Source organism: Pleomorphomonas diazotrophica, from assembly GCF_002844595.1.
In the GTDB taxonomy this organism is placed as follows: Bacteria; Pseudomonadota; Alphaproteobacteria; order Rhizobiales; family Pleomorphomonadaceae; genus Pleomorphomonas; species Pleomorphomonas diazotrophica.
Map to the genome: position 1 here is coordinate 677,814 of NZ_PJNW01000002.1, position 56,171 is coordinate 733,984.

51 protein-coding genes, 1 tRNA gene and 1 riboswitch (2 of these 53 cut by a window edge) are annotated in these 56,171 nt (G+C 64.0%); of the genes, 31 read left to right on the forward strand and 21 right to left on the reverse strand.

Annotation, left to right across the window (positions count from 1 at the left end):
• Both CXZ10_RS04050 and hutC read right to left on the reverse strand, forming a co-directional pair.
• A protein-coding gene (locus tag CXZ10_RS04050; RefSeq protein ID WP_101287652.1) for an acyltransferase family protein crosses the window boundary here: on the reverse strand, window positions 1-893 show its 5' portion. 124 nt of this gene lie to the left of the window's left edge; the window shows 893 of its 1,017 coding nt (coding positions 1-893); its start codon is at window positions 891-893; its stop codon lies off the left edge, out of view.
• 183 nt (window positions 894-1,076) lie between these two features.
• Window positions 1,077-1,811: a histidine utilization transcriptional repressor HutC gene (gene hutC, locus CXZ10_RS04055; protein ID WP_101287654.1), complete on the reverse strand. Its 735-nt coding sequence runs from the start codon at window positions 1,809-1,811 to the stop codon at window positions 1,077-1,079.
• Window positions 1,812-1,919: 108 nt separating this feature from the next.
• On the opposite strand from hutC, the gene hutF reads away from it, so the two are divergent.
• From hutF to efeO (CXZ10_RS04105), 10 genes are all read left to right on the forward strand, one after another.
• Window positions 1,920-3,296 (forward strand): formimidoylglutamate deiminase, encoded by a 1,377-nt coding sequence (gene hutF / locus CXZ10_RS04060; protein ID WP_101287656.1) that lies wholly within the window; start codon window positions 1,920-1,922, stop codon window positions 3,294-3,296.
• Between the two features lie 81 nt (window positions 3,297-3,377).
• A complete protein-coding gene (locus tag CXZ10_RS04065; RefSeq protein WP_101287659.1) occupies window positions 3,378-4,214 on the forward strand; it encodes a transporter substrate-binding domain-containing protein in 837 nt (278 codons plus the stop codon).
• An 81-nt stretch (window positions 4,215-4,295) separates the two neighbouring features.
• Window positions 4,296-5,018 (forward strand): ABC transporter permease, encoded by a 723-nt coding sequence (locus tag CXZ10_RS04070; protein ID WP_101287661.1) that lies wholly within the window; start codon window positions 4,296-4,298, stop codon window positions 5,016-5,018.
• Window positions 5,019-5,031: 13 nt separating this feature from the next.
• Window positions 5,032-5,769 (forward strand): ABC transporter permease, encoded by a 738-nt coding sequence (locus CXZ10_RS04075; protein ID WP_101287664.1) that lies wholly within the window; start codon window positions 5,032-5,034, stop codon window positions 5,767-5,769.
• A complete protein-coding gene (locus CXZ10_RS04080) occupies window positions 5,762-6,541 on the forward strand; it encodes an ABC transporter ATP-binding protein (RefSeq protein WP_101287666.1) in 780 nt (259 codons plus the stop codon). Before CXZ10_RS04075 ends, CXZ10_RS04080 begins: the two co-directional genes overlap by 8 nt.
• A gap of 7 nt (window positions 6,542-6,548) precedes the next feature.
• Window positions 6,549-8,030 carry an HAL/PAL/TAL family ammonia-lyase gene (locus tag CXZ10_RS04085; RefSeq protein ID WP_101287669.1) on the forward strand — a complete coding sequence of 494 codons (1,482 nt, stop codon included), beginning with the start codon at window positions 6,549-6,551 and terminating at the stop codon, window positions 8,028-8,030.
• A gap of 300 nt (window positions 8,031-8,330) precedes the next feature.
• Window positions 8,331-9,176: an iron uptake transporter permease EfeU gene (efeU, locus tag CXZ10_RS04090; RefSeq protein ID WP_101287671.1), complete on the forward strand. Its 846-nt coding sequence runs from the start codon at window positions 8,331-8,333 to the stop codon at window positions 9,174-9,176.
• 2 nt (window positions 9,177-9,178) lie between these two features.
• A complete protein-coding gene (gene efeO, locus CXZ10_RS04095; protein ID WP_101287673.1) occupies window positions 9,179-10,366 on the forward strand; it encodes an iron uptake system protein EfeO in 1,188 nt (395 codons plus the stop codon).
• Between the two features lie 5 nt (window positions 10,367-10,371).
• Complete coding sequence (efeB, locus tag CXZ10_RS04100; protein WP_101287675.1) at window positions 10,372-11,679, forward strand: iron uptake transporter deferrochelatase/peroxidase subunit; 1,308 nt, start codon at window positions 10,372-10,374, stop codon at window positions 11,677-11,679.
• Between the two features lie 30 nt (window positions 11,680-11,709).
• Complete coding sequence (gene efeO / locus CXZ10_RS04105) at window positions 11,710-12,528, forward strand: iron uptake system protein EfeO (RefSeq protein WP_101287677.1); 819 nt, start codon at window positions 11,710-11,712, stop codon at window positions 12,526-12,528.
• A 63-nt stretch (window positions 12,529-12,591) separates the two neighbouring features.
• Here efeO (CXZ10_RS04105) and ribH read toward each other — a convergent pair whose 3' ends face one another.
• The 7 genes from ribH to CXZ10_RS04140 form a co-directional block, all read right to left on the reverse strand.
• Complete coding sequence (ribH, locus tag CXZ10_RS04110) at window positions 12,592-13,047, reverse strand: 6,7-dimethyl-8-ribityllumazine synthase (RefSeq protein WP_101287680.1); 456 nt, start codon at window positions 13,045-13,047, stop codon at window positions 12,592-12,594.
• A 7-nt stretch (window positions 13,048-13,054) separates the two neighbouring features.
• Window positions 13,055-14,263 (reverse strand): 3,4-dihydroxy-2-butanone-4-phosphate synthase, encoded by a 1,209-nt coding sequence (gene ribB / locus CXZ10_RS04115; RefSeq protein WP_101287682.1) that lies wholly within the window; start codon window positions 14,261-14,263, stop codon window positions 13,055-13,057.
• On the reverse strand, window positions 14,239-14,847 hold the full coding sequence (locus CXZ10_RS04120) for a riboflavin synthase (protein WP_101287684.1): 609 nt from the start codon (window positions 14,845-14,847) through the stop codon (window positions 14,239-14,241). Before CXZ10_RS04120 ends, ribB begins: the two co-directional genes overlap by 25 nt.
• Before the next feature lie 7 nt (window positions 14,848-14,854).
• A complete protein-coding gene (gene ribD / locus CXZ10_RS04125; protein ID WP_101287686.1) occupies window positions 14,855-15,862 on the reverse strand; it encodes a bifunctional diaminohydroxyphosphoribosylaminopyrimidine deaminase/5-amino-6-(5-phosphoribosylamino)uracil reductase RibD in 1,008 nt (335 codons plus the stop codon).
• A gap of 92 nt (window positions 15,863-15,954) precedes the next feature.
• A riboswitch (FMN riboswitch) is annotated at window positions 15,955-16,105 on the reverse strand.
• 112 nt (window positions 16,106-16,217) lie between these two features.
• Window positions 16,218-17,180 (reverse strand): ABC transporter substrate-binding protein, encoded by a 963-nt coding sequence (locus CXZ10_RS04130; protein ID WP_101287688.1) that lies wholly within the window; start codon window positions 17,178-17,180, stop codon window positions 16,218-16,220.
• Window positions 17,181-17,202: 22 nt separating this feature from the next.
• Window positions 17,203-17,931: an ABC transporter ATP-binding protein gene (locus tag CXZ10_RS04135; protein ID WP_210199838.1), complete on the reverse strand. Its 729-nt coding sequence runs from the start codon at window positions 17,929-17,931 to the stop codon at window positions 17,203-17,205.
• Window positions 17,924-18,697: an ABC transporter permease gene (locus CXZ10_RS04140; protein WP_101287690.1), complete on the reverse strand. Its 774-nt coding sequence runs from the start codon at window positions 18,695-18,697 to the stop codon at window positions 17,924-17,926. Before CXZ10_RS04140 ends, CXZ10_RS04135 begins: the two co-directional genes overlap by 8 nt.
• Window positions 18,698-18,834: 137 nt before the next feature.
• On the opposite strand from CXZ10_RS04140, the gene pabB reads away from it, so the two are divergent.
• A complete protein-coding gene (gene pabB / locus CXZ10_RS04145) occupies window positions 18,835-20,250 on the forward strand; it encodes an aminodeoxychorismate synthase component I (RefSeq protein ID WP_101287692.1) in 1,416 nt (471 codons plus the stop codon).
• Window positions 20,247-20,855 carry an anthranilate synthase component II gene (locus CXZ10_RS04150; RefSeq protein WP_101287694.1) on the forward strand — a complete coding sequence of 203 codons (609 nt, stop codon included), beginning with the start codon at window positions 20,247-20,249 and terminating at the stop codon, window positions 20,853-20,855. The genes pabB and CXZ10_RS04150 overlap by 4 nt, the downstream gene beginning before the upstream one ends.
• On the opposite strand, the gene CXZ10_RS04155 is transcribed toward CXZ10_RS04150, so the two are convergent.
• Window positions 20,856-22,355 carry a CoA-acylating methylmalonate-semialdehyde dehydrogenase gene (locus CXZ10_RS04155; protein WP_101287696.1) on the reverse strand — a complete coding sequence of 500 codons (1,500 nt, stop codon included), beginning with the start codon at window positions 22,353-22,355 and terminating at the stop codon, window positions 20,856-20,858.
• Window positions 22,356-22,474: 119 nt separating this feature from the next.
• On the opposite strand from CXZ10_RS04155, the gene CXZ10_RS04160 reads away from it, so the two are divergent.
• The 6 genes from CXZ10_RS04160 to CXZ10_RS04185 all read left to right on the forward strand — a co-directional run bounded on the left by CXZ10_RS04160 (window position 22,475) and on the right by CXZ10_RS04185 (window position 29,204).
• The gene (locus CXZ10_RS04160; protein ID WP_101287699.1) at window positions 22,475-23,419 is read left to right on the forward strand and encodes a LysR family transcriptional regulator; all 945 of its coding nucleotides are present in this window, start codon (window positions 22,475-22,477) and stop codon (window positions 23,417-23,419) included.
• A gap of 124 nt (window positions 23,420-23,543) precedes the next feature.
• Window positions 23,544-24,404 carry a serine O-acetyltransferase gene (cysE, locus tag CXZ10_RS04165; protein WP_101287700.1) on the forward strand — a complete coding sequence of 287 codons (861 nt, stop codon included), beginning with the start codon at window positions 23,544-23,546 and terminating at the stop codon, window positions 24,402-24,404.
• Window positions 24,405-24,557: 153 nt separating this feature from the next.
• Entirely contained in the window at window positions 24,558-26,036 is a 1,479-nt protein-coding gene (gene rhaB / locus CXZ10_RS04170; protein WP_101287702.1) for a rhamnulokinase, read from the forward strand.
• Window positions 26,037-26,399: 363 nt separating this feature from the next.
• Entirely contained in the window at window positions 26,400-28,496 is a 2,097-nt protein-coding gene (locus CXZ10_RS04175; RefSeq protein WP_101287704.1) for a carbon starvation CstA family protein, read from the forward strand.
• Window positions 28,462-28,692 (forward strand): YbdD/YjiX family protein, encoded by a 231-nt coding sequence (locus CXZ10_RS04180; protein ID WP_101287706.1) that lies wholly within the window; start codon window positions 28,462-28,464, stop codon window positions 28,690-28,692. Before CXZ10_RS04175 ends, CXZ10_RS04180 begins: the two co-directional genes overlap by 35 nt.
• Before the next feature lie 128 nt (window positions 28,693-28,820).
• Window positions 28,821-29,204, forward strand: a complete 384-nt coding sequence (locus tag CXZ10_RS04185; RefSeq protein ID WP_244617078.1) for a rhodanese-like domain-containing protein — start codon at window positions 28,821-28,823, stop codon at window positions 29,202-29,204.
• A gap of 11 nt (window positions 29,205-29,215) precedes the next feature.
• Here CXZ10_RS04185 and CXZ10_RS04190 read toward each other — a convergent pair whose 3' ends face one another.
• Window positions 29,216-30,895 (reverse strand): glycoside hydrolase family 13 protein, encoded by a 1,680-nt coding sequence (locus CXZ10_RS04190; protein WP_101287708.1) that lies wholly within the window; start codon window positions 30,893-30,895, stop codon window positions 29,216-29,218.
• A gap of 291 nt (window positions 30,896-31,186) precedes the next feature.
• Between CXZ10_RS04190 and CXZ10_RS04195 the strand changes: the two genes are divergently transcribed.
• From CXZ10_RS04195 to CXZ10_RS04205, 3 genes are all read left to right on the forward strand, one after another.
• Window positions 31,187-32,161, forward strand: coding sequence for an aldo/keto reductase (locus CXZ10_RS04195; protein WP_101287710.1), 975 nt, complete (start codon window positions 31,187-31,189; stop codon window positions 32,159-32,161).
• Between the two features lie 91 nt (window positions 32,162-32,252).
• Window positions 32,253-33,047, forward strand: a complete 795-nt coding sequence (locus tag CXZ10_RS04200; RefSeq protein ID WP_101287712.1) for an SDR family NAD(P)-dependent oxidoreductase — start codon at window positions 32,253-32,255, stop codon at window positions 33,045-33,047.
• 40 nt (window positions 33,048-33,087) lie between these two features.
• Entirely contained in the window at window positions 33,088-33,978 is an 891-nt protein-coding gene (locus CXZ10_RS04205; RefSeq protein ID WP_180335851.1) for an NAD-dependent epimerase/dehydratase family protein, read from the forward strand.
• A gap of 21 nt (window positions 33,979-33,999) precedes the next feature.
• Here the strand turns inward: CXZ10_RS04205 and CXZ10_RS04210 are convergent, their stop codons facing one another.
• A complete protein-coding gene (locus CXZ10_RS04210) occupies window positions 34,000-34,917 on the reverse strand; it encodes a LysR family transcriptional regulator (protein ID WP_101287716.1) in 918 nt (305 codons plus the stop codon).
• Between CXZ10_RS04210 and CXZ10_RS04215 the strand changes: the two genes are divergently transcribed.
• Entirely contained in the window at window positions 34,918-35,760 is an 843-nt protein-coding gene (locus tag CXZ10_RS04215; protein ID WP_143741470.1) for an HAD family hydrolase, read from the forward strand.
• 26 nt (window positions 35,761-35,786) lie between these two features.
• Here the strand turns inward: CXZ10_RS04215 and CXZ10_RS04220 are convergent, their stop codons facing one another.
• From CXZ10_RS04220 to CXZ10_RS04230, 3 genes are all read right to left on the reverse strand, one after another.
• The gene (locus CXZ10_RS04220) at window positions 35,787-36,584 is read right to left on the reverse strand and encodes an ABC transporter ATP-binding protein (protein WP_101287720.1); all 798 of its coding nucleotides are present in this window, start codon (window positions 36,582-36,584) and stop codon (window positions 35,787-35,789) included.
• Window positions 36,581-37,462, reverse strand: a complete 882-nt coding sequence (locus tag CXZ10_RS04225) for an ABC transporter permease (RefSeq protein WP_101287722.1) — start codon at window positions 37,460-37,462, stop codon at window positions 36,581-36,583. The genes CXZ10_RS04220 and CXZ10_RS04225 overlap by 4 nt, the downstream gene beginning before the upstream one ends.
• 136 nt (window positions 37,463-37,598) lie before the next feature.
• Window positions 37,599-38,552 (reverse strand): ABC transporter substrate-binding protein, encoded by a 954-nt coding sequence (locus CXZ10_RS04230; protein WP_101287724.1) that lies wholly within the window; start codon window positions 38,550-38,552, stop codon window positions 37,599-37,601.
• A 290-nt stretch (window positions 38,553-38,842) separates the two neighbouring features.
• On the opposite strand from CXZ10_RS04230, the gene CXZ10_RS04235 reads away from it, so the two are divergent.
• The 7 genes from CXZ10_RS04235 (at window position 38,843) to CXZ10_RS04265 (ending at window position 48,045) form a co-directional block, all read left to right on the forward strand.
• Window positions 38,843-39,691 (forward strand): DeoR/GlpR family DNA-binding transcription regulator, encoded by an 849-nt coding sequence (locus CXZ10_RS04235; RefSeq protein ID WP_101287726.1) that lies wholly within the window; start codon window positions 38,843-38,845, stop codon window positions 39,689-39,691.
• Window positions 39,684-40,394: a class II aldolase/adducin family protein gene (locus tag CXZ10_RS04240; RefSeq protein ID WP_101287727.1), complete on the forward strand. Its 711-nt coding sequence runs from the start codon at window positions 39,684-39,686 to the stop codon at window positions 40,392-40,394. Before CXZ10_RS04235 ends, CXZ10_RS04240 begins: the two co-directional genes overlap by 8 nt.
• A gap of 55 nt (window positions 40,395-40,449) precedes the next feature.
• The gene (locus tag CXZ10_RS04245) at window positions 40,450-42,222 is read left to right on the forward strand and encodes an L-fucose isomerase (RefSeq protein ID WP_101287729.1); all 1,773 of its coding nucleotides are present in this window, start codon (window positions 40,450-40,452) and stop codon (window positions 42,220-42,222) included.
• Between the two features lie 73 nt (window positions 42,223-42,295).
• Window positions 42,296-43,294, forward strand: coding sequence for an aldo/keto reductase (locus CXZ10_RS04250; RefSeq protein ID WP_101287731.1), 999 nt, complete (start codon window positions 42,296-42,298; stop codon window positions 43,292-43,294).
• Between the two features lie 573 nt (window positions 43,295-43,867).
• A complete protein-coding gene (gene xylF / locus CXZ10_RS04255) occupies window positions 43,868-44,875 on the forward strand; it encodes a D-xylose ABC transporter substrate-binding protein (RefSeq protein WP_101287733.1) in 1,008 nt (335 codons plus the stop codon).
• 428 nt (window positions 44,876-45,303) lie between these two features.
• A complete protein-coding gene (locus CXZ10_RS04260) occupies window positions 45,304-46,842 on the forward strand; it encodes a xylose ABC transporter ATP-binding protein (RefSeq protein ID WP_101288357.1) in 1,539 nt (512 codons plus the stop codon).
• Between the two features lie 33 nt (window positions 46,843-46,875).
• Window positions 46,876-48,045, forward strand: a complete 1,170-nt coding sequence (locus CXZ10_RS04265; RefSeq protein ID WP_101287736.1) for a sugar ABC transporter permease — start codon at window positions 46,876-46,878, stop codon at window positions 48,043-48,045.
• 131 nt (window positions 48,046-48,176) lie between these two features.
• On the opposite strand, the gene CXZ10_RS04270 is transcribed toward CXZ10_RS04265, so the two are convergent.
• Window positions 48,177-49,223, reverse strand: a complete 1,047-nt coding sequence (locus CXZ10_RS04270; protein ID WP_101287738.1) for a dipeptidase — start codon at window positions 49,221-49,223, stop codon at window positions 48,177-48,179.
• Between the two features lie 296 nt (window positions 49,224-49,519).
• Between CXZ10_RS04270 and CXZ10_RS04275 the strand changes: the two genes are divergently transcribed.
• Window positions 49,520-49,834 carry a DUF2249 domain-containing protein gene (locus CXZ10_RS04275; protein WP_101287740.1) on the forward strand — a complete coding sequence of 105 codons (315 nt, stop codon included), beginning with the start codon at window positions 49,520-49,522 and terminating at the stop codon, window positions 49,832-49,834.
• A 72-nt stretch (window positions 49,835-49,906) separates the two neighbouring features.
• Here the strand turns inward: CXZ10_RS04275 and CXZ10_RS04280 are convergent, their stop codons facing one another.
• The 5 genes from CXZ10_RS04280 to CXZ10_RS04300 all read right to left on the reverse strand — a co-directional run bounded on the left by CXZ10_RS04280 (window position 49,907) and on the right by CXZ10_RS04300 (window position 55,499).
• Window positions 49,907-52,363, reverse strand: coding sequence for a glycogen/starch/alpha-glucan phosphorylase (locus CXZ10_RS04280; protein WP_210199839.1), 2,457 nt, complete (start codon window positions 52,361-52,363; stop codon window positions 49,907-49,909).
• 284 nt (window positions 52,364-52,647) lie between these two features.
• The gene (prmB, locus tag CXZ10_RS04285; protein WP_101287745.1) at window positions 52,648-53,568 is read right to left on the reverse strand and encodes a 50S ribosomal protein L3 N(5)-glutamine methyltransferase; all 921 of its coding nucleotides are present in this window, start codon (window positions 53,566-53,568) and stop codon (window positions 52,648-52,650) included.
• Between the two features lie 129 nt (window positions 53,569-53,697).
• A tRNA-Glu gene (locus CXZ10_RS04290) sits at window positions 53,698-53,772 on the reverse strand.
• 104 nt (window positions 53,773-53,876) lie between these two features.
• Entirely contained in the window at window positions 53,877-55,016 is a 1,140-nt protein-coding gene (locus CXZ10_RS04295) for a YcbK family protein (RefSeq protein WP_101287747.1), read from the reverse strand.
• Window positions 55,017-55,058: 42 nt separating this feature from the next.
• Window positions 55,059-55,499, reverse strand: a complete 441-nt coding sequence (locus CXZ10_RS04300) for a VOC family protein (protein WP_101287749.1) — start codon at window positions 55,497-55,499, stop codon at window positions 55,059-55,061.
• A gap of 333 nt (window positions 55,500-55,832) precedes the next feature.
• Between CXZ10_RS04300 and CXZ10_RS04305 the strand changes: the two genes are divergently transcribed.
• On the forward strand, window positions 55,833-56,171 hold the 5' portion of the coding sequence (locus CXZ10_RS04305) for a cold-shock protein (protein WP_101287751.1). 237 nt of this gene lie beyond the right edge of the window; 339 of the gene's 576 nt are visible here — the first part of the coding sequence; its start codon is at window positions 55,833-55,835; the stop codon falls past the right edge of the window.

A 56,171-nucleotide genomic window follows, 5' to 3' on the forward strand; every position in this document is an offset into this window, starting at 1 on the left:
GCCGCCGGCGGAAATCCGCCTTCGTAGGCGTATTTGAACAACTGCTGCCAGATATAGAGCGAGTAAGAAATGGTGCCGAGAAAAGCCAGCGGTCGGCTTTCAAGTATCTGGCGTATCGGCGTGACGCAGCGTTCCAGCGTCGCGCCAACGAACGCCAGCAAGAGGCCATTTATCGTGAAGCTCACCCAAAGCTCCGCCGTGATGAGCATGAGCCCATTGGCGAGAATGAGGGCGATCGGCGGTGTCCACGCCGGCACGTATCGGTCCTTCAGGGCCACGCGCAGGAAGGCCGCGGCAAAGATGATTGCGACGGCGACATCCGGTCTCCAGTAAACGAAGAAGGGATTCTGGTGAAGGATATAGGTTCGCCACAGGCCATTCGCGAAGCAGAAGAGGGCGCCGCCAAGCAGTACCGCCAGTCGCAGACGGCCGGATGTGCTGATGGCAACCAGCGCCAGCATGGCGTAGGCTTGGACTTCCACGCTTACGGACCAAAGATGGTCGAAGGATGGAAACCTGCCTGCCAGGATCACCACCAGATTGACGGTAAAGGTTGGATAGCTCCACCAGTCGACAAGAAGATTGGTACGGCCGAGCGTCACTGAAAGAGCGAGCATGCAGGCGAGGAAGAACAGGAGGGCCGGGTAGAGTCTCGCCAGACGCCGGACAGCGAACTCACGCCAGTCCATAGCGCCGATGAACAGCACATCGGCCATGAGGCGTCCGGAGAGAGCAAAGAACACGGTTACGCCGAAGGAGCCCGCGCCGTTGAGCCAACACGGGCCGAAGTGCCCGAGTAAAACGTAAGTGATGGCCGCACCCCTGAGGCCATCTAGTGTAGCAATCCGCTGATCCGACACGATTTTTCCACCCAGCCGCAGGCAAACTCCCATCAAACCTGCCCCTGTTGCAGGTCGTTGCGAGTCATATCCTAAAGGTTGTCGGTTTACGTGTCATGCAACGAATGGAAGGAGTGTGGAACCTCCCGCCGGAGCGGCTTCATTCTGCCGGATCCCAGGATGAGCGGCACGGTATATGGTCGCGTGGTTGTGCGATCCGAGCTGTTGACCAACGGCTCAGGAGCCCGCGCCTTGCCGGCTTTCGATGCGGCTGCGGCCGCCCGGCATCAACAGCCGAACCGACGTGACGACCCGCTCGCCGGAGAAGGTGCGGCGGCGGATCAAGAGGCAAGGGTCGCCGCGAGCGATGGCCAGCAGCCTGGCTTCCCAGGGGGCCGGCAGAACGGCCTCGACGGTATGCTCGACCGTTGTCCAGGGGGCCACGGCGCTGAGGTAGCTGTTGGGCGTCTGGGCGGAGAAATCCTGTGCGAGATAGTCGGGGGCGAGGGCCGGATTGACATGTCGATCCTCGAGCTGGACCGGAATGTCGTTTTCGAGATGGATGACGAGCGAGTGAAAGACCGGCGCGCCGAGCTCGACGCCCAGTTCATCGGCAAGCTCCGGCGTGGCCTTCACCTCGTCCTTCATCACCGTTTGCGCGGCGTGGGCATGGCCACGCTCGCGGATCTCGTCGGCGATGTTGCGCACCTTGAAGACCGCTGTCTGGCTCTTGCCCTCGGCAACGAAGGTGCCCAGCCCCTGAATGCGCAGCAATACGCCGTCGGCCGCCAGCTCGCGCAACGCCCTGTTGATGGTCATCCGACTGAGACCGAGCGCGGCGACCAGTTCGTTTTCGGAAGGAATGCGGTGCCGGGCGGGCCATTCGCCACTGCCGATCCGGCCAAGGATCATCTGCTTGACCATCGCATAATGCGGGGGAGTTCCGCCCTGACGCTCGCCGACGTCGCTCATTTTCTAGGCACTCCCCAAAAATAGTCAGAGGCGAATGGATTCGGCTTGCGGCCTAGGAAATTTCCTCTACAGTGCTTGTATGTACAAGCACGAGGTTTTGCGAACAAGATGGTAGCAGATAACCATCAAATGCTTTTCGCCGAAAGGGCCTTGCTGATCGATGGCTGGGCCGAGGATGTCGTTTTTTCGGTAGACGTCGAGGGCAGGATCGCTTCCTTGGAGCAAGGGGTGTCGCCAGGCAGTGCCAGGTGCCTTGGCGGGCCTGTTATCCCGGCGGTCGCCAACCTGCATTCCCATGCCTTCCAGCGCGCCATGGCCGGCCTCACGGAGGTCGCCGGGCAGGGCGACGACAGTTTCTGGACCTGGCGCGAGGAAATGTATCGGCTGGTGTCGCTGCTGACGCCTGACGACGTCGTGGCGATCGCGGCCAAGCTGCAGGTGGAGCTTTTGAAGGGTGGCTTCGGACGTGTCGCCGAGTTCCACTATCTCCATCACGAAGCCGACGGACGTCCTTATGCCGAACCGGCTGAAATGTCGCTGGCCATGTTGTGGGCGGCCGAGCAGTCCGGCATCGGCCTGACGCTGCTGCCGGTGTTCTACGCCCATTCCGATTTTGGTGGCGCCGCGCCGACCGCCGGCCAGCGCCGCTTCATCCACGATGTCGACGGATTCCTGACGCTGCTTCACGGCCTCGTCGGCCCGTGTCGTGCCGCAGGTGCGCGGCTTGGTCTCGCCTTTCACTCGCTTCGGGCCGTGACGGGCGACGAGATTGCCGCCATCATGAAGACGGTGCCAGGACATGCGCCGATCCACATTCACGTGGCCGAACAGGAGCGTGAGGTCGAGGCCTCCATTGCCCATTCGGGCCGACGGCCGGTGGAGCGGCTCTACGACATCGCCGATGTCGACGATCGCTGGTGCCTCGTCCATGCCACGCATGTGACGGACGCCGAGGTGGCTATGATCGCGCATTCGAGCGCCATTGCCGGTCTTTGTCCGACCACCGAGGCCGATCTCGGGGACGGCATCTTTCCGGGTTCCGAGTTCCTCGCGGCGGATGGCCGGTTCGGTATCGGCACCGACAGCCACGTGGCCACGTCCGTAGCCGAAGAGTTGCGCATTCTGGAGTACGGTCAGCGGCTGCGTGATCGCCGACGTAACCGGATGGCCGCTCGGCCGGGCGCCTCGGTTGGTCGAAGCCTGTTCGACCATGCGCTCGCCGGTGGCGCTCAGGCCGCAGGTGTTGCGGAACCAGGTCTTTCTGTGGGTGCGCGAGCCGATCTGGTGGTGTTGGATGGCCGCTCGCCGTATCTCGCTTCAGTGGACGGGGATGCGATTCTCGACCGCTGGATTTTCGGCGGCGTTGGGCCGCTCGTGCGCGACGTGATGATCGGTGGCCGTTGGCTGGTCGAGGACGGCCGCCACCCCGAGGAAGAAGGAATCGACCGGGCATTTGCCACCGCGCTTGCCCGTCTCAAGGCGTGAAATGCCCTGGGGCATCGGCAGTGAGGACCTGAAGAAATCCGAAAGAAGCCGGAGTGCTTCGCAAAACCAGAGGAGAACACCATGAGCATACGCAATCTCGTCGCGGCGTCCGCCCTGTTTGCCGCGCTGGCCGCGCCGGCGTCGGCCAAGGAATGGACGGAAGTCACCATTGCGCTCGAAGGGGCTTACGCGCCCTGGAACCTCACCGACGCCAACGGCAAGATCGTCGGCTTCGAGCCGGACCTCACCGAGTATCTCTGCGCCCATGCCAAGCTGAAGTGCACGCTGATCTCTCAGGACTGGGATGGCATGATCACCGCGCTCAACGCCGGCAAGTTCGACGTGATCATGGATGCGCTGTCGATCACGCCGGAGCGCAAGGAGGTGATCGACTTCACCGTTCCCTATGCCGCGACGCCGGCCGTCTTCGCGGCGCCCAAGGACGGTGAACTTGCCAACCTCGCCGGTACCGGCTCGGTAATCAAGCTGGCCGACACCTCGGACGGCGCCGAGGCGATCGCGCCGCTCAAGACGGCCCTGACCGGCAAGACCATCGGCATCCAGGCGGCGACCGTCTATGCCAAGTTCATCTACGACAACTTCAAGGACGTCGCCGAGATCAAGGAATACAAGACCTCGGCCGAGCGTGACCTCGATCTGTCGGCTGGCCGCATCGATGCCGGTTTCGACGACGCCACCTATTTCCTCGGCGCCTTCGAGAGCGCCGACAATGCCGGTCTTGCCTTTACCGGGCCGGAAATCGCCGGTCCGATCTGGGGCGAGGGCGAGGGCTTGGGCATCCGAAAGTCCGATCCGGAGCTGAAGGCGCTGTTCGACGAGGCGATCAAGGCCGCCGTCGCCGACGGCACCGTGAAGAAGCTGTCGGAGAAGTGGCTGAAGGTCGACGTCACTCCCTGATGCACGACAGGAAGCTCCCGGATCTAGCCGTCTCAGGCATGATCCGCTAAAGGGTCCGGGAGCGCCCGACGGAGAGCCTTGATGTCCTGGATTGACCTGATCGGCTTCGGTGAGCAAGGCCGGGGCGGCATCCTCTTGTGGGCGATGGGCATGACGCTGGCAGTCACTGCAGCGTCGCTGTGCATCGGGGCGGCGCTGGGCGCTGTCGTCGCGGCGGCCAAGCTGTCGGCCTCGCGCCCCGCGCGCTGGCTCGGCGATGCCTACACCACCGTGTTTCGCGGCGCGCCCGAGCTTCTCATCATCTATCTTGTCTACTTCGGTGGCTCGCAGGCGGTCACGGCCGTCGGCAGGTGGCTCAACTACGAGGGTTTCCTCGGACTGCCGTCCTTTCTCGCCGGCGCCGTCGCCGTCGGGCTGATTTCCGGGGCCTATCAGGCGGAGGTGTATCGTGGCGCCTATCAGGCGGTGTCTCGCGGCGAGCTCGATGCGGCCCGGTCGATCGGCATGGGAACGCTGCTGCGCTTACGCCGCATCCTGGTGCCGCAGATCCTTCGGTTTTCACTGCCCGGTCTTGGCAACGTCTGGCAGCTCAGCCTCAAGGACTCGACTCTGGTGTCGGTGACGGGGCTTGCCGAACTGATGCGGACCTCGCAGATCGCGGCCGGTTCCACCAAGCAGTATTTCTTGTTTTTCATCGTCGGCGGGGCGCTCTACCTCGTGCTGACGACGCTGTCCGACCGCGTCTTCAACTTCGCCGAGCGGCGGGTGGCTCGAAGCTTCCGCCACGGTCTCGGCCGCCACTGAGAGGGAGGACGCCGTGGATTTCGATATCGCCTTCCTCTTTTCCACCTTCATCAAACTGGTCGAAGCAGTGCCGATGACGCTGGCGCTGTTTGCCTGTTCCGTCAGCCTCGGCGCGCTTTTTGCGCTCGGCATCACCTATTGCCGGGTATCGGGCGGGCTGCTGCTGTCGGGTTTTGCCCGCGCCTATGTGTTCGTGTTCCGCGGCTCGCCGCTGCTCATTCAGATGTTTCTGATCTACTACGGCCTCGGGCAGTTCCCCGCCGTGCGCCACAGCCTGTTCTGGCCGGTGCTGCGCGATCCCTTCTCCTGCGCCGTGCTGGCGCTCGCCTTGTGCACCGCCGGCTATCAGGCCGAGATCATGCGCGGCGGCTTGCAAGCCGTGCCGGCCCGAGAGATCGAGGCGGGCAGGGCGGCCGGCATGTCCGGCCTGCTGCTGTTCCGGCGCATTATCGCGCCGATCGCCATCCGGCAGGCACTGCCGGCCTATTCGACCGAGATCATCCTGATGGTGAAGTCGACGGCGCTCGCCAGCCTCGTCACCGTCTGGGAAGTGACCGGCACGGCGCAACGTCTGATTTCGCAGACCTACCGCACCATGGAGGTGTTCCTGGTCGCGACGCTGATCTATCTTCTGATCAATTTCATCATTGTCCGCCTGATGGCGCTTGTCGAATATCGACTGTCGCCGCACCTCAGGGAGCGGCCGGTTACGGCAAGCCATGGCGGACACCAGGGAGAGGTTCATGGCTGACGCCCCGGTACCGGCAATTTCGGTCCGCAACATTCACAAGTCCTTCGGCCAGCACGAGGTTCTGCGCGGCATCTCGCTCGATGCCAACGACGGTGACGTGATCTCCATTCTCGGTGCCTCCGGCTCCGGAAAGAGCACCTTCCTGCGCTGCATCAATCTTCTGGAGACGCCGGACGAAGGCGAAATCACCGTTGCCGGCGAGACCATCGCCATGAAACGGAACCGGGCTGGATCGCTGGTGCCGGCCGATCGCAAGCAGGTCGATCGCATCCGCTCCGAACTCGCCATGGTGTTCCAGAGCTTCAATCTCTGGTCCCACATGACGGTGCTGCAGAACCTGATCGAGGGGCCGGTGCACGTGCTGAAGCGTCCCAAGGCGGAGTGCATCGCCGAGGCAGAAGCCCTGCTCGAAAAGGTCGGGCTCGCCGAGCGGCGCAACTACTATCCGGCCCATCTGTCCGGCGGCCAGCAGCAGCGTGCCGCCATCGCCCGGGCACTGGCCATGCAGCCGAAGGCGCTGCTGTTCGACGAACCGACCTCGGCGCTCGATCCGGAACTGGTGGGCGAGGTGCTGAAGGTTATGCGGTCGCTCGCCGAAGAGGGGCGCACCATGCTGGTGGTCACGCACGAGATGGCCTTCGCCCGCAACGTCTCCGACAGGGTGATGTTCCTGCACGAAGGCGTCGTGGAGGCCGACGGCGCGCCGGAGGATATCTTCACCAACTCCGAGTCCGAGCGGTTCCGCCAGTTCATCGGCAACTTCCAGGCCTGAGGGCATCATGAGCGACATCGTCGTCGACACCCATCTCGGCTGGCGCGAGGTCGCCGCCGTTGCCGAGGGCGCGCGGCTCAGGCTCTCTGACGCTGCCAAGCGGCGCATCGCCGATGCCCGCGCCGTCGTCGAAGCGATCGTCGACAAGGGCATTCGCGCCTATGGCGTCAACACGGGTGTCGGGGCGCTCTGCGATGTCGTGGTTGACCGGCCGCTGCAACGGCAGCTATCGCACAACATCCTGATGAGCCATGCCACCGGTATTGGCGCCCCGCTTGGCATCGTCGAGACGCGGGCGATCATGGCGACCGCCGTCAGCAACTATGCGCTCGGCCATTCCGGCGTCAGGCTGGAGGTCGTCGAGGCCCTGGTGGGGTTGCTCAATGCCGACGTGGCGCCGCTGGTGCCGGCCAAGGGATCGGTCGGGTACCTCAGCCATATGGCCCACATCGCCCTGGTGTTGATCGGCGCCGGTCGCGCGAGGGTCGGCGACAAGACGGTAACCGGAGCCGAAGCGCTGGCAGCGGCCGGTCTCGCTCCGCTGGAGCTCGGGGCCAAGGAAGGACTGTCGCTGGTCAACGGCATTCCTTGCGCCACCGGGCTGGCAGCGCTGGCGTTGAAGCGGGCCAAGTGGGTGCTGGACTGGGCCGACGCCATTGCCGCCCTGACCATCGAGGCGCTGATGGGTAATCCGGCGGCCTTCGATCCGGTTGCTCTGTCACTTAGGGCGCCGTCCTCGCTGCAGGTGGTTGGTGCGACGTTGCGTGAGCGGCTTGCCGGCAGTGGCATCATTGCCGCCGGCGCGGGCCGCAAGACACAGGATGCGCTGTCGATGCGCGCAGTGCCACATGTACATGGGGCAGCACGCGACGCTTTCGCCGTTGCGGCCGACATCGTGTCGCGGGAACTCGCCTCGGTATCGGACAACCCTGCCGTCGTCGGCATACCGGAGGCGCCTGAGATTCATTCGGAAGCCCACGCCGTCGGCGCAGCCATGGGGCTGGCGCTCGATCACCTGGCGGTCGCCGTGGCCGAGGTGGCGGCAATGTCGGAGCGACGCCTCGACCGCCTGGTCAATCCTCTGGTCAGTGGCCTGCCTGCGTTCCTTGCCGCCGATAGCGGCGTCAGTTCCGGCTTCATGATCGCCCAGTATGCGGCGGTGTCGCTGGTCAACGAAAATCGGCGCCTGTCGCTGCCGGCGAGCCTCGATGGCGGTATCACCTCGGCGCTGCAGGAGGACCATCTGAGCCATGCGACGCCTGCCTCGCTCAAGGCGCTCTCGGTGATCGAGAACGCAGAGGCCATCCTCGGCATAGAGCTGCTGGCTGCCGGCCAGGCTCACGAGTTTCGCCAAGAGGGGCGCGCCGAAGGTACCGACCGTCTTTATCGCCAGCTGCGCCATGTCATCGGCCCTTACGCAGACGGCCGTCCGCTTGCCGACGACATGGCCTTGTCCGCCGATCTCATCCGCACGGCATCTCCGGATTGAACAAACCGCGGGCGTCGTCCTAATAGATTACATTAAATTGTATATGTAAAATATTGATATTAAACATTTATCGTCATCTTGTTAATGTTGTGAATCCATATTTCGCATGGTGCTCTTCATGTTCTGAGTCATGCGTCTGGCGCGATGCATATTTCTTCATGTTGTGAATCAAGTGGTGCCGACCCGCTTCGCTGGTACGCATATTTGCGAATGACTCGCAAAAACACTGAGGATGCTATTGACAGGCCTACAATAAATGTTGAAAGCATTTCTCATCTTATTGATCGGCAGGAGGCCGGGGTGCTGGCGCCGTTTCTCATCATGCTGCGCGAGGGTATCGAAGCCGCGCTGGTGACCGGAATCATCGCGAGCTACCTCAAGCAAACCGGACGAGGCGCCTTCTTGCCGGTCATCTGGGTTGGCGTGCTTCTGGCCGTGGCACTGTCATTGTTTGCCGGTGCCGCCTTGCAGCTGATGGCGGCCGAGTTTCCGCAGAAGGCGCAGGAGCTGTTCGAGGCGATCATCGGTTTCGTGGCGGTGGTCGTTCTGGTCAGCATGGTGTTCTGGATGCGCCGGGCTGCCCGTTCGATCAAAGGCGAGTTGCACGGGGCGATCGACGCCGCGATGCGCGCGCCGAACGGCGCCACCTGGGCGCTGATTGGGATGACCTTCTTCGCCGTGGGACGAGAGGGGCTCGAATCCGTCTTCTTCCTGCTCGCCGTGTTCCAGCAGAGCCCCGGCGCCGTTGCGCCGGCTGGCGCTCTTCTGGGCGTCCTTGTTGCGGTCGCGTTGGGGTATGCACTCTACCGTGGCGGCATCCGCCTCGATCTCAAGCGGTTCTTCCGCTGGACGGGCATCTTCATTCTGGTCGTGGCGGCCGGGCTTGCCGCCGCCAGCCTGCGCAGCCTGCATGAGGCGGGTGTCTGGAACGTCCTGCAAGCACGCGTCTACGATCTGTCCGACACACTGCCGGTGTCGAGTGTCCTCGGGACCGTTCTATCCGGCGTGTTCAACTATCAGGAAGCGCCGACGGTCGGCGAGGCGGGGCTCTACGTCCTCTTCCTCGTGGTCACGCTGACGCTGTTTCTGAAGCCCGAGCGGCCGGCCTTTCTGAGGCCGGCAGTGAGCGGGACCGAAAAGGGGTAAGAATGTCTTCGCCCGATCCGCAACGCGATGGCACCCCGTCGTCGCGACTGATGACGATTGCCCTTTTGGGGGCCGGGATCCTGGTGCTTGCCGGCGGCGGCGCCTTCTACCTGGCTTCCCAGAAAGTGGCCCGACCAGTCGAGGCCGGAGCGATCGCTGTTCGCGTCGGCGACAAGAGTTGCGAGCCGATGGACCTGACGGTACCGGCCGGACGCAGCGTCTTCGAGATCGAGAATGCCTCGAACCGCCCGATCGAGTGGGAAATCCTCGATGGCGTGATGGTGGTCGAAGAGCGGGAGAACATCGCTCCTGGCTTTAGGTCACAACTTGCCACGCGTCTCAAGCCGGGTAGCTACGACATCACCTGCGGTCTCCTTTCCAATCCGCGCGGCAAGCTGACGGTGATTGCTTCGGCCCATTCGGAGGCGGAGAAGGCCAAGCCGCCGCTGAAGGCCTTCATCGGCCCCTTGTCCGAGTACAAGGTGTATCTGGTGCTGCAGTCGGGCCAGATGATCCAAGCGACCAAGACGCTTCAGAACGCCATCGAGGCCGGCGATGTCGCGGCGACGAAAGCCGCTTACGGTGCCGCTCGCGTCGCCTATCGGCACGTGGAGTCGGTCAGCGGTCGTATCGCCGATATCGAGAATGCCATGGATCCGGTGGCCGCCTATTTGGCCGGACGCGAACAGGACCCGGCTTTCACCGGCTTCCACCGCATCGAGTTCGGCCTCTGGCGGGAGAGTTCTGTCGCCGGCCTTAAGCCCATTGCGGACAAGCTCATCGCCGATGCTGCGACGCTTCGAGATCGACTGAAGGTCTTGAAGTTCGAGCCGGCCGATCTCTCGGGCAACTCGGCACGCGAGGCACGCCGACTGGCTGAGGGGCCGGTGATTTCCGGCGACAGCCTCTATGCGAGCGATGACCTCGCGGAGTTCGCGGCTGCCGTCGATGGGCTCGAGAAGCCGGTGTCGCTGCTTCTGCCGCTGGTTGCCGAGGCGTCCCCCGAGACGGTCAAGACAGTAACTGACGCCTTCGCGGCGACAAGAGCTGAAATCGGCAAGCTCGGCGGCACCGGAACGCCGGTCGCCTACACCGATGTCCCGCCGGATGCCAGGAAGACGCTCTCCGCCAGTTTCATGGCGCTTGCCGACGCGATCGACCGGATCAATCCGGCACTCGGTCAGGAGTAAGCAACATGCGCGACCCCAAAAACCTCCTACGTTCCTCGTACTCGTTCAACCGCCGCCGGCTGCTGACCGGGTTTGGCGCCACGGCCCTCGGCGGTTCGCTGTCCGGTGTGGTCCGCGCCGAAACCTTGCATCATTCCGTCGCCGACGCGCCGGTGGCCAATGCGGCAAGCCCAGAGGACAGTGTTCCCCACCTCGGCCTGCACCAGGCGGGCGTCGTCAACGCGCGCCCGGCCAACGGCATGGTGGCGAGCTTCGATGTGCTTGCCAGGGATGCGGATGAGCTTGAGGCGCTCTTCCGCACCCTGACGGCGCGCATTGCCTTCCTGACCGTCGGCGGTCCGGTGCCCATGCTCGATCCGAAGCTGCCTCCGGCCGACTCCGGTTTGCTGGGGCCGGTGGTGCGGCCCGACAATCTGACCATCACCCTATCGCTCGGCGCCTCGCTGTTCGACGATCGGCCGTGGCTCGCGCCGTTGAAGCCGAAGCATCTCACGCGCATGACGCGCTTTCCCAACGATGCGCTGGACGCCGACATCTGCCACGGCGATCTGTCGATCCAGATCTGCGCCAACACCCAGGACACGACCATCCATGCGCTCCGGGACATCATCAAGGCGTCGAGCCGCCAGATGATCCTGAAGTGGAAGCAGGAAGGCAACGTGCCGGTCATCACGCCTGGTCCGGATGGCCGGGCCGAAAGCGCCCGCAACTTCCTCGGCTTCCGCGACGGCTCGGCCAACCCCGACTCGTCGGATGCCGCGGAGATGGATCGGGTGGTCTGGGTGGGGCCGGACGAGGGCGAGCCGGCCTGGGCGACGGGCGGCAGCTACCAGGTCGTGCGCATCATCAGAAATTTCGTCGAACGCTGGGATAGAACGCCGTTCGGTGAACAGGAGCGGATCATGGGTCGCGCCAAGATGACGGGCGCACCACTCGACCGCCGGGAGGGTAGCGAGTTCGACGTGCCCGACTACGCCAGCGATCCCGAGGGCAAGGCCACGCCGATGGATGCTCACATTCGCCTTGCCAATGCCAGGGACGAGGCATCGAGAGCCAACATCATCCTTCGGCGGCCGTTCAATTACTCGAACGGGGTCACCCGATCAGGTCAGCTCGACCAGGGCCTGTTGTTCATCTGCTACCAGGCGAACCTCGAGCAGGGGTTCATCACCGTGCAGCGCAAGCTCAACGGCGAGCCTCTAGAGGAATACATCAAGCCTGTCGGCGGGGGATTTTTCTACACGCTTCCCGGAATTCGCGATGCTTCCGACTATGTCGGCAGCTCGTTGATCGCCGCTGCGCGCGGCGCCTGATCCCACCTCATTTCTTGAAGGGAGACTGAAATGCGTATTTCCGGCCTCGTTGGTGCCTCGGCGCTGGCGCTCGTTCTTTCATCCGGCGCCTTTGCCCAGGAGGCAAGCCTCGACCTCGTCGAGCCGATCGCCGAGTACAAGATCTATGTCTCGGAAAAGGTGGCCAAGCTCGTCGAGGACACCACGGCCTTCACGGCGGCCGTCAAGGCGGGAGAGGTGGACAAGGCCAAGGCTCTGTTTGCGCCGACGCGTCTCTCCTATGAGGCGATCGAGCCGATTGCCGAGCTGTTCTCCGACCTCGACGTGTCCATCGATTCGCGTGCTGACGACTACGAGAAGGCCGAGGCCGATCCTGAGTTTCCCGGCTTCCACCGCATCGAGTACGGCCTGTGGGAGAAGAACTCGGCCGAAGGCCTCGCGCCGGTCGCCGACAAGCTGCTCGCCGACGTCAAGGAGCTCGAGGGGCGCATCGCCTCGCTGACCTTCCCGCCGGAGAAGGTGGTGGGTGGCGCCGCCGTGCTGATGGAAGAAGTGGCGGCCACCAAGATTTCCGGCGAGGAAGATCGCTACAGCCACACCGACCTTTGGGACTTCCGCGGCAACTTCGACGGCGCCCGCAAGATCGTCGATCTGGTACGGCCGCTGATTGCCGAGAAGGAGGCCGACTTCCTGAAGACGGTGGACGCCAACTTTGCCACCGTCGACACGACGCTCGCCAAGTACAAGGACGGCGAGGGCTACGTCACCTACGACAAGCTCACCGAGGATGACCGAAAGGTGCTGGCGGCGGCGGTCAATACACTGGCCGAGGACCTGTCGACCCTGCGCGGCAAGCTCGGCCTCGACTGAGACTTGCTGAACCGGACCAATGAAGGCGGCGGTCCGAAGGGGCCGCCGTTTTCATTTCAGGTGTCAGGCGGCCTTGATCTTCTCCAACGTCGCCAAGGCCTCGACGCAGGCGGCGGCGGCTTCGCGCCCCTTGTTGGCGGCATCATTGCGGCTGCGGATCAAGGCTTGCTCATCGGTGTAGGTGGTGAGAATGCCGAAGGTGATCGGCACGCCGGTGGCGAGCGTCGCCTGCATCAGCCCGGTGGCGGCGCCAAGACTGATGAACTCGAAATGCGCTGTGTCGCCCTTGATGACGCAACCGAGGCAGATCACGCCGGCATAGCGGCCACTCTTCGCCAGAGTCTGGGCGAGGAGCGGAATCTCGAAGGCGCCGGGCGCATGGAACACATCGGTGTCGAGAAGCGGAACGCCGCGTTCCTCAAGCTCGCCGCGAGCACCGGTGAGGAGACCTTCGGTCACCTCCGGGTTGAAGCGGCTGACGATGACGGCCAGGCGGGGCGGGGTGGGGGACGAAGTCATGGGTTCCTCAGGAGTCGTGCTGGCAAAGGCTGTGGCCGAAGCGCTTGCCCTTGGTGGCGAGATAGTTGCGGTTGAAGGGGTTGGGCGGGATGACGAGCGGCACCCGTCCGGCGACGTCGATGCCATAGCCGGTGAGCGCGTCGGCCTTGGCCGGGTTGTTGGAGAGAAGCCGCAGGCGTTCGATGCGCAGCGCCTTCAGGATCTGCGCGGCGATGCCGTAGTGGCGAGCGTCGGCCGGCAAGCCGAGAGCAGTGTTGGCGTCGAGCGTGTCGAGGCCGCCGTCCTGCAGCGCATAGGCGCGGATCTTGTTGGCAAGGCCGATGCCGCGCCCCTCCTGGCCACGCAGGTAGACGACAACGCCGCCCTCGGGATCCTCGGAGATCAGCCGCTGCGCCTCATGGAGCTGCGGACCGCAGTCACAACGCAGCGAACCCAGGGCATCGCCGGTCAGACATTCGGAGTGGACACGCACCAAGGGCGTTTTGCCAAAGGGGCGGCGGACGATGGCGAGATGCTCCTCGCCATCGATCAGGCCGCGGAAGGCATGGACGCGCAGCACGCCGTCGGCGTAGGCGGTCGGAAGGTCGGCGCTCGCCACCTCCTCAACCAGCCGCTCGGTCGCCCAGCGATACTCGACGAGTTCGGCGATTGTGAGCACGGGTATGTCGTGCTCCCTGGCAAACTGGTCGAGTTCCGGCCGGCGTGCCATGTGGCCGCTTTCGCCCATCACCTCGCAGATGACCGCGGCGGGCGAGAGACCAGCGAGACGAACGAGATCGATCGCCCCTTCAGTATGGCCGTCGCGGGCCAATACGCCGCCGTCGGCCGCACGCAGCGGGAAGACGTGGCCGGGCGAGACGATGGCGCCCGGAGCCACCGCCGGGTCGGCAGCGACGCGGATGGTGTGCGCTCGATCATAGGCCGATATGCCGGTGGTGATGCCGTCGCGTGCCTCAATGGAGACGGTGAAGGCGGTTGAGCGGCGGGCGCGGTTCATCGCCACCATGGGATTGAGGCCGAGCCGGTCGATCTGTTCGCCGGGCAGCGCCAGGCAGATCAAGCCGCAGGCCTTCTTGGCCATGAAGGCGATGGCGTCGGGCGTTGCGAACTCGGCGGCAACCACGAGGTCGCCCTCGTTCTCCCGGTCCTCGTCATCGACCAACAGGACCATGCCGCCGGCCTTCAGCCGGCTCAGTGCGCGAGATAGGGCTTGCATAGAGCCTCCACATATTTGGCGATGACGTCGACCTCGACGTTGATCTCGTCGCCGAGGGCGGCGGCCGACAGGTTGGTGTGGTCCCAGGTGTGGGGGATGATGGTGATGCCGATGCGGGCGCCATTGGCCGCCGGCTCGATCGTGTTGATGGTGAGGCTGATGCCGTTGAGCGAGATCGAACCCTTCTCGACGCAATAGCGGGCGAGCTCTGTGGGCAGGTCGAACTCCAGGCGTCGGGCGTCGCTGTCGGGTGTCACTGCAATGAGCGTCGCCTTGCCGTCGACGTGGCCCTGGACCATGTGACCAGAGAGACGGTCGGCGAGCGCCACCGAGCGTTCGAGGTTGACCACCGAGCCCGTCGCGAGACGGCCAAGGTTGGAGCGCGACAGCGTTTCGGGAGACAGGAAGAAGCGGGCCGTGCCCGCCTCGTCCATCTCCGTCACGGTGAGGCAGACGCCGTTGACGGCGATGCTCTCGCCAAGCTCGAGATCGGACCAGCCGGTGGGGATGATGGCGATCAGCGAGCCACCGGTGGCTTCGGCCGTTTTGACTGCAACGGTTCGGGCAATGATGCCGGAAAACATGGGAACTTCAGCCTTTCTTGGTGTGGTTTCGGGAAGTGGTGATGTGATCGGGACTACCATCGCCGCTCTTCTTGATGGCGACGTGCTCGTCCCAGATGTCGGTGGAAAGGATGGCGTCAGTCAGCGTCGGCCCCGCCTCGACCAGCACCTCATGGACGCCTTCGCTGCCAAGATGGGCGAGGGCATCGCCGATGTCGGCAAACAGCATCGGTCTGAGGCCTCGTCGAGCCGCCTCGGCGAGATAGTCGGCCGGCACGCGCTCCGTACGATCAAGGATGGCGAGGATGCGGGCCTTGCCCGGATGATCGGGAAGGCGACGGACGGTAAACTCCGGGTTGTCGGCCAGGATGGTGGCATTGCCGGTGAGGATGGCGTCGGCCCGGCGGCGCATGCGATGGGCGAGCGTCAGCGACGTTTCCGAGGTGAAGGTGCGCTGGCCCTTGGGCGGGATCATTGAGCCCGTTTCGTCGAGGGCCTGTTTGACCGTGACGAAGGGCAGGCCGGTCGTCGTCCATTTGGCGAAGGGCGCGATAAGGCGCTCGGCCTCGGCGACGAGATGCGCGTTATCCGGATGGTTGAGCTCTTTGAGGAAGCGGACGGTGAGGCCGGCCGCGGCGAGGCGCACTGCCCCTCCGCCTTCGACGTGCGGGTTAGGATCGGTCTCGGCAATCCACACTTCGCGGGCCGATGTTGCCAGGATCGCCTCGGCGCACGGGGGCGTGCGGCCGTGATGGTTGCAAGGTTCCAGCGTGACGACGACGGTGTGGATGCGGTCGATCGTGCCGGCTGCCCGAGAGGCGGCGATGGCACGCGCCTCGGCGTGGAGATCGCCCGCCTTGCGGTGGGCCTCGACCGCGAGAACGTCGCCGAACGCATCGAGAAGGACGCAGCCGACTGGCGGGTTGGGGGAGGTGGCACCGGCGTAATCGGTCGCAGCGGCAATGGCGCGCGCAAAGGCGTCGGCGATGATGCCGGGGGCAAGAGAAGGTGTCGTTTCGTCGTGTCGTGCGCCCATGCGATCCTCGATCCATCGATCGAACGCACTTGGGGCGCAAGCGAACGCACAATAACGCGCGCCTCCGGTCAGGAGGACGCACGTGTGGCGTCAGCCGTTCTCTACCATCCGGACTATACCGTCGGCCCCGGAATCACACCGGGTCTGCTGACCCTACTCCCAAAAGAAGTAGGCGCTCGCGGGCTGACGCGCTGTCGCACGATTACCGCCGGTGGGGAGTTTCACCCCGCCCCGAGAACGTTCGCCGCCATGAAGGCGGCACTCAAAAGCATAGGCACGACGATGCGGTCACGCAAGGTCGGATCATTTACGAAGCGTGCCGTGCACGCGATCGTGTTCGGCGAGCCCCGTTGCGTTACTTCGTTGAGAAAGCGATGGGCGCAACGAGATTCTTGCGGATATCGATCGCCCGATCCTTTGGCAGCATACCGTTGTCGACCATGAAGGTCTGGTCGGCCTCGAGATTGGCGACGTCGGCATCGGTCAATGTCGGTGTGAAGTCGTAGAGCGGCAGTTGCGCTTTGGCGTCTTCGATCGAGATTTTCTGTTCCTCGGCGGCGATCTTCAGCGCCTCGTCGGGCTTGGTGGCGAGGAAGTCGAGCGCCTTGCGATGCGCAGCAAGATAGGCTTCGACGAGGTCCGGATGGGCGTCGATAAACTCTCCTGCGGCGGCCATCACCGTGGTCGGGTGGATCAACCCCTCGCCGGTGGTCAGCGTTTTGCCGCCGGCCTTCTCAACGGCGATGGCATTGTTGCCGGCCAGCGTCGCAACGTCGATCTCACCGGAGAGCAGGGCGGCGCGGGCCGTCGGCAGGTCCATGTTGATGTAGTCTACGTCATTGATGGTCAGGCCGGCGGAGGCGAGCGCGGCAACGAGGAGCTGGTGCAGCGTCGTTCCCTTGGGGCCAGCGATCTTCTTGCCCTTGAGATCGGCGAGAGCGGCAGGACCATCCGTTCGGGTCATCAGGGCAAAGGCCTTCGGCGACCGCGCATAGACGGCAATGACGCGGATGTCGACACCATTGGCCTTGGCGAGGATGGCCGAGGCGCCCCCCAGCACGGAGGCCACGTCGATGGCTCCGGCGGCGATGGCTTCGGTCTGCTTGGCGCCCGATGTGATCTCGGGCCGCTCGATTTTTATGCCCTTGGCACCAAAGTCGACTTCCAGAATGCCTTCGTGCCTCTCAACGATCGACGGCACATTGAACGGCGCTGTGACGTAGGTGACGCGCAGCGTTGCCGGATCGGCGGCGACAGCGGATGAGAGCGTGCCGGCGACGCAGGCGGCTGCGAGCGCGAGGCGGACGAACGGTTTCATTGTATCCTCCTGAATGGTCTACCTAAGGGAGCGGATCGGTGCCACCTACGAGGCGGGCAAGGATGTTTCGGCGGTGATCGACCACGGCTGGATCGGTGGCTTCGCGAGGAAACGGCAGATCGATGGCGACCCGGCCGACGACACGGCCGGTCTCCATCTCGATGACGCGTTCGCCGAGCAGCACGGCTTCTTCGACGTCGTGGGTGACCAGCACCACCGTGCGGCGACGCGCCTGCCAGATATCGACGAGCGTGCGTTGCAGCTTGCGCCGGGTGAACGCATCGAGGGCCGAGAAAGGTTCGTCGAGGAGCAGGATGTCGGGTTGCTGCGCCAAGGCGCGGGCGATGGCGACGCGCTGCGCCATGCCACCGGAAAGCTGGACGGGCAGGGCGCGTCGCGTTTCCGCGAGGCCAACGAGCATCAGAGCTTCCTCGACGCGGGCGGCAACTTCGCCGCGATCGAGCCTGCCTATCAACGGAAATGCGACATTGTCGGCGACGTCGAGCCAGGGCATCAGGCGTGCTTCCTGGAAAACGACGCCAACTTGGTCAGAAGGGTCGCGCCGAACCTCGCCCGAGCTCGGCTCGGTAAGTCCGGCGAGCAACCGCAGAAGGGTGGTTTTGCCACAGCCGGAGCGTCCCACAATCGTGGTGATCGAGCCGGCCGGAAAATGCTCCGTCACGCCGTCGACGGCGGAGAGAGTACGACCTGCGACCTGGTAATGGCGGCTCACGTCGCTGAGCTCAAGCACGGGCGGCCTCCAGGTCGGCCGACAGCCATGGGAAGACACGGCTGATGGCGATGCGCAGCAGGAGGTCGGACAGAAGGCCGATGGCGCCGATCACCAGGATGCCGGCGAGCACGATATCGGTGCGGGCGAGGTTCTCGGCGTCGATGATCATGTAGCCGAGGCCGGCCGACGAGGCGATCAGTTCGGCCCCGACAAGCGCCCGCCAGCTGTAACCGAGGCTGATCCGAAGCCCCACGACCAGTTCGGGAAGCGCCGAGGGCAGTACGATGCGCCACAGGATTTCGCGTCTTGCCAGGCCGGCGATGCGACCCACCTCGATCAGCTTCGGATCGACGCCGGAGATGCCACCTCGAAAACCAAGAAATACCGGGAAAAAGGAGGCCAGAACGATAATTCCGAGCTTCTGAGCCTCACCGATGCCGAGCCAAAGGATCAGGAGAGGGATAAGGGCCAGCGGCGGCACCTGACGAAGGAACTCGAGAAGCGGATCGAGCACGGCCCGGCACGGCCGGCTCGTTGACATCAAGACGGCGAGCGGCAGCGCCAGAGCCACCGATAGGGCAAAGCCGAGAAGCACGCGCTGGAGGCTGACCAGGGTGTGTTTCAACAGAATGCCCGAGGCGGTGAGTTCGGATAGGGCGTCAACCACTGCCGAAGGGGCTGGCAACAGATAGGCATTGGTCCATCCTGCTCGGCCGGCCAGCCACCAGATCGCGGCGACGCTGGCAAAGACGGTTGTGGGAACAAGGATGCGGCGGACTGACATGGCGGCTGTTATACGTCCAAAGTCTACGCTGTCGAGCGTTATGAGGAATTGTTGAGAATGCAAATCATAAATGGTTTCAGATGCTTGTGATAAGCGTTATACCGTACCGATCTATTGTTATCGCGTGTGGATGCTAGATGATCGTCACCGCCCTCGACTGTCCGGACCCGATGGCCATAGCCGGGCGGCTTCGCCCGCTGCCGCGCTTTGCCTTTCTCGACAGCGCGCTGGCCGGCGAGGTCCTCGGTCGCCATGCTTTTCTGGCAGCCGACCCTTTCGCGACGTTCCGGGTTGCCGACGGGCGGGTCTTCTGGAACGGCGAGGAGATAGCGCGGCAGCCAAACGATCCTCGATCGACGGGCCGCCGGGCGCTGGCCGAACTCGACCGCCGTCTGGCGCTCTATCGCCAGGCACCGGTAGCCGGCTTGCCGCCTTTTCAGGGCGGGGCCATCGGCCATGTCGCCTACGAGTTCGGCCGGTTGCTGGAGCATCTGCCGTCTATGCCGGCGTCGACCGAAGGCATCGCCGAGCTGGAGATGCACTTCTACGACGTGGTGGTCACCTGCGACCTTGCGGCCGGGCGCGCGTTTCTCATCTCCACCGGCTGGCCGGCAGAGGAGGCGGACAAACGCGACAAGCGGGCACGCGAACGCGCCGAGCAGTTTCTCGCGTTGATCGAGGGGCCGGCACCGGCCGAGCAACCTTTCATAGGCCTCGGCAGCCCGATCTTCCGGGCCAACCTCGACCGGGCCGGTTATGAGGCGGCCGTCGCGCGCACCCGCGATTACATCCTTGCCGGTGACATCTTCCAGGCCAATATCGCTCGCCGCATCGGGACGACCCTGCCGCCTGGTTTCGACGCCTGGGGGTATTATCGGGCATTGCGTGCCGCCAATCCCGCGCCCTTTGCGGCCTTTGTCGACCACGGCGAGATGCAGATTGCCTCATCATCGCCGGAGCGGCTGATCGAGGTGCGCGGCCGCCAGGTCGAGACGCGTCCGATCAAGGGCACGGCGCGCCGTGCCGCCGGTCCCGCCGAAGATGCCGCACGTGCCGCGGCGCTCGCCGCTTCGGAGAAGGACAGGGCGGAGAACGTGATGATCGTCGATCTCCTGCGTTCCGATCTTTCTGGCGTCTGCAAGCCGCATACGGTGAGGGTGCCCAGCCTTTGCGCCGTCGAGACCTACGCGTCGCTGCATCATCTCGTATCGGTGGTAACAGGCGAGCTCCGTGACGACAGGTCGGCCGTGGACGCGCTTGCCGCCGTCTTTCCGGGCGGGTCGATCACCGGTGCGCCGAAGATCCGGGCGATGGAGATCATAGCCGAGTTGGAGAGGGTTCCCCGTGACATCTACTGCGGGGCGATCGGCTACTTCGGTTTCGATGGCTCGGCCGACTTCAATATCGCCATCCGCACCGCGACCTTCGCCGGCGGGCGAGCCTCGCTCGGGGCCGGTGGCGGCATCACGCTGTTGTCCGACCCGGCGGCCGAGTTCGAGGAGGCGGAGCTGAAGGCGAGGCGGCTGATCGACGCCTTCCGGAGGCCGGCATGATCGTCGTCCTCGACAACTACGACAGCTTCGTCGGCAATGTCGCTCGCTATCTCCTGGAGCTCGGCGAAGAGGTGAGCGTGCTGCGCAACAACGCGGTCGATTTGGATGATCTGGCGGGACTTGACATGGAGGCCCTAGTCGTCAGTCCCGGCCCCTGCGGCCCGCGTGAAGCCGGCGTTTCGACGGATGCCGTGCGGTTGTTTTCGGGACGGTTGCCGATCCTCGGCATCTGCCTCGGCCATCAATGCATCGGAGCCGCCTTCGGAGCGGCGATCGTTCCGACACGCGAGCCGATGCATGGACGATCCTCGCTGATTACCCACGGAGGAACAGGCCTTTTCGCAGGGCTTCCAGACCCCTTGACAGTTGGGCGCTATCACTCGCTGGCCGTCAATGTTCTGCCTGCCACGCCGCTTCGCGTCACTGCCTGGACTAACGGCGGCGATGTGATGGCCATCGAACACGTGGAGCATCCGACCTTCGGTGTGCAGTTTCACCCCGAAAGCGTGCTGACCGAACGCGGCTATCAGATCTTTGCCAACTTCCTGTCCCACCTGCCAGGGCGGGATGGGCGGCGCATGACCGCCCCGCTCAGCCCGTTCTGATCACTCCATGGTCGGCATGATGAAGTCGGCGCCGGCACGAATGCCGGTGGGCCAGCGACTCGTCACCGTCTTGAGGCGGGTGTAGAAGCGCACGCCTTCCGAGCCGTGCATGTGGTGGTCGCCGAAGAGCGACGCCTTCCAGCCGCCGAAGGAGTGGAAGGCCATGGGAACGGGGATCGGCACGTTGACGCCGACCATGCCGGCCTGGATGCGGGTGGTGAACTCGCGCGCGCTGTCGCCGTCGCGGGTGAAGATGGCGGCGCCGTTGCCGAACTCATGCTCGTTGATCAGGCGGACGGCAGCGTCGAAATCGTCGACGCGGACGATGCCGAGTACCGGGCCGAAGATTTCCTCGCGATAGATGCGCATGTCCGGGCTGACGTTGTCGAACAGCGTGGCGCCCAGGAAATAGCCGTTCTCGGCGCCTGGACTGACGAAACCGCGGCCGTCGAGCACCAGCGTTGCGCCCTCGGCGACGCCGCTGTCGACATAGCCGCGCACCTTTTCCAGATGCGGCTTCGACACCAGCGGACCCATTTCCGACGCTTTGTCGGTGCCGGCGCCGATGACCAGCTTCTTGGCCCGTTCGGCGAGCTTTTCGACGAGCGCGTCGGCCGTCGCCTTGCCGACCGGCAGCGCGATGGAGATGGCCATGCAACGCTCGCCGGCGGATCCATAGGCGGCGCCCATGAGGGCGTCGGCCGCCTGGTCGAGATCGGCGTCGGGCATGATGACCATATGGTTCTTGGCGCCGCCCAGCGCCTGGCAGCGCTTGCCGTTCCTGGTCGCCGTCTCGTAAATGTAGCGGGCGATCGGCGTCGAGCCGACGAAACTGATGGCGGATACGTCGCGATCGTGGAGCAGGGCGTCGACGGCGACCTTGTCGCCATGAACGACCTGGAAGACGCCCTTCGGGAGGCCCGCCTCGGTCAGCCAGTCGGCGATCAGCAATGACGCGCTGGGGCAGCGTTCCGAGGGCTTCAGGATGAAGGCGTTGCCACAGGCGAGCGCCACCGGGAACATCCACATCGGCACCATGGCTGGGAAGTTGAAGGGCGTGATGCCGGCGACGACCCCGAGCGGCTGGCGCAGCGAATGGCTGTCGACGCCGGTGCCGACGTTTTCCGAGAACTCGCCCTTCAGAAGTTCGGGCGCGGCGATGGCGAACTCCACCACCTCGATGCCGCGCTGGATCTCGCCGCGCGCGTCGCTCAGCACCTTGCCGTGCTCGGCAGTGATGACGGAGGCAAGCTCGCCGGCCCGCTGTTCCATGATGCCCAGGAAACGGTTGAGGATGCGGGCGCGCCGCAGGGGCGTCGTTGCCGCCCAGCGCGGCTGGGCCGCCTTGGCCGCCTCGACGGCGGTCCGCACCTCCGCTTCGTTGGCCAACGCCACACGCCCGGTCTCGGCGCCGGTGGCGGGATTGAACACCGGGGTCGTACGGCCCGAGTTGGGAGAGACATGGCTGCCGTCGATGAAGTGGCCGATGGTTGTCGTCATTTCCCTTATTTCCCTCCGGTTGAGCATGCATGCGATGCTCGCTGGAGGTGATGATGAACCAGAGGCTGTTGCGCGGCAATATGCTGGCTTGGACAAGCATTGTGCATTAATGTGCAGACATGGATTGGGATCACTTCCGCGTCTTTCTGGCTGTGGCGCGTGGCGGACAACTCTCGGCTGCGGCCCGCCGGCTCGGTGTCAATCACACGACGGTGGCGCGCCGTCTCGATGGTTTGGAGGCCGAGCTCGGCACAGCGCTGTTCGAGCGGCGGCCGACGGGCTGCGTGCTGACGGAGGCCGGCGAACGGCTGATCCCGCTGGCCGAGCGCATCGAGATCGAGACGCGGGCGGCGCTGGCTGCGGTGTCGTCAGGGGAGACCGAGATTACCGGTACCGTTCGCATTGGCGCGCCCGACGGTCTCGGCAACAGCTTTCTGGCGCGCGAGTTGGGGTTGTTCGCGGCGCAGCATCCGGGAATCATCGTGGAGCTGGTTCCGCTGCCGGTGAAGTTCTCGGTGTCGCGTCGAGAGGCCGATCTTGTCATTGAGTTGTCGCGCCCGACGACGGGCCGCCTCGTTGCCACGCGGCTCGTCGATTATACGCTCGGTGTCTATGCGGCGGAGAGTTACCTCGCCAACCACGGCATCCCCGCCAGCCTCGGCGATCTCGCCGGTCACCGCCTCGTCACTGGTATCGACGACTATACATACTCGTCGGCGCTCGATTATGCCGCCACGTTGCAGGCCTATTCCAAGCGGCTCTACCGCTGTGCCGGTGCGACCAGTCAGTTCGAGGCGATCTCAGCCGGGGCGGGCGTCGGCGTGCTGCACGACTTCATGGCGCTCGGTGCACCAACGCTTGTTCGAGTGCTGCCGGAGGTGAGCTTTTCGCGAACCTATTGGCTGATCGGTCACCCCGGAGCGACATCGATTGCTGCCATCGCCGCCTGCCGGCGCTATCTCGTCGAGACGTTCCGTCGTCAGCGCCGCCATTTCCAGCCATTGGCTCAGTCCAGGGTATCAGCGTCTCCGGAAACCGATGGCCTTGGAAGCGATTTCCAATAAAATCGACGCCTATGGAACAAACTTCCATTGGCCGACGTTCGATCACAAGCCCATGCTTTGGCGTGGCTGCGACTTTCGTATAAAATTCCGCTGACCCATCAAGTTATCTGTGTGAGTGAAGGCCATGGACAGGGCGCCGAGACTGTGGACGGGCGAGGTCGCCGGCAACCGTTCGGCAGCTATCGATCTCTATTGGCATCGTCTCAAGGGCGAAGCCGAGGCCGCCATGGCTCGCGAGCCGGCGCTGACCTCGCTTCTCGTCTCCACCATTCTCGAACAGCCTGATCTGGCAACCGCGCTTGCCAGCCGCCTCGGTCAGCGTCTTGCCGGGGACGAGTTGTCGCCCGAAATGATCTCTCGGACGGTGCTGCGGGTGATCGACGCCGAGCCTGCGATCCTTGACGCCGTGCACTCTGACCTCAAGGCGGTGGTCGAACGCGACCCCGCATCGGGCCGGCTGATCGAACCCTTCCTGTTCTTCAAGGGATTCTCCGCCATCGAGACGCACCGTATCGCCCATCATCTCTGGCGGGCCGGCCGGCGCGACATGGCGCTGGTGTTGCAGAGCCGCTCGTCGTCGGTGTTCCAGACCGACATTCATCCCGGCGCGACGATCGGGCAGGGCATCTTCATCGATCATGCGACCGGCGTGGTGATCGGTGAGACGACCGAGATCGACGACGAGGTCTCCATCCTTCAGGACGTGACGCTGGGCGGCACCGGCACGCATACCGGCAAGCGCCACCCGACCATCCGGACCGGCGTGATGATCGGTGCCGGCGCCCAGATCTTCGGACCGGTCGAGATCGGCGCCTATTCCAAGATCGCCGCCGGTTCGCTGGTGACGACCGCCGTGCCTGCCCATTCGACGGCGGTCGGCACGCCGGCCCGCATTATTGTTGGCGATGCTCCCGAGAACCCGGCTCGCAACATGGATCAGATGCTCACGGAACGCGACTATTCCGCCTTCACCTGGGTGATCTGATTGGGATTTTGGATGGGCGTTGCGTCACGCTGCGGCCTAACGGTGATCCATTCTGCAAAGTATTGATACTTTCTGCTGAGAAACGACGACTCTCGTTGACGGTGACAGCCTTGCGAAACTAGGTTCATCACCGGGATAGGGGAGGAGTCTGCGATGTCACGCGAGAAGGGGCCGACGCATGTCGCCGCGGTGGATGTCGGCGCCGGCAGCGGTCGCGTCATGCTGGCAGCGTTCAACGGCGAGCGTATCGAGTTGACCGAAGCGCATCGCTTCGAGACGCCGCTCGGCGTCGATCCGGCAACTGGTCATGACTGCTGGGACAGCGAAGCGATCGTTCGAGAGATCCGCCTCGGGATCGACAGGGCGGATGGGATGGCCCCCATCGACAGCGTCGGCTGCGACACCTGGGGCGTCGATTATGTGTTGCTGGACGAGAGTCTGCGCCAGATCGGGCTTTCGGTCGCCTATCGCGACGATCGTACCGTCGGACTGATCGACGAGGTGACGGCGATCATGCCGGCTGCCGAGATCTATCGGCGCACGGGCATCCATTTCCAGCCCTACAATACGCTCTATCAGTTGCGGGCCACGGCGAAGCAGCATCCGGATTGGCTCTCGGCTGCGCGGCACCTGCTGTTCACGCCCGACTACCTGCATTTTCGCCTGTCCGGCGTGATCGCCAATGAGTACTCGATTTCTACCACCTCTCAGCTTCTGTCGCTGGAGACGCGGGATTGGGACGCGGACCTTTTGAAACTCGCAGGCGTGCGGCCGGGCCTCATGAAGAAACCGGTGGAGCCCGGAACCGTGTTGGGTCCGATGATCGGCCGCGAGGGGAAGCGGCCGGTTCTGGTCATCGCGCCCGGCGGCCACGATACCGCCTCGGCCGTGGCGGTCGCCCCGCTGAACGGACCCGATGAGGCCTTCCTGTCGTCGGGAACATGGTCGCTGATGGGGCTCGAAAGCTCGGTTCCCTATGTGGACGAACGGGCGCTCGGCTTCAACATCGGCAACGAAGGCGGCGTTTGCCGTCGCTATCGCGTATTGAAGAACCTCATGGGTCTCTGGCTCGTTCAAAGGGTCCGCAAGGAGTTCGGTGAGCCGGCCTTTGGCGACCTGGTGGCGGCCGCTGCGGCGGCACCTGCCTGGGCGAGCCTGATCAACCCCGATGACCCGCGCTTTCTCAACCCCGCCTCCATGACCGCCGCCATTCAGGCGCTGGCCGCCGAACATGGCGAACCGGTGCCGGAAGGGCTCGGCGCGGTGGCTCGAACGGTGTTCGATAGCCTCGCGCTCGACTATGCGCGTGTGAAGGACGAACTCGAAACGCTGACCGGTCGACCGCTCACGCGCATACACATTATCGGCGGTGGGTCGAAGAACGGTCTTCTCAACCAGCTGACGGCCGATGCCTGCGGCATTCCGGTCAGCGCCGGGCCAGTCGAGACCTCCGCGCTCGGCAACGCCGCGCTTCAGATGATGGGGCTCGGCGTGATCGGCTCCCTGGAAGAAGCGCGAGGCATCGTGCGCCGTTCGTTTGGCGTGGCCGAGATCGCACCGGGTGCCGTCGTGCCGCCCGGCGTTCGCGACCGCTTCCGGTTGATTGTCGAGGCAACGCCATTGGTCCATTGAGGCGGATCGGCGCTCTCTGTCGTCGCGGAGCGTTCCTGGAAAAGGGGGCCCTCATCATCCTATTTGCTAAGGGAAACCTCGCACGTTAAGCGTTTCTTCACCTTGTCGCGAAGGAACGGATACAATAATCCAGTCCTGTTTGCATCGTTACAGTGAAGCGGAAGGCTGCCTTTGGGAGGGGTGCCGCTCTTGTTTGCCCGTTCGGAATCCTGGGGAGGAGGATGAACGGTCGGCACGGCGGCGATGTGTTGGGATCAGAAGCGAAACCATCCCATTCGGGCGCCCGGCATGTCCGGCCGGGCGACGGTTTGGCTTGCCTGACAATCCGCCTTCCCTTGGCCTGGTTTCCGTCGGGAGGAGAAGATGTCAGCAGTCAGCAAGATGCCACGCTCGCCGGGCGAATGGCTCGTCTGGATAGTGATCGCCGTGGTTGGCGCCGGCGCCCTCGGCGTTGTCGCCCTCAGCCGCGGCGAGACGATCAATGCGCTGTGGCTGGTGGTCGCGGCCGTTGCCACCTATCTCGTCGCTTTCCGCTTTTATGCGCTCTACATCGTCAACCGGGTGCTGGGCGCCGATCCCGCCCGCCGCACGCCGGCCGTACGGCGCAATGACGGCCTCGATTATGTGCCGACCGACAAGTATGTGCTCTTCGGACATCATTTCGCGGCCATTGCCGGCGCCGGTCCGCTGGTCGGCCCGGTTCTGGCGGCGCAGATGGGTTATCTCCCCGGAACCATGTGGCTGATCGCCGGCGTGATTTTCGCCGGTGCCGTACAGGATCTGTTGATCCTCTTCGCCTCGACCCGCCGTGACGGCCGGTCGCTCGGCGACATGATCAAGACCGAACTCGGCGTGGTACCCGGCGTCGTCGCCTCGATCGGCATCCTGATGATCATGATCATCCTGCTCGCCGTGCTTGCCCTCATTGTCGTCAAGGCACTGGTCGGCAGTCCGTGGGGCACGTTCACGGTGTTCGCCACAATTCCGATCGCCATCCTGATGGGCCTCTACAGCCGGTTCTTCCGGCCCGGCCGCATCGGTGAGATGAGCGCCATCGGCGTTGTTCTGCTGCTGCTCGCCATCATGTTCGGCCGTACGGTCGCCGAAAGCGAGACGCTGGCGCCGCTGTTCACCTACAAGGGCGAAGCCCTGGCCCTGATCCTGATCGGCTACGGCTTCGTTGCCTCGGTGCTGCCGGTCTGGTTCCTGCTCGCCCCGCGCGACTATCTGTCGACCTTCCTGAAGATCGGCACCATCCTGGCGCTGGCCATCGGCATCGTCTTCGTGATGCCGGACATGAAGATGCCGGCGGTGACCAAGTTCGTCGACGGCACGGGGCCGGTGTTCTCAGGTAATCTCTTCCCGTTCCTGTTCATCACCATCGCCTGCGGTGCGATCTCCGGCTTCCATTCGCTGATTTCGTCGGGCACCACGCCCAAGATGATCGAGAATGAGAGCCAGTTCCGCTTCATCGGCTATGGCGCGATGCTGATGGAAAGCTTCGTCGGCATCATGGCGCTGATCGCCGCCTCGGTCATCGAGCCGGGCGTCTATTTCGCCATGAACACCGCGCCGGGCGTCATCGGCACCACGGCGGAGCAGGCAGCGCAGGTGATCTCGGGCTGGGATCCGCTGTTCACCGTCACGCCGGACATGCTGACGGATATGGCGAAGAATGTCGGCGAGGCGACCATCCTGTCGCGCGCAGGCGGCGCGCCGACGCTGGCGGTCGGCATGGCCCATATCCTGTCGGGCGTAATCGGCGGCGTGGCCTTGATGCCCTTCTGGTATCACTTCGCCATCCTGTTCGAGGCGCTGTTCATCCTGACGACGGTCGACGCAGGCACGCGAGTCGCCCGCTTCATGATCCAGGATCTGATCGGCACGGCGGTTCCCGCCTTCCGCCAGACCCATAGCTGGACGGCCAACCTCGTTGCCACGGCACTCGCCGTCGCGGCCTGGGGCTACTTCCTCTACCAGGGCGTCGTTGATCCGCTTGGCGGCATCAATACGCTGTGGCCGCTGTTCGGCATCGCCAATCAGATGCTGGCGGCAATCGCGCTGGCCTTCGCGGCGGTGATGCTGTTCAAGATGAAGCGGCAGGCCTATGCCTGGGTGGCGCTGGTGCCACTCACCTGGCTCGCCGTCTGCACGCTGACCGCCGGTTGGCAGAAGCTGTTCGACGGTCGTCCGGCGGTGGGTTTCATCGCCCAAGCCAACCGCTTCTCCAAGGCGATCTCCGAGGGCACCATCCTGGCGCCGGCCAAGACGGTGGAGGAGATGCAGCGCGTCGTCTTCAACCAATGGGTCGATGCGTCGCTCACCGCCGTGTTCATGATCATTGTCGTGGGCATGCTGGTGTTCGGCGTGCAGGCGATGCTGAGGGCTTTGCGCGAGCAGAAGCCGACTGCCAGCGAGGTGGGCGATGACTTGTCAGGTGTGCGGCCTCAGGCTACCTGACCCGAAAGAGGTTGGCCTGAAGCTCGTTCAGACGGCGCGCTTGATGGTCGGCGTTCCCGATTACGACACCTATGTCGCACATCGCTCCGCCAACCATCCGGACGAACCGGTCATGACGAAGGAGGAGTTCTTCCGCAACAGTCAGGAGCGCCGCTATGGCGGCGGCTCCAACGGTGGCGTGTTCCGCTGCTGCTGACGGAAGGCAACACAAGGGCGGCGTCGGCTTCTTCAGATGAGGAGCCGGCGCCGTCTTTTCGTCGATTGCCCTTGCGATCACTCCCTGGCGCCCCCCATGTCTTTGCCGAGGGTGGGAAGGAGAAGAGAATGATGCGTATCGCAAGTGGCTTGCTGCTCGGCGGCTTGCTATCGACACTCGTGGGGCCGGCGCTGGCTGGCGAGGTTTTCAGCTTCGATCGGGTGCGAGCGGGGCTGGATTCCAACCGCATCCATCTTGTCGACGTTCGCGAGGCCGACGAGTTTGCCGCCGGTCACGTGCCGGGCTCGGTCAACATGCCTCTTTCGGCTTTCAAGGTCGAGCAACTGCCGCCGCCATCGGAGATCCCCGTGGTCCTGATGTGCCGCTCCGGGCGCCGTGCCGGCGAGGCGCTGGCGATAGCAGAGGCGGCCGGACGCTCGGACGTCGGCGTCTATCCCGGCAGCATGATCGAGTGGACAGAGAAGAACGGCCCGGTTGTCGCCGGGCCGTGACTGGGGCCGACTTAGGTTCGGCGGCAACGGTGAACGCGTGCTTCCCACCCGGACAGTCGGGTGCCTTCGGACGGCGCCGCCAGATTGGCGATCAAACGGTCGCCGATCTCCACCCCGGCCGGTAGGTCGACCTCGATCGTCTCGCGCGAGAAGTTGAGCAGGACGAGCAGGGTCTCGTCCCCCAGCGTTCGCGTGTAGGCGAAAAGCTGTAGGTGCTCCGGTGCGAGGTCGACATAGTCGCCGTAGACGAGGGCTGGATGCGCCCGGCGCAGTTCGGCGAGCTTGGCATAGTGATGATAGACCGAGCCGGGGTCGGCGAGCGCCGTCTCGGCATTGATCTCGGGATAATTGGGATTGACCGTGAGCCAGGCCTTGTCGGCAGTGGTGAAGCCGCCATTCGGCGCGTTGCTCCATTGCATCGGCGTGCGGGCGTGATCGCGGCTGGTGCGCGCCATGCCATCGAGGAACTCTGAAGCCGGTACCCGTCCCGTCACGACGTCCGCCTTCCAGGCATTCCGGACGGCGATGTCGTCATACTGCTCGAGGGAGGTGAAGGGGTAGTTGGTCATGGCGAGCTCGTCGCCCTGGTAGACGAAGGGCGTGCCGTGCAGCGTCATCAGCATGGTGGCCAGGAGCTTGGCCGAGGGGACGCGCCAAGGCTCGGCATCGTCGCCGAAGCTGCTGACCATGCGGGCGTTGTCGTGGTTGGAGAGGAAGACCGTGTTCCAGCAATAGGGGCCGGCGTTCTCTTCCTGGCGTCTGTAAATCGCCTTCAACTCTGGTAGCGCCCATTGCCTGTAGCGGTGACCGGCGCGGCACAGGAGAACGGCGTCGAAGTTGAAGATCATGTTCAGCTCGCCGCGTCGCTCGTCGACGAGGTCGGGCGTCTGTGCCGGGGTAACGCCGAAGGCTTCACCCACGGTCATCACGTCGTATTTCGACAGGACCTCGCGGTTCATCTCTTGCAGGAACTCGTGCATGCGCGGGCCGACGGCATGGTAATACTCCGTGCGCTCGCGGTGTTCCGGCGGATAGTTGGGGAAGGTCTGCTCCTTGGAGATCATCGGTATGACGTCCATGCGGAAGCCATCGACGCCTTTGTCGAGCCAGAAGCGCATGAGATCGTAGACCTCGGCGCGCAGCTTGTCGTTCTCCCAATTGAGGTCGGGCTGCTTCTCGGCAAACAGATGCAGGTAATATTCGCCGGTCGCCGGATCGAGCGTCCAGGCGGAACCCGAGAAATAGGAGCGCCAATCGTTCGGCGGGCCATCGCCGCGGCCGGGGCGCCAGATGTAGTAGTCGCGGTAAGGGTTGTCCTTCGACTTGCGGCTTTCGACGAACCAGACATGCTCGTCCGACGAATGGTTGACCACAAGGTCGATGATGAGCCGCATGCCGCGCGCCTTGAGCCCGGCGAGCAGGGCGTCAAAATCCTCCATGGTCCCGAACTCGGCCATCACCTTGCGGTAGTCGCGGATGTCGTAGCCATTGTCGGCATTGGGTGAATCGTAATGTGGGCTCAGCCAGACCACATCGACGCCGAGCCCCTTGAGGTAATCGAGACGCGAAATGATACCGGGGATGTCGCCGATGCCGTCGCCGTTCGAGTCCTGGAAGGAGCGCGGATAGATCTGGTAGACCACGGCCTCTTTCCACCAGCGGCGGCGAATGGTCTCTTCATTTTCCGACATGGCTTTCTCCCTTTGCAGCCTCTCGGGCGTGCTTATCTCATGCACGTTAGCAAAAACGATTCATCGCAACGATGACGAAGTGGCGTTGCCAGCTATCGCGCTGACGCAAAAAGCCGGTAACGTGACTTCCAAAGCGCATTGAGGGGCATTTTGTTTCAGTTGCAGCGATCAATCTTATCTCGACAATCCATTTGACGGATCAAAGCGGCGGTTATTGACTGGCGGCTCGAAAAGACAAGCGCTGGAGGCTGGCGATCGGTTCGTCGGTCTTCATCTCGGGAGGAAATCGCCATGCAATACGCCCGGTTTGGGAAGTCGGGGCTGGAAGTCAGCCGCATCTGTTTCGGCTGCATGTCCTTCGGCACGGTGATGGAAGAACGCCCCTGGGTGCTCGGCCTCGACGAGGCGCGGCCGCTGTTCCGGCGGGCCTGGGAAGCCGGCATCAACTTCTTCGATACCGCCAATGTCTACGCGGCCGGCTCCAGCGAGGAGATCACCGGCACGGTTCTGAAGGAACTGGCGCCGCGCGAGGAAATCGTGCTCGCCACCAAGGTGTTCTTTCCGATGCGGCAGGGGCCGAACGGCCACGGCCTGTCGCGCAAGGCGATCCTCAGCGAGATCGACAACAGTCTCAAGCGGCTCGGCACCGACTATGTCGACCTCTACCAGATCCACCGCTTCGACCCCTTTACCCCGGTCGAGGAGACCATGGAGGCGCTCCACGACGTGGTGAAGGCCGGCAAGGCCCGCTACATCGGCGCGTCCTCAATGTTCGCCTGGCAGTTCGCCAAGATGCAGCGCGTGGCCGAGCTCAACGGCTGGACGAAGTTCGCCTCGATGCAGAACCAGGTAAGCCTCGTCTATCGCGAGGAGGAGCGCGAAATGCTGCCGCTCTGCCGCGATCAGGGCGTGGCCGTCATTCCCTGGAGTCCGCTGGGCGGCGGCAAGCTGACGCGCCCCTGGGGTACGGAGACCAAGCGCAACACCACCGACCGCCACAACAAGGGCATGTATGAGCGCACCGAGGGCAACGCGCCTGAGGTGGTGGCGGCGGTCGAGAAAGTGGCCAAGGTGCACGGGCGGTCGATGGCCGAAGTGGCGCTTGCCTGGGTGCTGCAGGTCGATGGGGTCACCTCGCCGATCATCGGTGTCAGCAAGATGAGTCATCTCGACGATGCCATCGCTGCGGTTGATCTCAAGCTGAGTGCCGAAGACGTCGCAGCGCTGGAAGCGCCCTATCAGACCTTCATGGTGAAGTCTCTTTGACGCGGCTTAGCCGCCTTGCCGATGGACAGCGGTGACAGGACGGTCTTTGCTGGCTGGGTCACCGCCCCGGCATGACAGCCGGCGGAGGCGCATGACGAAGGAGGCTCTTATGACGAAGCCGCTCAGCATCCCCGATCTCGCCGGCAAGGCCGTTCTCATTACTGGCGCTTCGTCCGGTATTGGCGCAGCGTTGGCGCGTGCCTTTGCCGAGCAGGGCGCGTCGGTGGGTGTCCACTACAACTCGTCGGCAGCCGCGGCTGAGGCGCTATGCGCGGATATCCGCGCCGTCGGCGGCAAGGCCACCGCCGTGCACGGCGACGTCACGAAGTCGGCGGAGATCACCCGGGTTGTCGAGGAGACGGCCATGGCCTTCGGTCGCCTCGACGGCCTCGTCAACAACGCCGGCGGCATGGTGGCTCGCATGCCCTATGGCGCCTTCGACGAAGCGGTGTTCGAGGAGATCATTGGCCTCAACGTCCGCTCGGTGCTGGTGGCCTCGCACGCCGCCTTGCCGTTCCTGAAGGCTCAGCAAGGCTTCGTCATCAACACAACGTCCATCGCCGCGCGCACCGGCGCCAGCCTTGGTGCCGGGCCCTATGGTTCGGCCAAGGCATTCATCGAGAACGCGACGCGCGGCATGGCCAAGGAGTTCGCGCCCTTCGGAGTCCGCGTCAACGCGGTGGCGCCGGGTATCGTCGAGACGCCCTTCCACGAGCGCTACTCCGACCAAGCCTATCTCGACGCCATGCGGGCCACCATTCCTCAGCAGCGGCTCGCCAAGCCGGAGGATATGGTCGGCCCCTATCTGTTCCTCGCCTCGGCGGCGCTGTCCGGCTACATGATCGGGCAGGTGCTGGAGGTGAACGGCGGACAATTGATGACCTGACAGGGCCCGGCGGGACCGGCGCCTCACTTCGGAGCATATGATGGGAAGCAAGATCGTCTTCACCGGCGGCTCGGGCAAGGCCGGCCGACACGTCGTTCCCTACCTCAAGGCTAGGGGGCACGACGTCTTCAACCTGGATCTGAAGCCGCTCGATTGCCCTGGCGTGACGACGCTTGCCTGCGATCTCACCGATGGCGCGCAGGTCTACAGCGCGCTTTCCATGCATTTTGATTTCGACAGTCTGGCCAGCGGCTCGCGGCCGTTGCTGCCGGACGCCGTCGTTCACTTCGCGGCGGTGTCGCGCATCCTGCTGACGCCCGACAATCACACCTTCGAGACCAACGTGATGTCGACCTACAATATCATCGAGGCGGCGATGAAGCTCGGCATCCGCAAGGTGATCATTGCGTCGAGCGAGACGACCTTTGGCGTCTGCTTCGCCGAGGGTGACAAGGACTTTCACGAGTTCCCGCTGACCGAGGAGTATGACACCGATCCGATGGACAGCTACGGTCTGTCCAAGGTGGTGAACGAGAAGACGGCCCGGGCCTTCGCCATGCGCTATGGCGCCGACATCTATGCCCTCAGGATCGGCAACGTCATCGAGCCCCACGAATACGCCAACTTCCCCGGCTTCATGCAGGACCCGCTGACGCGTAAGCGCAACGCCTGGAGCTATATCGACGCTCGCGATCTCGGTGAGATCGTCCACCTTGCCTTGGGCAAGAACGGGCTGGGCTTCCAGGTGTTCAATGCGGTCAACGACACGATCACTGCTCGCGAGCCGACCGAGGCCTTCCTCAAAAAGGTCTGCCCCAACACGCCGCACAGCCGGCCGCTGGTCGGTTACGAGGCGCCGATTTCCAACGAAAAGATCCGAACCGTGCTGGGCTTCAAGGAGCAGCACGACTGGCGGAACTACGCGAGCTGACCGACATTGGGAGGGGCGGTCTCAGGCCGCCTCCGCCTCCTCGTCGACGCTCTTGGCAGTGATCAAAAGATCCATGAAGGCCTTCGGCGCACCGTCGAGAATGATCTCGTCGCTGCTGCCGGCCAGCGTGGCAACGGCCAGCTCCCAGCACATCTGCGGCTCGGCGAGCCGGACGACGCCGAGCGTTTCCGCCTCCGCCTCGGCGATCGCCTCAGGCACCAGCGCCACGCCGAGGCCGCGCGACACCAGTTCGATCAGCGTGCCGAGGTCGTTGACCTCGAAGGCGACGCGGCGCTCGACTCCGGCATGACGGAAACCGGTGTCGACGAGCTGTCGCGTGCCCCAGGCCTGCTCGAAGTCGACGAAGGGCTCGTCGCGAAATGCCGACAGCGGCACATCGGACCGACCGGCCAGCGGATGATCCTTGGCTGAGATGGCCACGAGATACTCGCAGGCAATCATCCTGGTGGCGATGCCGCGCGGCGCTTCGATCAGCGGCACGATGGCAAGATCGATAGCTCCGGAGCGGATCTTGTCGATGAGATGGTCGGCGTTGCCCTGGCAGAGGCGCACCTCGATGCCAGGATAGAGTTCGTGGAACGAGGCGAGCAGGGCGGGCAGGTCGACGAAGGCCGGCAGGCTCTGCACCGTGCCGATGGCGAGGCGGCCGCGCGCCAGGCCTTGCACGGCGGCAACCGCGTCGCGCGCCTCGCGTACCGCCTCGATGGCAAGGCGCGCCTTGTCGAGAAAGACGCGACCGGCGGCGGTGAGCTGCACCTGGCGGGTGTTGCGCATGAACAGTTTGGCGGCCAGCTCGTCTTCCAGGGATCGGATGGATGTCGACAGCGCCGATTGCACGATGTTGACCCGGCGGGCGGCACGGGTGAAGTGCATCTCCTCGGCGACGGCGACGAAATGCTGAAGTTGGCGTAATTCCATTTGGGTCCGCTTTATTGTGCTTTTGATGCGATCAATACAGCTCTCTCGTTCGGGTGGGAAGATGAAAACTCGTGCAGCCCAGCCTGCCATATCGGCGCGCGGCCGCTGGACCCGCTGGGATGCGCGGTGTATGCAAAACCGCTTCAAAAAAATGATGGTGTGACCGGAGTTCCTCAGCCGATGTTTTCACGTGCCCTGCTGTTCGACATGGACGGAACACTGACCAACAGCGATCCTTTCCACCATGAGGCCTTCGTGGAGTTCGGCAAGGCCTATGGTGTCGACATCGACGAGCCGACCTTTCTGAAGTACATTTCCGGTCAGGCTAACGCGCTGATTTTCAAGAATCTTTTCTCACATGTGGCCACGGAAGACCATCCGCGCCTCGCTGACGAGAAGGAAGCGCTGTTCCGGCGGCTCATCGTCGGCCGGCTGAAGCCGATCGATGGGCTGGTCGATGTGCTCAACTGGGCGAAGGAGCAAAGGGTAGGGTTGGCGGTAGTCTCCAACGCCCCCCGTCTCAACGTGACCGACATGCTGTCCCAGCTCGGCGTCGCCGAGTATTTTCACACCATCGTCGCGGGAAGCGAAGTGGCGCACGGCAAGCCCGATCCGCTGCCTTACCTCACCGGGCTCGAACGACTGGGCGTGCCGGCCGGCCGAGCAATGGCTTTCGAAGATGCGCCTCCCGGTATCAGGGCGGCGCATGCGGCGAATATCTTCACTGTCGGGCTGACGACCACGCTCGACGAGGCGGCGGTCAAGACCAACGGCGCCGATCTCGCTGTACCGAACTATCAGGCACCAGCGTTGTGGGAAGCCATCGGACGGGTGTTGGGGTAAAGGAGGGCGACGGAGCCGCCCCCACCTTACTCGGCGATCAGCAACTCGTCGTCGTCGAGCGTCTGGCCGCGAACGCGGCGAAACATGTCGATCAGATCCTCGACATCAAGATTGCGCCGGTTGTTACCCTCGACATCAAGCACGATCTCGCCGCCGTGCAGCATGATGGTGCGGTTGCCGTAGTCGAGCGCCTGCCGCATCGAGTGCGTCACCATCAGCGTCGTCAGCTTGTTGGCGCCGACGATCTTCTCGGTGAGCTTCATGACGAACTCGGCCATGCCGGGATCGAGGGCGGCGGTATGCTCGTCGAGCAGCAGCACGTCGCAACCGGCCATCATCGCCATCACCAGCGACACTGCCTGGCGCTGGCCTCCCGACAGCATGGCCATGCGGTCGGTCATGCGGTTCTCGAGGCCGAGATCGAGTTCGGCGATCCGCTCGCGGAAGAGCTTGCGACGGCTGTGGCTGAGGGCCAGCTTGAGGCCGCGCCGTTGGCCGCGCTTGTGGGCGAGCGCCAGGTTTTCCTCGATGGAGAGGGCGCCGCAGGAGCCGGCCAGCGGATCCTGGAAGACGCGGGCGACGCGGCCGGCGCGGGCGGCGGTCGGCAGCTTCGTGACGTCGGCGTCGCCAATGCGAACGCTGCCCTCAACGGGAATGACGTCGCCGGCCAGGACGCCGAGCAAGGTGGACTTGCCGGCGCCGTTGGAGCCGATGACGGTGGTGAAGGCGCCTTCCTTGATGGTCAGCGAGACGCCACTGAGCGCCTTTTTTTCCAGCGGCGTACCGCGTCCGAACACGACGTGGACGTTGTCGAGGGAGATCATGACGAAAGCACTCCCCGCTTGAGGCGCGGCAGCACCAGCGCGAAGGTGACAAGGACGGCGGTGACGAGGTTGAGGTCCGAGGCCTGAAGGCCGAGCGAGTCGGAGGACAGCGCCAACTGGATGGCGATACGGTAGACGATGGAACCGATGACGCAGCCGATCAGCGCAATCAGGATGCGGCGGCTGCCAAACAACGTTTCGCCGATGATCACCGCCGCGAGGCCGACGACGATGGTGCCAACGCCGGAGGTGACGTCGGCAAAGCCGTTGGTTTGGGCGAACAGGGCGCCGCCGAGCGCCACCAGCGCGTTGGACAGCGCGATGCCCAAATAGATCTGGCGGTCGGTGTTGATGCCCTGGGCGCGAGCCATGCGGGAGTTGGCGCCGGTGGCGCGCATCGCAAGGCCGGCGTCACTCTCGAGATAGCGCCAGACGACGATCAGCGCCGCAATGGCCAGGACCAGGAGGAACATCGGCCGAACCATGAAGTCCCGGAGGCCGTTGCCATAAAAGGGGGTCAGCATGGTGTCGACGGAGAGCAGCGCCACGTTCGGTCGCCCCATCACCCTGAGGTTGACCGAGAACAGGGCGATCATGGTCAGGATCGACGCCAGGAGATTCAGGATCTTGAAGCGGACGTTCAGCGTCGCGGTGACCAGCCCGGCGAGCGCGCCGGCCAGCATGGCGACGGCGGCGGCCAGCCAGGGATTGACGCCGGCCATGATCAGCACGGCGGTGACGGCAGCACCGAGCGGGAAGGTTCCGTCGACGGTGAGGTCGGGAAAGTCGAGGACGCGGAAGGCGAGATAGACGCCGAGCGCGACGAAGGCATAGACGAGGCCGAGTTCGACGGCCCCCCAGAGAGCGATTTGGCTCACGCGCAACGATCCTTGTGCTGGACATCCCGGGCCGGCGCGCTGGGCGCCGCGTAACGCGGGGTATCCGGGCCGGCGAACCGGCCGTTCGTCAGGAAACCCGCCCCGCCGTGCCAGACAGCGGGGCAGGTCGCCCCAGTTACTCGATCACCTTGGTGGCGCGGGCGACCACGGCCTCGGGCAGCGTCACGCCCATCTTGGTGGCGGCGGACTTGTTGACCACGAGGTCGGTGCCCTTGGCGACGGTCGCGGGAATGTCGCCGACGGTTTCACCCTTCAGCACGCGGACGACGATGTCGCCGGTCTGCTTGCCGACGTCGTAGTAATTGAAGCCGAGAGCGGCGATCGCGCCGCGCGCCACGCTGTCGGTGTCGGCAGTGAACAGCGGCAGCTTCGATTCCTCGGCCACGCCGACCGCCGATTCCAGCGCCGAAATGATGGTGTTATCGGTCGGGATGTAGACGGCGTCGGCCTTGCCGACCAATGCGCGGGTTGCGCCCTGGACCTCGGCGGTTTTGGTGGCGGCCGACTCGATCACCTCGACACCGGCCTTCTCAGCCTCCGCCTTGAGGGCGGCCAGCAGCGACACCGAGTTGGCCTCACCCGAGTTGTAGAGGAAGCCAAGCTTCTTGACGTTCGGCAGGATTTCCTTGATCAGCGCGATGTGTTCGGCCACCGGCGACATGTCGGAGAGACCGGTGATGTTGCCGCCGGGCTTGTCCATGTTCTTGACGAGTTGGGCGCCCACCGGATCGGATACCGCTGAGAAGACGATCGGGATGTCGCGCGTGGCGGCGGCGACGGCCTGGGCCGATGGGGTCGAAATCGGCACGATCACCGTCGGACCTTCGCCGGCGAACTGGCGGGCGATCTGAGCGGCGGTGGCGGCGTTGCCCTGAGCCGACTTGTAGACGAAAGTCAGGTTCTCACCCTCCTTATAGCCGGCGGCGGCCAGCGCGTCCTTGACGCCATCGCGAACCGCGTCAAGCGCGGGATGCTCGACGATGGCTGTGACGTCCACCGTTACGTTCTCCGCATGGACCGGCAGGGCCGCCGCAACGCTGGCGGCGAGGGCAAACAACAAGGCACGCATCAAACTTCCTCCGTCACAGCTTCGGCCTGTCTGTCGGCCGGGGTTTTGGACGGTCTTAGGTAATCCTGGCGAGTGAATCAAGCACGGGGAATGCCGAGTGTGCAGGATTTGATCGTCTGATGCCGCCTTGACGATGAAAAGCGTTACTCAATGGCTTTTTGAGTGGATTGACGCGACGCCAGTGGTTCTGAAGGCGGCCATTGCGAAATGTTGCGCAATAATGATTTGTTTTGAACAAAACTGCGACGCCGCGGATTGACGCTTTCCGGAGCTGGACTTATGGTCGCGTCATGCTGAAGGAAGAACGCTTCAACCTGATCCTGAAGGCTGTCGAAGGGCGCGATGCCGTGTCCTACGAAGAGCTTCTGACCATGGTCGATGCGTCCGGCGCCACGCTGCGCCGCGACGTCGATCAGCTCTGCGAGGCTGGGCGCATTCGCAAGGTGCGCGGTGGCGTGGCGCCGCTGATGTCGGCCGGCCGGCCGCTCGCGTCCTATTTCTTTGGCGTGCAGGCGCAACGTGCCGCAGCGGCCAAGGAGGCGATTGCCCGCCGGGCCGTTGAGCTGGTGTCGGCGCCTGATACGCTGATCCTCTACGGCGGCTCCACCGTGGCACGTTTTGCCGAGATGCTGCCGGCTGTGGGTCTGACGGTGCTGACCGATTCCCTGCCGGTGGCCAACCATCTCGCCTTCAAGACCGACAACCGTGTCTTCCTCACGGGCGGAGAAGTGCTGGCCCAGCAGGGCATCGTGCTCAGCCCGTTCGACGATCCGCCGGCCTTTCACGTGGCTGCAAGTACCTTTTTCATCGGCTGCCACGCCGTAGGCCCGGCCGGCATCATGGAAGACGATCCGCTGCCGCTCAGGGCTGCGCGAGCCTTGCGCAAGCAGGCGGCCCGCCTCGTCGTCCTGGCCGACAGCACCAAGTTCGGCGAAGCGCGCAGTCTCGTGGTGTTTCCGCTGACCGAAGTGGACGTGTTCGTGACCGACGAGGGAATCTCCGACGGCGACCGGCAGATGCTGGAGGAGGCCGGCGTGGAGGTGTTGATCGCCCCGCTCAATCGGGAGTTCCGGGACGATAGCCCGGCGGAAGGGACGGCCGATCCGTCTGCGCCCCAGGAGGCGACCAAAAATGACTGATCATCTCGATCTCCGCCAGGAGATGATCGCGACATGTCTCAGGATGAATGCGTCGGGGCTGAACATTGGCTCAGCGGGCAATCTCAGCGTGAGGGTCGAGGGAGGGCTGCTGATCACTCCCTCCGGGATCGCCTATGACCGGATGCGGCCGGAGCAGATCGTCGAGATGGATTGGGACGGGCGCTATTTCGGCGACTATGTCCCCTCGTCGGAATGGCGCTTTCACTATGACATCCTGAAGGCGCGGCCGGACGTCGATGTCGTCTTGCATAGCCACGCCACCAACTGTTCCATCCTCGCCTGCTGCCATCTCGACATTCCGCCCGTTCACTACATGATCGGCGTCTCCGGCGGCGACGTGGTGAAATGCTCGGGCTATGCGCCCTTCGGAACGGCCGAGCTGTCGACGGAGGCGCTGGCGGCGCTGGAGGACCGGATGGCCTGCCTGCTCGGCAACCACGGCGTGATCGCGTTGGGCAAGACGCCGGCCAAGGCGTTCGCCGTGCTGGAAGAGATCGAGAACCTGGCGCGGATCTACATCGGCACCCGCATGCTGGGCGGCGGGGTCATCCTCGGCAAGCCCGAGATGGACGTCGTGCTGGAGCGCTTCAAGAGCTATGGGAAACAGGCCGGCGAGGCCATCGATCCAACGCTGAAGAACAAGGTGGAACCACCGCCCTACGGCGGACCGAAGCGCCTCTGACGCGGAGCCGGGAGGTCGGCCTGGACAAGAGGTATCGGGAGGAAGGGAGAGAGACATGAACGGCGTTTTCAAGAACCTGCCGAAACTCGGCATTCGTCCGGCTATCGACGGCCGGCGCAACGGCGTGCGCGAAAGCCTCGAGGATCAGACGATGGGCATGGCGAAGGCGGTCGCCGAACTCATCAGCTCGACGCTTCGCCATGCGACCGGTGAGCCGGTCGAATGCGTCATCGCCGACACCACCATCGGCGGCGTTGCGGAAGCGGCCGCTTGTGCCGAGAAGTTCGCGCGTGAAAACGTCGGCGTATCGCTGACCGTGACGCCTTGCTGGTGCTACGGCTCCGAGACGATGGACATGGACCCCTTGATGCCCAAGGCGGTCTGGGGCTTCAATGGCACCGAGCGTCCGGGCGCCGTCTATCTCGCCGCCGTGCTGGCCGCCCACAATCAGAAGGGCCTGCCGGCCTTCGGCATCTACGGCTCGGAAGTGCAGGACGGTTCGGACCGGACGATTCCCGACGACGTGCGGGACAAGATCCTGCGCTTCGTGCGGGCTGGCATTGCCGTCGCCACCATGCGCGGCCGCAGCTATCTCTCCATGGGCGCGGTGTCGATGGGCATCGCCGGTTCGATCGTCGATGCCGACTTCTTCCAGCGCTACCTCGGCATGCGCACCGAATACATCGACATGAGCGAGTTCCAGCGCCGTTTGCAGCTCTCGATCTACGATCCGGTCGAGTACGAGAAGGCGCTCGCCTGGACGCTCGCCAACTGCAAGGAAGGCTTCGACCCCAACGGCGACAAGTCGTCGGATCCGGCGCGCAAGCGCTGGGAGTGGGAGACCTCGGTCAAGATGTGCCTGATCGCCCGCGACCTGATGGTCGGCAATCCGCGCCTCGCCGAGCTCGGCTACATTGAGGAGTCCTGTGGGCACCATGCCATCGCGGCCGGATTCCAGGGCCAGCGGCAGTGGACCGACTTCATGCCCAACGGCGACTTCATGGAGACCATGCTGAACACGTCGTTCGACTGGAACGGTCCGCGTCAGCCGCTGATTCTCGCCACCGAGAACGATTGCCTCAACGGCGTCGGCATGCTGTTCGGCAACCTCCTGACGGCGCGGGCCCAAATCTTCTCCGACGTGCGCACCTACTGGAGCCCGGATGCCATCAAGCGGGTGTCCGGCCATGTGGTGGAAGGCGCGGCCGCCGGCGGCCTCATCCACCTCATCAACTCCGGCGCCACCTGTCTGGACGGCGCCGGCGAGATGACCATCGACAACAAGCCCGGCATCAAGCCCTTCTGGGAGGTGACCGAGGACGATCAGCGCCGCTCGCTCGAGGCGACGCGCTTCTGCCAGGCCGATCACGGCTATTTCCGGGGCGGCGGCTGGTCGACCGACTTCATGACGCGCGGCGGCATGCCGGTGACGATGACGCGGCTCAGCCTCGTCGCCGGCGTCGGCCCGGTGCTGCAGATCGCCGAGGGCGAGACGGTCGCCTTGCCCGAGCGCGTCCATGACATTCTCGACCAGCGGACCAGCCCGACCTGGCCGACCACCTGGTTCGCACCACGGCTGACCGGCGAGGGGCCGTTCAAGTCGGTCTACAAGGTGATGGCGGCCTGGGGCGCCAATCATGGTGCCATTTCCTACGGTCATATCGGCGCCGACCTGATGGCGCTCGCCGCCATGCTCCGCATCCCCGTCGCCATGCACAACGTCGAGGACGAGGCGATCTTCCGCCCCAGCGCCTGGGCGATGTTCGGCATGGATCCGGAAGGCGCCGACTTCCGCGCCTGCCAGACGTTCGGGCCGCTTTACGGCTGATGTGAAAATCGGACGGCGACAGGCCGCCGCAGGTTCTGCGGTGGCCCGTCGTCCGTCAGGGAGCCACTGGACAATGACCAATCCGTTTGAAGAAAACTCAGCCTATCGCTTCGGGTTCGGGGCATCCGGCCTCGGTACGCTCTCCTGGGACGTGCCGGACGACGTCGCCGACGCCATTCTCGCCGAAGCCTGGGCCGAAGGCTTCCGCTACTACGACACGTCGCCGCTCTACGGCTATGGGCTCAGCGAGTTGCGGCTCGGCCGCTTCCTGCGCAACAAGCCGCGCGGGGAGTATCTCCTGTCGACCAAGGTCGGCCGCTACTTCGTGCCCTACAAGCGCGGCGAGACGCCCGATCGGGGAGGCTGGGTGCGTCCGCTGCCGCTGCGGCCCGTGCTCGACTACACCTATGACGGTTTCATGCGGTCGCTGGAGCAGTCCTACAATCGTCTCGGGGCGCAGACGATCGACATCGTCTACATCCACGACCTCGACCGGCGGAACCTCAAGGCCGGCTTCGACCAGCATTATCGCGAGACGCTGGACAGCGGCTATCGGGCGCTCGACGAGCTCAGGCGCAGCGGCGACCTCAAGGCGATCGGCATCGGCATCAACGAGGCCGACGTGGCGGCTGACCTCGTTTCCAAGCTCGACCTCGACGTGGTGATGCTGGCGGGGCGCTATACGCTGCTCGAGCAACCCGGCCTTGCGGACTTCCTGCCGCTTGCCGAAAAGAAGGGCGTCGACGTGGTGGCGGTCGGCATCTTCAACTCGGGCATCCTAGTGAAGCCGCCGGAGGCTGGTGGCAACTATGATTACGGCGCCGCTCCGCCTGAGATCATCGACAAGGCCCGGCGAATCGCCGCTGTCTGTGCCGAGGTCGGTGTCGAAATGCCGGCTGCGGCGGTGCATTTCCCGCTCGCTCATCCGGTGGTGAAGGCTGTGGTCGTCGGCATGAGCCGGCTCGGTGCCGTCAAGCAGAACTTCGACTGGTATCGCGCTTCGATTCCTGAGGTCCTTTGGGACCGGCTCAGGGCGGAAGGACTGCTGTCGGCCAACGCGCCCACGCCCTGATCGCCTTTCCAAGCTTTGCGAATGACGCCCCGCCGTGGCCAAGCGCTGCGGCGGGGCGCTTCGTTTCTGGCTGGCCGGCATCGACCATTCGTCGATGTGGGCCGGATTGTCTCTTGCCAAGTTTGGGCGTTGAGTATAATTTGAGGGTCGAATTTTACCGGCGACATGGAGGGTCCCCGGAAAAGGTTGTCAGGGACCGGGAGGGAGCGTCCTTGATGTAATCACATCAAATATGACGGCTATCCAACAGGAGAAGCGCGTCAGGAATCGGCTGTGCCCGTGCAAGCGATTGCGCGGGTCTCTGCGCGTCGCGAGGAACTGTCTGGCGAAGATAGGAAATTTCTTCGTCAAATGGATGATGGTCACAACGCATCTACGCAATCAAAATGAGTTGCGTCCATCATTGGTTTGAGGCATCTATCCTCGCGTGAGGTTATCCCGAGCCAACGGCGAAGCCCATGACGGGCGTTGCTGGGGGAAGTGACCGGAGGACCAACCATTCGGTCGTGGTTCGGGTGCAAGGAGGCCGCCGGGGAGGCGGCCAGGCCCGTAAGGGCTTCAGGAGGAGTGATAATGAAACTTTCTGCCATTCTTTCGAGCACGATCCTGGCTGCCGCCGTTGCGTTGCCGATGGCCGCTCAGGCGTCTGCCGACAAGCCGGTTCTCGGCTTCTCGATCGACGACCTGCGCGTTGAGCGCTGGGCTCGCGACCGCGACTACTTCATTGCTGCGGCCAAGGAGCTGGGCGCCGAAGTGATCGTGACCTCCGCCGACGCCAACGAGCAGAAGCAGGTCAACCAGGTCGAGAACCTGATCTCGCAGAAGGTCGACGCCATCGCCGTCGTTCCGATGAACTCGCAGGTGTTCGGCGAAGTCATCGACGAAGCCCACAAGGCCGGCATCAAGATCGTCTCCTACGACCGTCTGATCCTGAACGCCGATGAAGATGCCTACATCTCCTTCGACAACGAGCGCGTTGGCTTCCTGCAGGCCGAGGCCGTTCTCAAGGCCGTGCCGGAAGGCAACTACTACATGCTCGGCGGCGCGCCGACCGACAACAACGCCAAGCTGCTCCGCGCCGGCCAGGAGAAGGCTCTCCAGGCTGCCGTCGACGCCGGCAAGGTGAAGGTCATCGGTTCGCAGTGGGTCAAGGAGTGGAGCCCGACCGAAGCGCTGTCGATCATGGAGAACGCGCTGACCGCCGCCAACAACAAGATCGACGCCGTTGTCGCGTCGAACGACGGCACGGCCGGTGGCGCCATCCAGGCTCTCGCCGCCCAGGGTCTCGCCGGCAAGGTGGCCATCTCCGGCCAGGACGCCGACCTCGCCGCCATCAAGCGGGTCATCGAAGGCACGCAGACGGTTACCGTCTACAAGCCGCTGCAGCTGATCGCCTCGGAAGCGGCCAAGCTGTCGGTCAAGCTCGTCAAGGGTGAGCCGGTGGAATACTCGGCCAAGCTCGACAACGGCATGAAGCAGGTCGACTCGGTTCTGCTGACGCCGATTCCGCTGACCAAGGAAAACGTGATGAAGGTCGTCGAAGACGGCTTCTACACGAAGGAACAGGTCGAGGGTAAGTGATCCTCTGACGCAAGAACCGGGGCGGGCACTACCCGCCCCGGCATGCTGTTTGCCGATCGGATCGGGAAGGTTCGTCGGTCTGTCCGTCGACTGGTGATTGCCTGAGTGCCGCCGCTTCGATGTGGCGCGTGTGCGTCGCCGGAGGATTGGCGCTTCGAGGCATTGCCGAGCGTGACGGGCGGGATGATTGTCGGCTGGTGCCGGTTTGGCCCGGTCTTCACGCAGAAGACAGCAGAGTAAGACGCGGCCTCCAGCAAGAGTGCCGTGCCGGCGCGACAAACCGCGGGGGCGGAACTGCGTCGGTCTCATTCGGCGAAATGCCGGGTTTTGGGAAGCGGCAGGCCTTCATCGGCCTTTGCTCCAATCGGAGAAGGATGGCGCGCGAGGCCTGCCAGAGGCCGTTCGCGCCGTCGAAGGGAGTGCGGTCCATGTCAGACTATCTCTTGGAGATGCACGACATCACCAAGGACTTTAATGGCGTCAAGGCGATCGATGGAATTCATCTCCAGGTTCGCCGTGGCGAGTGCGTCGGTCTCTGTGGCGAAAACGGTGCTGGCAAGTCGACGCTGATGAAGGTTCTCTCGGCGGTCTACCCCTACGGCACATGGTCGGGACAGATCCTCTGGGAAGGCAAGGAACTCAAGGCGCGCAACATCCGCGAGACTGAAGAAGCGGGTATCGTCATCATCCATCAGGAGCTGATGATGGTGCCGCATCTGACGGTGGCCGAGAACATCTTCCTTGGCTCCGAGCCGCGTAACAAGGCCGGCTTCATCGACTACGATCTGATGAATGCCCAGGCAGAGAAGCTGATGGCGCGCCTCAAGATGAGCGACATCAACGTTGCGCTGCCGGTCTACAATTATTCGGGCGGCAAGCAGCAGCTGGTGGAGATCGCCAAGGCGCTCAACAAGAACGCCAAGCTCCTGATCCTCGATGAGCCGACCTCGGCCCTGACCACGTCCGAAACCAGGACGCTGCTCGACCTCATCAAGGAGTTCAAGGCCAACGGCATGGCTTGTGTCTACATCTCGCACAAGCTCGACGAAGTGGCCGAGATCGCCGACACCGTCACCGTCATCCGTGATGGCACCCATATCGGCACCCAGCCGATGGCCGAGCTCGATACCAACAAGATCATCACCATGATGGTCGGGCGCGAGATGAAGAACCTCTTCCCGCGCGAGGCGCACACCATCGGCGAGGTGGTGTTCGAGGCAAAGAACATTTCCTGCTGGGACGTCACCAACCGCGAGCGCAAGGTGGTGGACAACGTCTCCTTCGAGCTGCGCAAGGGCGAAATCCTTGGCGTGGCTGGGCTGGTCGGAGCTGGGCGCACAGAGCTCGCCTGCAAGCTGTTCGGCTGCTGGAACGGCGACCATGAGGGCAAGATCTTCCTTGAGGGCAAGGAAATCAGCGTTCGCGCGCCGCGCGACGCGGTGAGGCTCGGCATCTGCATGGTGCCGGAAGATCGCAAGCGGCATGGCATCGTGCCGCTGATGGGCGTCGGCTACAACATCACCATGTCGGTGCTGAAGCGCTACACCAGTGGTGGCTTCATTCAGTCCGAGGCCGAGCTGGCCGAGATTCAGAATCAGATCATTCGCATGAAGGTCAAGACGGCGGAGCCTCTCCTGCCGATCGCTTCGCTGTCGGGTGGCAACCAGCAGAAGGCGGTCGTTGCCAAGATGCTGCTGCCCGAGCCGAAAGTGCTGATCCTAGACGAACCGACACGCGGCATCGATGTCGGCGCCAAGTACGAGATCTACAAGCTGATCTTCGAACTCGCCAAGCAGGGCGTCGCGGTGTTGATGATTTCTTCGGAAATGCCCGAAGTGCTCGGCATCAGCGACCGCGTTCTGGTGATGGGAGAGGGCAAGCTCAGGGGCAACTTCGTCAACGAAGGGCTCACGCAGGAGAAAGTTCTCGCCGCCGCCATTGGACAACCGATCACGGAAGCCGCCTGAGGCTCTCCTTCATAAGAATACTGGTGTAAGACCATGACACTTACCAAGAAAGACGTCAGGAAGTTCCTGTCCGAGTACAAGATCGTCGCCCTTCTGATCGTCATCGTGATCATCTGGGCCTTCTTCGGTTATCTCACCTACGATTCCGAACTGGGTGGCTCACAGTTTCTGACGCCGCGCAACTTCTCCAACCTGCTGCGCCAGATGGCGATTACCGGCATGTTGGCATCGGCGATGGTGTTCGTCATCGTCGCCGGCGAAATCGACCTGTCGGTCGGTTCGCTGCTCGGCCTGTTGGGCGGCATCGCAGCGGTCATGGATGTGACCTACTCGCTGCCACTCTGGCAGACCATCACCGTCGTCATCGCCATGGGCCTGTTCTTCGGGCTGATGGTCGGCTGGCTGACCGCCTATCTCGGCATTCCCTCCTTCATCGTTACACTGGGCGGACAGCTCGCTTTCCGCGGCATGGTGCTCGGCTTGACGGGCGGCATTACCATCGCCCCCGTGCATCCGGAGCTCAAGTTCATTGGTCAGGGATATCTGCCAGAGTTGGCAGGTAACGCCGGTGGCGTGTTGCTGTTCCTGGTCCTGGTCTTCCTTGCTTTCCGGACTCGCTCAAACCGCCAGAAGCACAACCTCTCTGTGCCGACGATGCCGGCCGAAGTTGGTCGCCTGCTGTTCGCCGGCCTGATCATTCTCGGCTTTGTGCTGACGCTCAATGACTATCAGGGCGTTCCGGTGCCGGTGCTGGTTCTTCTGATCATCCTCGCCGTGTTCACCGTCATCGGCAACAAGACGACCTTTGGCCGCCACATCTACGCCGTCGGTTCCAACATGGAGGCAACGCGGCTTTCCGGCGTCAACGTCGCCTACGTGAAGATGATGGTGTTTGCGCTGATGGGCCTGATGTGCGCCTTCGCCGGCCTCACTACGACAGCCCGTCTCGCCGCCGGCACGCCGTCCGCCGGCTTCGGCAACGAACTCGATGCTATCGCCTCCTGCTTCATCGGCGGCACGTCGATGCGCGGCGGTGTTGGTTCGGTGTCGGGTGCGCTGGTCGGTGCGGTCATCATGGCCAGCCTCGACAATGGCATGTCGATGATGGGCATCGACACGTTCTGGCAGCAGATCGTGAAGGGCATCATCCTGGTCGCGGCCGTCTACATGGACATCGTGTCGTCGGGCAATCAGCGCGGCTGATAGCCTTGGTTGGCATTGAGCCGCCCAACTCCAGAAAGCAAAACCCCGGTCGTCGATGCGGCCGGGGTTTTCGTTTTCCGCGTGATGAGCCGGGCAGGGCGATCATCGGAGCGTCGGGGATGGCTTTCCCATTATTCCCGCCAGGTTTGAGCCAACACCCGCAGCCAGTTGTCGCGGCAGAGCTTGACGAGGTCATCCTCGCCATAGCCGGCCTGTCGCAGCGCGCCGACGAGCGCTTGCTGACCGGCGGCATCGCCGATCTCCGAGGGAATGGTGGCGCCGTCATAGTCCGAGCCAAGGCCGACGCCATCAATGCCGAGATGCTCCACCAGATGATCGACATGGCGAACCATGTCGGTGAGCGGCGTTGCCGCGTTCTCCTGCCCATCCGGCCGCAGGAAGGACGTCGCGTAGTTGAGGCCGACCATGCCGCCGGTCTCGCGGATGGCAGCCATCTGGCGGTCGGTGAGGTTGCGCGTCACCGGCGTGATGGCGTGAACGTTGGAATGGGTGGCGACGAGTGGCATCTCCGAGACCTTGGCGACGTCCCAGAATCCCTGTTCGGTGATATGAGACAGGTCGATCATGATGCCCAGGCGATTGCAGGCCTTCACCAACCGTACGCCGGCATCGGTCAGGCCGGGGCCGGTGTCGGGCGAGCTCGGATAGGCAAAGGGAACGCCGTGGCCGAATATGTTGGTGCGGCTCCACACCGGCCCCAACGACCTGAGACCGGCGGCGTAGAAGAGGTCGAGGGCATAGAGGTCGGCGTCGATGGGATCGCAGCCCTCCATGTGCAGCACGGCGGCGAACACGTCGTCATCGATCGCCCGGCGGATTTCCACCGTCGAGGTGCACAAGCGCCAGACGCCTTCGCGGTCGAGCCGGCGGGCAATGCCGGCCATGGCAACAGCGGCAGCCAGCGCCGCCGGTTGGTCGATGGGCTCGGCCAGAGGTGAGCTGTAGGTGCCGCGGTCGAAGGTGGGGCGAGGCCCTTGCCTGGATGGCACGAAAATGGCGCAGAGGCCGCCGACGAGGCCACCAGCGCGGGCGCGCGGCCCGTCGATATGGCCGGTGGTGATGCCGTCGCGGAACTCGGCAATGGGATCGCCGCCCTTGCCGGCCGTTTCCCAGAGACGCATGAGCACGTCGTTATGTCCGTCCAGTACAGGCTGCATCACACCATCGCTCGGTCAGAAAGAAACATCGCTCCAACAGGAACCGTTCGGGCCGACAGAGCGTGGAATCGCTCCGGCTCGCGTCACATCCGTGGAGATACGAAGTCGTAGGAGCCTCGCAAGGGGAGGTCAACCAATCTTCGCCCGGCCCCATGCCGATGCGATTTCCGGTCTGAACTCTTCACGTGGAGCGGGACTGCCTCATAGCAGAGAAGTATTCTCCGGTTTGCGCCGGAGCAAAGTGTCGGCAGACCCGACTCCCTATGATCGGGCCACAGACGAAGCGGAGAAACAGCATGACCGACACTGCCACACGGGATCTCGAACTCGACGTACGCGGGCTGCCCTGCGTGAACCGTCGCGCCATCATCTTCGGCGGCTTTGACAGGCTGGCCGATGGCGAGTCGCTCGTGGTGATCAACGATCATGAGCCGGTGGGCCTGCGCGGCCACTTCGAGGATATCGTTCCCGGCCGCTATCGCTGGGAGGCGCTGCCGCGCATCGACGAAGCGTTCCGCGTGCGCATCACGCGTTCGGCCTTCGATCCGGAACTGGCTCGCGAAGGCGCCGCAGCGCTTGCCGCGCTGGCGCGCCATAGCTGCGATCACTGACCTGGTTCCAAATGGAACGGGCGGCAAGGCCGAAAGCCTGCCGCCCGTTTTGTCGTTTCGGTGGTACGTATCTCAGAAAATCGGCTCGACGCCCCAGACGTCCTTGGAATAGCCGCGAATGGTGCGGTCGGACGAGAACCAGCCCACCTTGGTGGTGTTGAGGATGGATCGCTCCGTCCAGCGGTTCTTGTCACGATAGTCCAGATCGACGGTGCGCTGGGTCTGGAAGTAGGACTGGAAGTCGGCGGTCACCAGGAACCAGTCGGTGTGCCAGAGCCGGTCGGCTACCTCGTTGAAGCGGCCATGATCGTCCGGCGAGAAGGTGCCGTTGACCATGGCGTCGATGGCACCCTTCAGGGTCGGGTCGCTGTCGATGGTGGCGTTGGGATTGTAGCCGCGCTGGCGCAGGCCGGCGACGTCGTCGGCGGTCAGGCCGAAGATGTAGATGTTGTCCGGGCCGACCCGCTCGGCGATCTCGACGTTGGCGCCGTCGAGCGTGCCGATGGTCAGCGCGCCGTTGAGCGCCAGCTTCATGTTGCCGGTGCCGGAGGCTTCCATGCCGGCCGTCGAGATTTGCTCGGAAAGATCGGCAGCCGGGATGATCACCTCGGCCAGCGACACGTTGTAATTCGGCAGTACCGCCACCTTCAGCCGGTCGCCGATGATCGGGTCGTTGTTGACGACGCGTGCGACATCGTTGGCCAGCTTGATGATGCGCTTGGCGATCTGGTAGCCGGGCGCAGCCTTGCCGCCGAAGATCTTGACGCGCGGCGTCCATTCGGCGCCAGGGCCGCGGCGGATCGCCTGATAGAGGGCGATCGTCTCCAGGATGTTGAGGAGCTGGCGCTTGTACTCGTGCATGCGCTTGATCTGCACATCGAACAGCGCCGACGGGTCGACGCGCAGGCCGATGCGCCGCTCGATCTCGGCGGCGAGCCGTACCTTGTTGGCCTTCTTGGCGGCCGCGAACTTCTCGCGGAAGCTGGCGTCGGTGGCGAACTTGGCCGCTTCCTCGATCCGTTCGAGGTTGTCGACCCAGCCGTCGCCGATCGCTTCCAGCAGCAGGGCGCGGAGACCGGGATTGCACTCGTAGAGCCAGCGGCGCGGCGTGATGCCGTTGGTTTCGTTGACGATCCGGTCGGGATAGAGGACGTGGTAATCCTTGAACACCGTCTGCTTCATCAGCTCGGTGTGCAGCGCCGACACGCCATTCACCCGCCGCGAGCCCACGAAGGCGAGGCTGCCCATCTTGATCTCGCTGCCCCACTCGATGATGCGAATAGCGTCGAGTGATACCGGCAGATTGCGCCCCTGCACCTCGGCGAGGTGGTGGTAGTCGATCCACTCGATAATCTGCATGTGGCGCGGCAGCACCTTGCGGAACAGGTTGGTGTTCCAGCGCTCGAGAGCCTCCGGCATCAGCGTGTGATTGGTATAGCTGAGGCACTGGCGGGTGATCTCGAAGGCTTCCGGGAAGGTCAGCCGGTAGTCGTCGGCAAGAATGCGCATCAGCTCGGCGACAGCGATCGCCGGATGCGTATCGTTCATCTGGATCGCCACCTGATCCGGCAACTTACGGATGTCATCGTTGTCTTCGAGGTAACGACGAATGATGTCCTGCAGCGAGGCGGAGGTGAAGAAATACTCCTGCTTCAGGCGCAGTTCCTTGCCCTCGGCCGTCGTGTCATCGGGATAGAGCACGCGGGAGATGGTTTCGGCGCGGATGGTCTTCTCGGCGGCCGACATGTAGTCGCCGTGGTTGAAACGGCCGAGGTCGAGCACCTCGACCGGGCGCGACGCCCAGAGGCGCAGCGTGTTGACGTGGCGCCCTCTCCAGCCGGCGATCGGCGTGTCGTAGGCGACCGCCTTCACCGTCTCGTCGGCGCGCCAGTAGGTGGCGCCGTGACCGTCGAAGGAGATCTGGCCGCCGAACTTGACGAGATAGGCCATCTCGGCGCGCTCGAACTCCCAGGCGCGTCCGGACACCAGCCAGTCCTCGGGCTCTTCCACCTGCCAGCCGTCATGGAACCGCTGACGGAACAGGCCATGGTCATAGCGGATGCCGTAGCCGTGGGCGGGAATGCCCAGCGTTGACATGGAATCGAGGAAGCAGGCGGCGAGGCGGCCGAGGCCGCCATTGCCGAGGGCGGCGTCGCTCTCCTGCTCGAGTTGGGCCTGATAGTCGATGCCGAGTTCGGCGCAAGCGCTGCGCACCTGGGATTCGATGCCGAGGTTGCAGACTGCATCATTGAGCAGGCGGCCGATCAGGAACTCCATGGACAGATAGTAGACGTGCTTCTTCTGACCAGCGTGCGAGGCCTTGGTGGACTCGAACCAGCGCTCCACCACCTGGTCGCGCACGGCGAGGGACAAAGCCATGCTCCAATCCTTGGCCGTCGCCCGGGAGGGGTCCTTGCCGACGGCATAGGCCAGCTTGGCGCGGACGGCATCCCTGAAGGCTGCGGCCGTGAGTGTGCGCGGCTGCCCGGCGGAGCCGGCGGCCTCTTCGATCATGGAAGTATCGTTCATCGGTGGTCCCTGCGGTTTCGATCGATTGTCGCCGATGATGGTTACGAGGTGGTGACCGATTTCTTCGGCATCACCGTAACGCCAAGTACCGCCACCAGATAATCGTCGCCAAGACTGTGCGGCCAAGGGCCGCCGCCTCTTGGCCGGACACTGGCGGGCACTGCTGCCCCTGTCTAGATCTGAGGGACCACACTCGCGAAAAAACGCGAGGAAAGGCCAAATACCTAGTCTATTTTTGCATATCTCGCCCACACTAATGGCCAAGACATGCGTATAGTGCAGATCTACATGTCCTCGGTCACGCCGAGATCCTCGGCGGACAGCCAGAATACCTCACCTTCGGACTCAGCGGTATCCAGCCAGACAAAGGGAAGGTCGGGGTAGATCATCTCAAGGATCTCGCGATCGCTGCCGACCTCGCAGAGGAGGCCGCCGCCCGGATTGAGATGGTCCGGCGCCGCCTCGATGATGCGCCTGACGATGTCGAGGCCATCGAGGCCGCCGGCGAGTGCCATCTCGGGTTCATGGCGGTACTCGTCGGGCAACTCGGCCATCGCCTCGTCATCGACATAGGGTGGGTTGGTGATGATGAGGTCGTAGCGCCGGCCTTCCAGCGGGCCGAAGAGGTCGCCGTGGTGGAGGCCGACCCGGCCGTCGCCGAGCCGGTCGACGTTGATCGCGGCGACGTCCAGCGCGTCCTCGGAGAGATCGACGGCGTCGACAGCGGCATTGGGAAAGACCATGGCGGCGAGGATGGCAAGGCAGCCGGAACCGGTGCAGATGTCGGCGACCGACAGGATGTCGTCGCGGTCGCGGATCAGCGATGCGTCGCCCTCGCCGGAAAAGGCTTCCGAGAACAGCAACTCGCCGATGAACGACCGCGGTACGATGACGCGGGGGTCGACGACGAAGGGCACGCCCTGAATGTAGGCTTTGCCGACCAGGTAGGGCGTCGGGACGCGCTCGTCGATGCGGCGGTCGATCCGCTCGACGATAAGCTGGCGCTCGGCGCGCGTGAGCCGGGCGTCGAGCCAGGGATTGATGTCGTCGATGGGCAGATGCAGCGACTCGAGGATCAGGAACACGGCGTCGTCGATCGCCTCGCTGGTGCCGTGACCGATGCCGATCTCGGCAGCGCCATAGCGGCTCATGGCATAGCGCAGAAGGTCACGGACGGTAATGAGGTCATCGGCGGTGTCGGTCACGGCAGCATTCCGGAAAATGAGGGCGCGGCTGCTATCGCACGGCGCAGGCAGCGCTGCAATGCGCCACGACGATCTGGCACGGAACTCGCTCGAAAACTCGACGTGATTTAGCTGTAGAGAATGTTGGGGTGGTACGGCCTACGGGAATCGAACCCGTCTCTCCAGCGTGAAAGGCTAGTGTCCTAACCGATAGACGAAGGCCGCCCAACGAGGGGGGCTTATAGTGAGCTTCGGCCGGTTGGGCAAGAGCCAATCGGTATTTGTGGCGGCTTTTTTACAGCTTCGTCTATGCGCTTGAATGACAAGCATTATCCGCGCCCGCGACAGGACCAGCGCCATTCGCGCCGCCGCCCGGTATCCACATGGATCGACTTGGTGTGGCAGTAGAGGCCAAGGCCGCCGCGCGAGGGGTGGCTGTAGAAGTAGCGGGCGAGCTCGTCGCGCGCGATGCCGGGCATATAGAGATCGACGGCATTGCAATAAAGGTGCTGTGAATGCAGCGCACCGCGGACACGCCTGTTGTGGGATGGCGACCGATAGCCTGAGGTAACCACCACCTTGCGGCTGAAGTGGTGCTCTGCGTCGCGGATCATGCCGAGCAGCGCCGGTTTGACGCAGGACACGTTGATCGCCGAGTGGGCGAGCAGCAACCCGTTGGCGGCCTGGACCACCTCGCGCGGCAGACCCGGGACATAGTGGGCGTAGGGCTGGACCTCGCCATCGAACAGGCCGCGCGGGTCGCCATCGGGGCCGCGCGAGGCAAGAATGAGGTTGCCCTGCCATGCCACACCCGGCAGGCCCTCGAACAGGTCTTGCGGCCGTTCGGGACGGGAGGTGTAGACGTTGACGAAATCGTGCTCCAGGCCGTCATCCACGGGTGGCTTGGGCACGGCGATCTTGTCGGGATCGGCTTCGTTCTCACCGGCCAGTTCGGCTTCGGAAATCTCTTCGTTCTCCTCGGGTGGCGGAGCGGTCGGGTCGGCTGCGGGTAGGGCCGTGGGGTCAACACTGGCTACTGCCGTTTCTGGAGCTGCCGCTGAAGGCGCAGCCGGCTCGGTACCGGCTGGCTGTTCGGAAGATGTCGCCGTGGCGGCTTCGGCAGGCTGCGAGAGCGTTGGCGCGTCGGCGGCCTCGGACGCCCCGAACAGCGAGGCAAAGAGACCCGTTGCTTTCGGCTTTTCGGCCGGAGCCACCGCGACAACCATGGGTACCGGCGGCGTGTTTCCGACCATGGGCTTGGCCGCCTCTTCATCAGGTGGAGCCTTCGGTGCGTCGGCCAGTTTGGCACCGGTGTCTTCGGCGACCGCGCCTTTGTGAGCCTCGGCCGTCGCCTTGATCTCCGCGATCTCCACCGGGGTGAGTGGCTTGAAGTCGGAGCTGTCCAGCACCGCGCCGCAGCCGGCCAGGGCGAAGGTCGCCAGCGCGAGCACTCCCGGCCGCAGCGTCATGGATGCCCATCCTTTCCGATCAGCCGCCACATCCCTAGCTCCTCACCATTTGCCGGTATTCGGCATAGAGGCCCAGGGTTCGGCCGGCGGCAGGGCATCGCCTTTCTGCAGCAGTTCGATGGAAATGTTATCCGGCGACCGGATGAAGGCCATGCGACCGTCGCGCGGCGGCCGATTGATGGTGACGCCACCCTTCATCAGACGGTCGCAGGTGGCGTAGATGTCGTCCACCTCGTAGGCCAGATGGCCGAAGTTGCGGCCTTCGCCATAGACCTCCGGATCCCAGTTATAGGTGAGCTCGACAAGCGGCGCGCTGTGTGCCCGACCAGCTTCGACGTCATCGGAGGACGCCAGGAAGATCAGCGTGAAGCGGCCGGCCTCGTTCTCGGTCCGCCGGATTTCGGTCATGCCGAGCAGGTCGCGGAAGAAGGCGAGCGACGCATCGACGTCGGTGACCCGCACCATGGTGTGGAGATAGCGCATGTACCTTTTCCTCCCGCTCAGGCCGGTAGTCGGCTGGCTTTTGTTTCGGTTCGGCCGGGTAGTTATCCCCGGTCGAGCGACAGATGCAAGACTTGGCAGCTTTCCGGGCATCAGGCCGGCAAACGCATGAGCGCGAGCCATTCGCCCGATGCGGCGACAATGTCGGCCAGATCGCGAACCAGCCGCGAGAAACGCGCTCAAAACCGTTAACAGCGGTTAACGAGGGGCTTGCGGAAGGGTAGCCTTCCGGTGGTATTTTAACAGAAGAATCACGAATAGTCGGTGCGCGGAGTCATCCGCGCTTCTTGTAAGTGCGATCGTGGAGACTGGCTCATGGCCAAGGCTCAATTTGTGTCGGAAGACAACAACGTCGACGAAGACGTCGGCGTGGAAGTCATTGAGGTCGCAGGCGTCATCAAATGGTTCGACGTTGCGAAGGGATTTGGCTTCGTCGTGCCGGATGAAGCGGGCCTGCCGGATGTGCTGCTCCACGTTACCTGCCTTCGACGCGACGGCTTCCAGACCGCCTACGAGGGATCGCGCGTCGTTTGCGAGGCCGTGCGCCGGCAGAAGGGACTGCAGGCCATGCGGGTGCTGTCGATGGATGAATCGACGGCTGTTCATCCCTCGCAATTGCCGCCTTCGCGCACCCACGTTCAGGTCACGCCTTCG

What these genes read in the sequence shown, in the direction of transcription:
- CXZ10_RS04150 (WP_101287694.1), top strand. Translation starts at nt 20,247, where the DNA reads ATGATCGTCGTCCTCGACAACTACGACAGCTTCGTCGGCAATGTCGCT.
- CXZ10_RS04210 (WP_101287716.1), bottom strand. Translation starts at nt 34,917, where the DNA reads ATGGAATTACGCCAACTTCAGCATTTCGTCGCCGTCGCCGAGGAGATG.
- CXZ10_RS04175 (WP_101287704.1), top strand. Translation starts at nt 26,400, where the DNA reads ATGTCAGCAGTCAGCAAGATGCCACGCTCGCCGGGCGAATGGCTCGTC.
- CXZ10_RS04140 (WP_101287690.1), bottom strand. Translation starts at nt 18,697, where the DNA reads ATGTCAGTCCGCCGCATCCTTGTTCCCACAACCGTCTTTGCCAGCGTC.
- efeO (WP_101287673.1), top strand. Translation starts at nt 9,179, where the DNA reads ATGTCTTCGCCCGATCCGCAACGCGATGGCACCCCGTCGTCGCGACTG.
- CXZ10_RS04085 (WP_101287669.1), top strand. Translation starts at nt 6,549, where the DNA reads ATGAGCGACATCGTCGTCGACACCCATCTCGGCTGGCGCGAGGTCGCC.
- CXZ10_RS04260 (WP_101288357.1), top strand. Translation starts at nt 45,304, where the DNA reads ATGTCAGACTATCTCTTGGAGATGCACGACATCACCAAGGACTTTAAT.
- CXZ10_RS04205 (WP_180335851.1), top strand. Translation starts at nt 33,088, where the DNA reads ATGGGAAGCAAGATCGTCTTCACCGGCGGCTCGGGCAAGGCCGGCCGA.
- CXZ10_RS04250 (WP_101287731.1), top strand. Translation starts at nt 42,296, where the DNA reads ATGACCAATCCGTTTGAAGAAAACTCAGCCTATCGCTTCGGGTTCGGG.
- CXZ10_RS04065 (WP_101287659.1), top strand. Translation starts at nt 3,378, where the DNA reads ATGAGCATACGCAATCTCGTCGCGGCGTCCGCCCTGTTTGCCGCGCTG.
- rhaB (WP_101287702.1), top strand. Translation starts at nt 24,558, where the DNA reads ATGTCACGCGAGAAGGGGCCGACGCATGTCGCCGCGGTGGATGTCGGC.
- CXZ10_RS04130 (WP_101287688.1), bottom strand. Translation starts at nt 17,180, where the DNA reads ATGAAACCGTTCGTCCGCCTCGCGCTCGCAGCCGCCTGCGTCGCCGGC.
- efeO (WP_101287677.1), top strand. Translation starts at nt 11,710, where the DNA reads ATGCGTATTTCCGGCCTCGTTGGTGCCTCGGCGCTGGCGCTCGTTCTT.
- CXZ10_RS04275 (WP_101287740.1), top strand. Translation starts at nt 49,520, where the DNA reads ATGACCGACACTGCCACACGGGATCTCGAACTCGACGTACGCGGGCTG.
- CXZ10_RS04120 (WP_101287684.1), bottom strand. Translation starts at nt 14,847, where the DNA reads ATGTTTTCCGGCATCATTGCCCGAACCGTTGCAGTCAAAACGGCCGAA.
- xylF (WP_101287733.1), top strand. Translation starts at nt 43,868, where the DNA reads ATGAAACTTTCTGCCATTCTTTCGAGCACGATCCTGGCTGCCGCCGTT.
- CXZ10_RS04190 (WP_101287708.1), bottom strand. Translation starts at nt 30,895, where the DNA reads ATGTCGGAAAATGAAGAGACCATTCGCCGCCGCTGGTGGAAAGAGGCC.
- CXZ10_RS04080 (WP_101287666.1), top strand. Translation starts at nt 5,762, where the DNA reads ATGGCTGACGCCCCGGTACCGGCAATTTCGGTCCGCAACATTCACAAG.
- ribB (WP_101287682.1), bottom strand. Translation starts at nt 14,263, where the DNA reads ATGCAAGCCCTATCTCGCGCACTGAGCCGGCTGAAGGCCGGCGGCATG.
- CXZ10_RS04180 (WP_101287706.1), top strand. Translation starts at nt 28,462, where the DNA reads ATGACTTGTCAGGTGTGCGGCCTCAGGCTACCTGACCCGAAAGAGGTT.
- CXZ10_RS04070 (WP_101287661.1), top strand. Translation starts at nt 4,296, where the DNA reads ATGTCCTGGATTGACCTGATCGGCTTCGGTGAGCAAGGCCGGGGCGGC.
- CXZ10_RS04185 (WP_244617078.1), top strand. Translation starts at nt 28,821, where the DNA reads ATGATGCGTATCGCAAGTGGCTTGCTGCTCGGCGGCTTGCTATCGACA.
- CXZ10_RS04155 (WP_101287696.1), bottom strand. Translation starts at nt 22,355, where the DNA reads ATGACGACAACCATCGGCCACTTCATCGACGGCAGCCATGTCTCTCCC.
- CXZ10_RS04230 (WP_101287724.1), bottom strand. Translation starts at nt 38,552, where the DNA reads ATGCGTGCCTTGTTGTTTGCCCTCGCCGCCAGCGTTGCGGCGGCCCTG.
- CXZ10_RS04300 (WP_101287749.1), bottom strand. Translation starts at nt 55,499, where the DNA reads ATGCGCTATCTCCACACCATGGTGCGGGTCACCGACGTCGATGCGTCG.
- ribD (WP_101287686.1), bottom strand. Translation starts at nt 15,862, where the DNA reads ATGGGCGCACGACACGACGAAACGACACCTTCTCTTGCCCCCGGCATC.
- CXZ10_RS04295 (WP_101287747.1), bottom strand. Translation starts at nt 55,016, where the DNA reads ATGACGCTGCGGCCGGGAGTGCTCGCGCTGGCGACCTTCGCCCTGGCC.
- hutF (WP_101287656.1), top strand. Translation starts at nt 1,920, where the DNA reads ATGGTAGCAGATAACCATCAAATGCTTTTCGCCGAAAGGGCCTTGCTG.
- CXZ10_RS04220 (WP_101287720.1), bottom strand. Translation starts at nt 36,584, where the DNA reads ATGATCTCCCTCGACAACGTCCACGTCGTGTTCGGACGCGGTACGCCG.
- pabB (WP_101287692.1), top strand. Translation starts at nt 18,835, where the DNA reads ATGATCGTCACCGCCCTCGACTGTCCGGACCCGATGGCCATAGCCGGG.
- ribH (WP_101287680.1), bottom strand. Translation starts at nt 13,047, where the DNA reads ATGACTTCGTCCCCCACCCCGCCCCGCCTGGCCGTCATCGTCAGCCGC.
- CXZ10_RS04245 (WP_101287729.1), top strand. Translation starts at nt 40,450, where the DNA reads ATGAACGGCGTTTTCAAGAACCTGCCGAAACTCGGCATTCGTCCGGCT.
- CXZ10_RS04160 (WP_101287699.1), top strand. Translation starts at nt 22,475, where the DNA reads ATGGATTGGGATCACTTCCGCGTCTTTCTGGCTGTGGCGCGTGGCGGA.
- CXZ10_RS04280 (WP_210199839.1), bottom strand. Translation starts at nt 52,363, where the DNA reads ATGAACGATACTTCCATGATCGAAGAGGCCGCCGGCTCCGCCGGGCAG.
- CXZ10_RS04265 (WP_101287736.1), top strand. Translation starts at nt 46,876, where the DNA reads ATGACACTTACCAAGAAAGACGTCAGGAAGTTCCTGTCCGAGTACAAG.
- efeB (WP_101287675.1), top strand. Translation starts at nt 10,372, where the DNA reads ATGCGCGACCCCAAAAACCTCCTACGTTCCTCGTACTCGTTCAACCGC.
- CXZ10_RS04235 (WP_101287726.1), top strand. Translation starts at nt 38,843, where the DNA reads ATGCTGAAGGAAGAACGCTTCAACCTGATCCTGAAGGCTGTCGAAGGG.
- cysE (WP_101287700.1), top strand. Translation starts at nt 23,544, where the DNA reads ATGGACAGGGCGCCGAGACTGTGGACGGGCGAGGTCGCCGGCAACCGT.
- CXZ10_RS04240 (WP_101287727.1), top strand. Translation starts at nt 39,684, where the DNA reads ATGACTGATCATCTCGATCTCCGCCAGGAGATGATCGCGACATGTCTC.
- CXZ10_RS04195 (WP_101287710.1), top strand. Translation starts at nt 31,187, where the DNA reads ATGCAATACGCCCGGTTTGGGAAGTCGGGGCTGGAAGTCAGCCGCATC.
- hutC (WP_101287654.1), bottom strand. Translation starts at nt 1,811, where the DNA reads ATGAGCGACGTCGGCGAGCGTCAGGGCGGAACTCCCCCGCATTATGCG.
- CXZ10_RS04270 (WP_101287738.1), bottom strand. Translation starts at nt 49,223, where the DNA reads ATGCAGCCTGTACTGGACGGACATAACGACGTGCTCATGCGTCTCTGG.
- CXZ10_RS04200 (WP_101287712.1), top strand. Translation starts at nt 32,253, where the DNA reads ATGACGAAGGAGGCTCTTATGACGAAGCCGCTCAGCATCCCCGATCTC.